The organism is Pseudomonas sp. Ps21-P2 (genome assembly GCF_039672565.1).
GTDB lineage: Bacteria > Pseudomonadota > Gammaproteobacteria > Pseudomonadales > Pseudomonadaceae > Aquipseudomonas.
This window is the reverse complement of record NZ_JBDFPL010000009.1, coordinates 286,486-332,045: the sequence shown is the minus strand read 5'-3', so window position 1 is coordinate 332,045 and position 45,560 is coordinate 286,486. Positions and strand designations below refer to the sequence as shown.

General features: G+C 60.3%; 30 protein-coding genes (1 of these 30 running past the window's edge). 11 read left to right on the top strand and 19 right to left on the bottom strand.

Annotation, left to right across the window (positions count from 1 at the left end):
• Nucleotides 1-230 precede the first annotated feature (230 nt).
• Nucleotides 231-608 carry a nitrite reductase small subunit NirD gene (nirD, locus tag ABEH28_RS22900; protein ID WP_346631145.1) on the bottom strand — a complete coding sequence of 126 codons (378 nt, stop codon included), beginning with the start codon at nucleotides 606-608 and terminating at the stop codon, nucleotides 231-233.
• The gene (gene nirB / locus ABEH28_RS22895) at nucleotides 605-3,166 is read right to left on the bottom strand and encodes a nitrite reductase large subunit NirB (protein WP_346631144.1); all 2,562 of its coding nucleotides are present in this window, start codon (nucleotides 3,164-3,166) and stop codon (nucleotides 605-607) included. Before nirB ends, nirD begins: the two co-directional genes overlap by 4 nt.
• A gap of 591 nt (nucleotides 3,167-3,757) precedes the next feature.
• Between nirB and ABEH28_RS22890 the strand changes: the two genes are divergently transcribed.
• The 5 genes from ABEH28_RS22890 to ABEH28_RS22870 all read left to right on the top strand — a co-directional run bounded on the left by ABEH28_RS22890 (nucleotide 3,758) and on the right by ABEH28_RS22870 (nucleotide 10,280).
• Entirely contained in the window at nucleotides 3,758-7,558 is a 3,801-nt protein-coding gene (locus ABEH28_RS22890; RefSeq protein WP_346631143.1) for a bifunctional nitrate reductase/sulfite reductase flavoprotein subunit alpha, read from the top strand.
• Between the two features lie 192 nt (nucleotides 7,559-7,750).
• Entirely contained in the window at nucleotides 7,751-8,539 is a 789-nt protein-coding gene (locus ABEH28_RS22885; protein WP_037013885.1) for an FKBP-type peptidyl-prolyl cis-trans isomerase, read from the top strand.
• 417 nt (nucleotides 8,540-8,956) lie between these two features.
• Nucleotides 8,957-9,406: a YkvA family protein gene (locus ABEH28_RS22880; RefSeq protein ID WP_065986833.1), complete on the top strand. Its 450-nt coding sequence runs from the start codon at nucleotides 8,957-8,959 to the stop codon at nucleotides 9,404-9,406.
• A 146-nt stretch (nucleotides 9,407-9,552) separates the two neighbouring features.
• A complete protein-coding gene (locus tag ABEH28_RS22875; RefSeq protein WP_282373213.1) occupies nucleotides 9,553-9,909 on the top strand; it encodes a helix-turn-helix transcriptional regulator in 357 nt (118 codons plus the stop codon).
• Entirely contained in the window at nucleotides 9,906-10,280 is a 375-nt protein-coding gene (locus ABEH28_RS22870; RefSeq protein ID WP_192170934.1) for a hypothetical protein, read from the top strand. The genes ABEH28_RS22875 and ABEH28_RS22870 overlap by 4 nt, the downstream gene beginning before the upstream one ends.
• Before the next feature lie 303 nt (nucleotides 10,281-10,583).
• Here the strand turns inward: ABEH28_RS22870 and ABEH28_RS22865 are convergent, their stop codons facing one another.
• The gene (locus tag ABEH28_RS22865) at nucleotides 10,584-12,374 is read right to left on the bottom strand and encodes a bifunctional diguanylate cyclase/phosphodiesterase (RefSeq protein WP_346631142.1); all 1,791 of its coding nucleotides are present in this window, start codon (nucleotides 12,372-12,374) and stop codon (nucleotides 10,584-10,586) included.
• Between the two features lie 120 nt (nucleotides 12,375-12,494).
• Nucleotides 12,495-14,576: a carboxy terminal-processing peptidase gene (locus ABEH28_RS22860; protein ID WP_346625471.1), complete on the bottom strand. Its 2,082-nt coding sequence runs from the start codon at nucleotides 14,574-14,576 to the stop codon at nucleotides 12,495-12,497.
• A 145-nt stretch (nucleotides 14,577-14,721) separates the two neighbouring features.
• Here ABEH28_RS22860 and ABEH28_RS22855 point away from each other — a divergent pair, with 145 nt between their 5' ends.
• From ABEH28_RS22855 to ABEH28_RS22840, 4 genes are all read left to right on the top strand, one after another.
• Complete coding sequence (locus ABEH28_RS22855; RefSeq protein WP_346625470.1) at nucleotides 14,722-15,684, top strand: NAD(P)H-quinone oxidoreductase; 963 nt, start codon at nucleotides 14,722-14,724, stop codon at nucleotides 15,682-15,684.
• A 181-nt stretch (nucleotides 15,685-15,865) separates the two neighbouring features.
• Nucleotides 15,866-17,200, top strand: a complete 1,335-nt coding sequence (locus ABEH28_RS22850; protein WP_346631141.1) for a hypothetical protein — start codon at nucleotides 15,866-15,868, stop codon at nucleotides 17,198-17,200.
• 59 nt (nucleotides 17,201-17,259) lie between these two features.
• Entirely contained in the window at nucleotides 17,260-19,278 is a 2,019-nt protein-coding gene (locus ABEH28_RS22845; RefSeq protein WP_346631140.1) for a hypothetical protein, read from the top strand.
• 263 nt (nucleotides 19,279-19,541) lie between these two features.
• Nucleotides 19,542-22,655, top strand: a complete 3,114-nt coding sequence (locus ABEH28_RS22840; RefSeq protein WP_346631139.1) for an autotransporter outer membrane beta-barrel domain-containing protein — start codon at nucleotides 19,542-19,544, stop codon at nucleotides 22,653-22,655.
• A gap of 42 nt (nucleotides 22,656-22,697) precedes the next feature.
• Here the strand turns inward: ABEH28_RS22840 and ABEH28_RS22835 are convergent, their stop codons facing one another.
• The 8 genes from ABEH28_RS22835 to ABEH28_RS22800 all read right to left on the bottom strand — a co-directional run bounded on the left by ABEH28_RS22835 (nucleotide 22,698) and on the right by ABEH28_RS22800 (nucleotide 35,542).
• Nucleotides 22,698-27,107 (bottom strand): Ig-like domain-containing protein, encoded by a 4,410-nt coding sequence (locus tag ABEH28_RS22835; RefSeq protein ID WP_346631158.1) that lies wholly within the window; start codon nucleotides 27,105-27,107, stop codon nucleotides 22,698-22,700.
• A 286-nt stretch (nucleotides 27,108-27,393) separates the two neighbouring features.
• Nucleotides 27,394-29,943, bottom strand: coding sequence for a hypothetical protein (locus ABEH28_RS22830; protein WP_346631138.1), 2,550 nt, complete (start codon nucleotides 29,941-29,943; stop codon nucleotides 27,394-27,396).
• A 179-nt stretch (nucleotides 29,944-30,122) separates the two neighbouring features.
• Entirely contained in the window at nucleotides 30,123-30,776 is a 654-nt protein-coding gene (locus tag ABEH28_RS22825; RefSeq protein WP_346631137.1) for an HAD family hydrolase, read from the bottom strand.
• A gap of 133 nt (nucleotides 30,777-30,909) precedes the next feature.
• On the bottom strand, nucleotides 30,910-31,896 hold the full coding sequence (locus tag ABEH28_RS22820; RefSeq protein ID WP_282373136.1) for an ABC transporter ATP-binding protein: 987 nt from the start codon (nucleotides 31,894-31,896) through the stop codon (nucleotides 30,910-30,912).
• A gap of 1 nt (nucleotide 31,897) precedes the next feature.
• Nucleotides 31,898-32,695, bottom strand: a complete 798-nt coding sequence (locus ABEH28_RS22815) for an ABC transporter permease (protein ID WP_346631136.1) — start codon at nucleotides 32,693-32,695, stop codon at nucleotides 31,898-31,900.
• On the bottom strand, nucleotides 32,682-33,524 hold the full coding sequence (locus tag ABEH28_RS22810; RefSeq protein WP_192170945.1) for an ABC transporter permease subunit: 843 nt from the start codon (nucleotides 33,522-33,524) through the stop codon (nucleotides 32,682-32,684). The genes ABEH28_RS22815 and ABEH28_RS22810 overlap by 14 nt, the downstream gene beginning before the upstream one ends.
• Nucleotides 33,521-34,327 (bottom strand): alkaline phosphatase family protein, encoded by an 807-nt coding sequence (locus ABEH28_RS22805; RefSeq protein ID WP_346631135.1) that lies wholly within the window; start codon nucleotides 34,325-34,327, stop codon nucleotides 33,521-33,523. Before ABEH28_RS22805 ends, ABEH28_RS22810 begins: the two co-directional genes overlap by 4 nt.
• A gap of 147 nt (nucleotides 34,328-34,474) precedes the next feature.
• The gene (locus tag ABEH28_RS22800; protein ID WP_282373132.1) at nucleotides 34,475-35,542 is read right to left on the bottom strand and encodes an ABC transporter substrate-binding protein; all 1,068 of its coding nucleotides are present in this window, start codon (nucleotides 35,540-35,542) and stop codon (nucleotides 34,475-34,477) included.
• 360 nt (nucleotides 35,543-35,902) lie between these two features.
• Here ABEH28_RS22800 and ABEH28_RS22795 point away from each other — a divergent pair, with 360 nt between their 5' ends.
• On the top strand, nucleotides 35,903-36,622 hold the full coding sequence (locus tag ABEH28_RS22795) for a UTRA domain-containing protein (protein ID WP_192170948.1): 720 nt from the start codon (nucleotides 35,903-35,905) through the stop codon (nucleotides 36,620-36,622).
• A 6-nt stretch (nucleotides 36,623-36,628) separates the two neighbouring features.
• Here the strand turns inward: ABEH28_RS22795 and ABEH28_RS22790 are convergent, their stop codons facing one another.
• The 7 genes from ABEH28_RS22790 to minC form a co-directional block, all read right to left on the bottom strand.
• Nucleotides 36,629-38,818 carry a mechanosensitive ion channel family protein gene (locus ABEH28_RS22790; protein WP_346631134.1) on the bottom strand — a complete coding sequence of 730 codons (2,190 nt, stop codon included), beginning with the start codon at nucleotides 38,816-38,818 and terminating at the stop codon, nucleotides 36,629-36,631.
• Nucleotides 38,819-39,056: 238 nt separating this feature from the next.
• Nucleotides 39,057-39,455 (bottom strand): hypothetical protein, encoded by a 399-nt coding sequence (locus ABEH28_RS22785; protein ID WP_346631133.1) that lies wholly within the window; start codon nucleotides 39,453-39,455, stop codon nucleotides 39,057-39,059.
• A gap of 426 nt (nucleotides 39,456-39,881) precedes the next feature.
• Complete coding sequence (locus tag ABEH28_RS22780) at nucleotides 39,882-41,171, bottom strand: M18 family aminopeptidase (RefSeq protein ID WP_346631132.1); 1,290 nt, start codon at nucleotides 41,169-41,171, stop codon at nucleotides 39,882-39,884.
• Nucleotides 41,172-42,039: 868 nt separating this feature from the next.
• Entirely contained in the window at nucleotides 42,040-42,675 is a 636-nt protein-coding gene (locus ABEH28_RS22775; protein WP_122623099.1) for a pseudouridine synthase, read from the bottom strand.
• Between the two features lie 151 nt (nucleotides 42,676-42,826).
• Nucleotides 42,827-43,081 (bottom strand): cell division topological specificity factor MinE, encoded by a 255-nt coding sequence (gene minE, locus ABEH28_RS22770; RefSeq protein WP_037013831.1) that lies wholly within the window; start codon nucleotides 43,079-43,081, stop codon nucleotides 42,827-42,829.
• A complete protein-coding gene (minD, locus tag ABEH28_RS22765) occupies nucleotides 43,081-43,893 on the bottom strand; it encodes a septum site-determining protein MinD (protein WP_037013830.1) in 813 nt (270 codons plus the stop codon). Before minD ends, minE begins: the two co-directional genes overlap by 1 nt.
• 200 nt (nucleotides 43,894-44,093) lie before the next feature.
• Nucleotides 44,094-44,840, bottom strand: coding sequence for a septum site-determining protein MinC (gene minC, locus ABEH28_RS22760; protein WP_346631131.1), 747 nt, complete (start codon nucleotides 44,838-44,840; stop codon nucleotides 44,094-44,096).
• Between the two features lie 142 nt (nucleotides 44,841-44,982).
• On the opposite strand from minC, the gene ABEH28_RS22755 reads away from it, so the two are divergent.
• Nucleotides 44,983-45,560, top strand: the 5' portion of a protein-coding gene (locus ABEH28_RS22755; RefSeq protein WP_192170952.1) for a lipid A biosynthesis lauroyl acyltransferase. It continues 355 nt past the right edge of the window; 578 of the gene's 933 nt are visible here — the first part of the coding sequence; the start codon lies at nucleotides 44,983-44,985; its stop codon lies off the right edge, out of view.

The following is a 45,560-nucleotide window of genomic DNA, read 5'->3' as shown; positions in this document are numbered from 1 at the left end:
GGCGCGGGCCCACGGAGCGAGACCGGAGTGAAGGAACCCCGACGCAGGAGGGGCCCAACCAGGAGCACAAGCCCTTGGTTACTTGGGGCTTTATCAAGTAACTCGCCGAAGGCGAAACAGTCTGCCCCTAGGCAGACGCTTTTGATCTTCGCGGACTAAGCAACGCCGTAGATCCGGGGACAGATTAATTTACGATGAAGCGCTGTAAATAAATCAGTCCCCTGAACGCCTCACCCCACATCTATCTCCACCACATCCCCCACCAGCCGCACTGGCCAGGTCCGCAATCGCAACGCCGCATCCTCCAGACACGTACCGTCCTTGAGTCGGTAATGCTGCTTATATAAAGGCGAAGCGATCACAAGATCCCCGCCCAAACTGCCAATCAACCCCCGACCAATCACATTCACCCCCGTGACCGGATCGCGATTGTCCACCGCGAACAACTGCGGCGCGCCGCCGAGAGACGCCACATAAAACAGCGCCACCTGCGCAGTGCCCACCAGCGCCACCACACCGGAATTCAGCACCAGATCCTCACGCGTACAGACCGCGCGCCACATCTGAGTTTTCGGCAACTCCATCACTGCTGCATTGGCCTGGCTCATCGTGCAACCTCCACTGCGGCAATCAGATTCAACTCTTCAGCGCGCGCCGGACGACGCTGGCTGCGCTCCTTGACGAAATGAATGTCCGGGTCGGCGCCTTTGTCATTGACGAACGTGCGGAAGCGCTTGAGTTTCTCCGGGCTCTTCAGCGCGTTCGCCCATTCACACTCGTAACGGTCGACCACCAACTGCATCTGCGCCTCCAGCTCGGCGGCGAGCCCCAGGCTGTCGTCGATCACCACCGCTTTCAGAAAATCCAGCCCGCCTTCCAGGGACTCGCGCCAGACCGAGGTCCGCTGCAACTTGTCAGCGGTGCGGATGTAAAACATCAGCACGCGGTCGATGTAACGAATCAGTGTCTCGTCGTCCAGATCGGTGGCGAACAGCTCGGCGTGGCGCGGGCGCATGCCGCCATTGCCGCACACGTACAGGTTCCAGCCGTTCTCCGTGGCGATCACGCCAATGTCCTTGCTCTGTGCTTCGGCGCATTCACGGGTGCAGCCGGACACCGCGAATTTCAGCTTGTGCGGCGAGCGAAGGCCTTTGTAGCGGTCCTCGATGTTGAGCGCCATTTGCACGCTGTCCTGAACGCCGTAACGGCACCAGGTGCTGCCGACGCAGGATTTCACCGTCCGTGTCGACTTGCCGTAGGCATGGCCGGTCTCGAATCCGGCAGCGATCAGCTCGGCCCAGATGTCCGGCAGCTCATGCAGCTGCGCGCCGAACAGGTCGATGCGCTGGCCGCCGGTGATCTTGGTGTACAGGTCGTATTTCTTCGCGACCGCGCCGATCGCGATCAGGCCGTCCGCAGTGATCTCGCCCGCCGGGATGCGCGGCACAACCGAATACGTGCCGTTCTTCTGCATGTTGGCCATGAAGGTGTCGTTGGTGTCCTGCAGCGGCACCAGCGACGGGTCCATGATCGGCCGGTTCCAGCACGAGGCGAGAATCGAGCCGACGGTGGGTTTGCAGATGTCGCAACCCAGATGGCCTTTGCCGTGGCGGGCAAGCATCTCGTCGAAGCTTTCGATGTTTTCCACGCGGGCGAAGGCGTACAGCTCCTGCCGGGTAAAGGCGAAGTGCTCGCACAGACTTTTATCGACGGCCACGCCGCGGGCAATGAGTTCGTGCTCGAACACGCTTTTCAGCAGCGCCGTACAGCCGCCACAACCGGTGGCTGCTTTGGTGCAGGCCTTGAGCCCGGCAAGATCGGTGCAGCCACCATCGATGGCCGAGCAAATTGAGGCTTTGCTGACGTTGTGGCACGAACAAATAGTCGCCGTGGCGGGCAGGGCATCGGCACCCAACGTCGGCGCGCCGTCGCTGTGGGGCAGGATCAGGCTCGATGGATCGGCGGGCAGCTTGATGCCGTTCTGCGCGTATTGCAGCAGGGTGTCGTAATAGCTGTTGTCACCCACCAGCACGGCGCCGAGGACTTTTTTGCCATCGGCCGACACCACCAGACGGCGATAACTGCCGCTGGCCTCGTCGATAAACCGGTAACTGCGCGCACCCGCCAACGCACCATGGGCATCGCCGATGGAGCCGACATCGACGCCGAGCAGTTTGAGTTTGGTCGACATGTCGGCGCCGAAAAAAGGCTCGGCGACCTGGCCGCACAATTGCGCGGCGACATTGCGCGCCATTTGATAACCCGGCGCGACGAGGCCAAAAACGCTGCCGTTCCAGGCCGCACACTCACCGATGGCGAAAATGTCGGCGTCGCTGGTGCGGCAATGTTCGTCGATGGCGATGCCGCCGCGCGGGCCCAGCGCCAGCTCACACTGGCGGGCGAGGGCGTCTTGGGGGCGTATGCCGGCGGAGAAGACGATCAGGTCGGTTTCGAGGAATTCATCGCCGGCGAAATTCATCCGGTAGCGGTATTCCTCACCCGCGCTGATGGATTGCGTCGCGCGAGACAGATGCACGCCAACGCCCAGCGCTTCGATGCGCGCCTTCAGGGCGGCGCCGCCGTGGTCATCCAGCTGCACCGGCATCAAGCGTGGCGCAAATTCAACCACGTGGGCTTCCAGACCCAGCGACTTCAGCGCGTTGGCCGCTTCCAGTCCCAACAGCCCACCGCCGACCACCACACCGCGTTTCGCCTGACTCGCCGCGGCGCGGATGGTGTCGAGGTCGTCCAGCGTGCGGTAGACCAGTCGCGAGTTGCCTTCAGCACCTTCGATGGGCGGAACGAAAGGATACGAACCCGTCGCCAGCACCAGCTTGTCGTAACCAAAGCTGCCCTTGGCGGTGATCACTTCGCGCCGCGCCCGGTCGATTTCCAGCACCGGCACGCCCAGGTGCAGCGCAAGCCCGGTCTGCTCATATAAAGAAGCTGCGCTCATCGCCAGTGACTCGGCGTCGCGACCGCCAAAGTATTCGGACAGGTGCACGCGGTCGTATGCGCGCTGGCCTTCCTCACCGAACACATGAATGCGGTAGCGCTCAAGGGCTCCGGCGGCGATCAACTGCTCGACGCAGTGGTGACCCACCATGCCGTTGCCGATGACGATCAGGGTTTGGACGTCGTTGAGTGGGGCGACTGTGGTGGTCATATCGAGTCCCGGCCAAGGCCAATCAGGTTTTTTGAAAGCAAAAAAAAGGCGCCCGGAACCTCTCGGTTCCAGGCGCCTTTGCCTGTTCTTTATGGGTTGCCGCGCGACCACAGTGTCGACGTCAATCTGGTGAGCCCGATGCCGTGGACGGCTGGCGGTCCGCGTTGACCGGCCAGGGCTGCCAACCGCGTGTTCAGGCTGGACTTGATAAGGGACGTAGCAATGGCTGTGCCAGCGGGCAATATCAAGGCATTGGCCCCGTTTCGTTCCGGCCAGACGCGTACGTTTTACGGGTAGAAGCGTGATCGTAAGCCGATCTCATCACCCTCGAGAGCAGACGGTTCCGGCTCGAAAAGGGTGCGATTTACCCTGGTGCGCCCCACGGTGAAGCTCAGCGTCCATTCATCACATTAGCAAAATCCACTGAATACCTCCGCTGCACGTCCCTCGGCCACGCTGGCCTGCCGTTTGCAACACCGTGCCCGCAGGCAATCAACGCCGATTGCCATATTCACGACAAAGGCGCCGTGTGCTCTCCGTTTTTCAACGGCTGAGAACAGGGCGTCTTTTTTTGCTTTCAGGAAACGGAATATGGCGAGCAACAGCGTAAAGAGCGTGTGTCCTTATTGCGGCGTTGGCTGCGGCATCGTCATGCAGGTCGAGGACAACCGGGTCATCAAGGTGGTTGGCGACAAGACCCACCCGAGCAATTTCGGCCGCCTGTGCACCAAAGGCACCACCTGTGGCCAGGCGATTGCCGAGTCCGGGCGGATGGAGTCGGCGTACATCCGCCATCAGCGCAGCCACGAGCCGGTGCGCGCGGAAATGGACGCCGCGATCAGCGAAACCGCCCGGCGCTTGCGTGGGATTCTGGACCGCGACGGCCCCGCCGCACTGGCGTTTTACGTCTCGGGGCAGATGTCCCTGGAGGCGCAATACCTGGCCAACAAACTCGCCAAAGGCTTCGTGGGCACGCCCAATATCGAGTCCAACTCGCGGCTGTGCATGGCGAGCGCGGGCAGCGGCTACAAGCTTTCATTGGGCGCGGACGGGCCGCCGGGCTCTTACGATGACTTTGACAAAGCCGACCTGTTTTTCGTGATTGGCGCCAACATGGCTGACTGTCACCCGATCCTGTTCCTGCGCATGATGGACCGGGTCAAGGCCGGGGCGAAGCTGATCGTTGTCGATCCCCGGCGCAGCGCCACCGCCGACAAGGCCGGGCTGTTCCTGCAAATCAAACCGGGTACTGACCTCGCGCTGCTCAATGGCCTGTTGCACTTGCTGGTGGAGAACGGCGACACCGACGCCGATTTCATCGCCTCGTTCACCCAGGGCTGGGACGTCATGCCCGAGTTCCTCGCCGAGTACACGCCGGCTTACGTCGCGCAGGTCACCGGCCTGGCCGAAGCCGACATTCGTCAGGCGGCGCGGATGATCGGCGCGGCGCAGGAGTGGATGAGTTGCTGGACCATGGGCCTGAACCAGAGCACCCACGGCACCTGGAACACCAACGCGCTGTGCAACCTGCATCTGGCGACCGGGGCAATTTGTCGGCCCGGCAGCGGTCCGTTTTCCCTGACAGGCCAGCCGAATGCCATGGGCGGAAGGGAAATGGGCTACATGGGCCCCGGACTTCCCGGACAGCGCTCGGTGTTAGTGGACGCCGACCGCCGCTTCATCGAAGACCTCTGGAACATCCCGCACGGCAGCATCCCGCACCAGCCCGGCGGCGGCACCATCGACCTTTTCGAGCAGATGCGCGACGGCGTGATCAAGGCCTGCTGGATCATCTGCACCAACCCGGTGGCCAGTGTCGCCAACCGCACTTCGGTCATCGACGCCCTGAAGACTGCCGAACTGGTCATCACCCAGGACGCCTTCCTCGACACCGAAACCAATCGCTACGCCGACATCCTGTTGCCGGGCGCGCTCTGGGCCGAGGCGGAAGGGGTGATGATCAACTCCGAACGCACCCTCAACCTGACGCAACAAGCCGTCGATGCGCCGGGGCAAGCGTTGCCGGACTGGCAGATCATCGCCAGGGTCGCCTGTGAAATGGGCTTCGCCGACGCCTTCAGTTACGCCTCTGCGGAGGAGGTGTTCGAGGAAATCAAGCAGGCGTGGAACCCCGCCACGGGCTACGACATTCGCGGCGCGAGTTATGGGCGGCTGAGGGATCAACCGGTGCAGTGGCCGTGCGCCCCAGCCGACGAGCACACACGCAACCCGATCCGTTACCTGAGCGATACCGACGCACAACCCGTTGAGGCAGCGACACGTCCTGCGATCCTTTTTCCCACCGCAAACGGCAAGGCGGTATTTTTCCCACGCCCGCACATGGCGCCGGCTGAACTGCCCAACGACGCATTTCCCATGGTGCTCAACACCGGCCGCCTGCAACACCAATGGCACACGCTCACCAAGACCGGGAAAGTGCCGACACTGAACGCGCTGAACGCGCGGCCGTTCGTCGAGCTGCACCCCGACGATGCCCTTGGGCTGGGCATCCGCGAAGGCGATGGCGTCGAGATCCGTTCCGCGCGAGGGCTGGCGGTGTTGCCTGCGCTGATCAGCGACCGTGTGCTGCAGGGCAACTGCTTCGCGCCCTTTCACTGGAACGACGTGTACGGCGACAAACTGGCGATCAACGCAGTAACCAATGACGCCGTCGACCCCATTTCCCGACAGCCCGAATTCAAGTGCTGTGCGGTCGCTTTGCGCAAAGTCGAGCTGATCGGGCATCGCTTCCTCGATTTGCCCCAAGCCGAGACTGTGACGCAAACAGCGTCCGACCAAGCGCCGCTGTTGACGCTGCTCTGGGCATCCCAAACCGGGAATGCCGAAGCGTTGGCCCGGCAGTTCGGTGACCATTTGAAAACCGCCGGCGTGGCGGTTCAGGTCGCAGCGATGGACAGTTTTCCCTCGGAGCGTCTTGACCAGCTGCAGCACGTCGCACTGATCAGCAGCACCTTCGGCGACGGCGAATCCCCCGACAACGGGCAACAATTCTGGCAGTCACTGGCTGCCCGGAAAGCGCCTCTGGCGTCGCTGCGCTACGCCGTGCTGGCGCTCGGTGATTCAAGTTACGACCGCTTTTGCCAGCACGGCAAGAACCTCGACCAGCGCCTGCAACACTTAGGCGCTTCACCGCTGATCGCCAGAGTCGAGTGCGACGGCGAATACCAGGCCCAAGCAGACACTTGGTTCACAGGGTTGCAGCAGGCCCTGTCGCTGAATCTTCCTATTCCTTCAATCGTCGACAACGCACCGGTTTTTGGGAATCAACCGTCACGGACGCAGCCCCATCACGCGCGTTTGTCCCTCAACCGGCGTCTGAACGCAGACGGTGCCGCGAAGGACACGCGGCAACTGGCGCTGACCCTGGAAGGCTCGGGCATGACCTATGAAGCCGGCGACGCCTTGGGGGTCTGGCCGCGCAATTGCCCCGAGCTAGTCGATGAATTGATCAAGCTCACGGGACTGAACGCCGAGCAATCGGTGCGTGGCGTGAAGACGACCGACGTGCCGCTGCGTCAGGCGCTGGCCGAGCAATTCGAGATAGCACGACCGAGCGCGGACACCCTGGCATTCATCGCCGAGCGCAACGGCAGCAATGACCTGAAAACACTCCTGACCGAGCCGTTCAAGAGCGAGCTGAAGGACTGGCTGTGGGGCCGGCAGTTGGCCGACGTGTTGCGCGAGTTCCCGATTGCCTGCTCTGCGGAGGAGTGGCTTGACCACCTCAAACCGCTGCAGCCACGGCTTTATTCCATCGCGTCGAGCGCCAAGGCGCATCCCGATGAAGTTCACCTGACGGTTTCCGCCGTGCGCTACGGCCCGCGCAAAGGCGTTTCATCGACCTTCCTGGCCGATCGGGCGGGGGAGTGCGAGGTGCCCATTTTCCTGCAACCCACGCGGCATTTTCGCCCGCCCCTCGATGGCGATGTGCCGATGATCATGATCGGCCCGGGCACCGGGGTGGCGCCGTTTCGGGCGTTTCTGCAGGAGCGGCGCGCCCGGGGCGATCGGGGCCGTAACTGGCTGTTCTTCGGCGAGCAGCATCAGGCCACCGACTTTTACTACCGCGATGAGCTGCAAGGCATGCGGCAGGACGGCCTGCTGACCCGGCTGAGCCTGGCGTTTTCCCGGGATCAGGCAGAGAAGATCTACGTCCAGCAGCGCATACAGGAACAGGGCGCCGAACTCTGGCGCTGGCTGGAGGAGGGCGCGCACCTGTATATCTGCGGCGATGCCTCGCGGATGGCGCGGGATGTCGATCAGGCGCTGCGTCGTGTGATCAGCGAGAAAGGCGGCATGAGCCTGGAAAAAGCCGCCGAACAGTTGCGCTGTCTGACTGAGCAAAAGCGCTACGTGCGGGACGTGTATTAGCCGCGTTCGCTCACCCTGTGGCTGGCCGCTGAACCCCAACTGAACGGATTTCTCGATCAAACAAGAAAACCTTTGGATACCTGAACTTATCTGCCTTTTCTCCCTCTCATGCCGGTAGCCATTGATCGCGGCAGCCTGATAAGCTCGCGGCTTTACTCGTTTGCCCTATTGGCGCATGAACAAGGAAACAGAATGAAACAGCATCGGTTGGCAGCGGCGATTGCCCTGGTCGGTCTGGTACTCGCGGGCTGTGACAAGCAAGCCAGCACCGTTGAGCTGAAAACCCCGGCCCAGAAAGCCTCTTACGGTATCGGCCTGAACATGGGCAAAAGCCTGGCTCAGGAAGGCATGGACGATCTGGATTCCAAAGCGGTTGCGCTGGGTATCGAAGACGCCGTTGGCAAGAAAGAGCAGAAGCTCAAAGACGAAGAGTTGGTTGCAGCGTTTGGCGACCTGCAAAAGCGCGCTGAAGAGCGCATGGCCAAGATGAGCGAAGAGTCGGCAGCCGCCGGCAAGAAGTTCCTCGAAGAAAACGGCAAGCGCAAGGAAGTCACCACCACTGCTTCCGGCCTGCAGTACGAAATCATCAAGAAAGCCGACGGTCCAGTACCGAAGCCGACTGATGTCGTGACCGTTCACTACGAAGGCAAGCTGACTGACGGCAAAGTGTTCGACAGCTCCGTTGAACGCGGCAGCCCGATCGATCTGCCGGTGAGCGGCGTGATCCCGGGTTGGGTCGAAGGTCTGCAGCTGATGCACGTTGGCGAGAAGGTCAAACTCTACATCCCTAGCGAATTGGCCTACGGCGCACAAAGCCCTAGCCCAACCATCCCGGCAAACTCGGTTCTGGTCTTCGACCTGGAACTGCTGGGCATCAAGGACCCTGCAGCTGCAGGCGCCAATGATGCTGCTGCCGGCGCTGATGAAGAAGAAGAGGCTGCCCCGGCCGCTGAACCGGCCAAGCCAGCCGCCAAGAAGTAATCGTTCGAAAGACCGATTACCGCTTGAAAGAAATGCCCCGTCTCGACGGGGCATTTTCATTTCCGGGCCGATTTGATCGAACCGGCTTGAGCGGGCAGAGTCCCATGTCGGTCAGTCAACGGGCGTTAAGCCGGGATTTGTCGGAGGCTGCGCGTTGTTCGTTGGGCTTTGGCTAGCGCCGCAGGCCCGGAGAGTCAACGGTTTTTTGCGGGTTTTTATGTGTGTAAAAAACGCGCGATTTAACTGCGGACCCATTAGAACGGGCGTTCCGGCCCCGAAAAACGGGTCTGTTCACAAGGTTATCCACAATTTGTGTGGATAACCTTCAGGTGCGGAATCGGCGTACGCGTCGGTAGGCTGCCGCGACACACGCAGTAAGCCAGCAAGTCGATTTTTATCGGTAATCGTGGAGTAGATATGAAAGCACCCTGGAATCTCATTCGTTATCTGCCCATGGCCAAGCGCTTGATGGCGGCAGGTCGCCTGCCTGCATTGCTGTTTGCCGTTGCCGGCAAAACGGCCAGTGAGGGCGGTCGGCTGGGCAAGATCAAGGACGATTTGAAACTGCTTCAGGCGTTGTGCCTGGCCTACTGGCGCGGGGAATATCGCGCCATCAGCGGTAAGGCGATTCTTTCGATCGTGGCCGGCCTGATGTATTTCCTCAGCCCTCTGGATGCGATTCCTGACTGGATTCCGGGTCTGGGGATGCTGGACGACATCGCCGTGCTGGCGTGGGTAATGAAACACCTCGAGGCCGAGCTCAGCGCGTTCCGTGCCTGGCGCGAATTGCAGAACCCCGAAAAGCTCGCGGTGGTTGAGCGTCTGCCGGCGACGCCTGTGTTGCTTGAGCACGAGAAGAAGATCTGACAGCGGGTTTATGTGGGTGATTACTGTCGCCGTCCGCGATCCGTTGACTCCGCATACGCCAGTCGTCTCCCACCGCTGGTAAGATGCCGCCATACTTAGAAAAAGACTACGTAAAGGCGTGGTTTGTCCTACAGAGGGGGGGTGGTATGGATCTTCAGGTTATCTCGCGCGATGGAGAGCCGGAATATGCGGTGCTGCCATGGGCGCAGTATCAGGCCCTGTTGCGGGCCGCGGGTGTTGTATCCATGCCTGCGTCCGCGGCGGCGGCTCATACTGAGGCCTCTGGCGGCCAGCCCTCCAGCGCAACTGATCTTCCTTCATTCGATCAGCTAGGTGCATTACGCCAAGCGAAGGGCCTGGAAGTGGCGCAACTGGCGCGCACGGTCGGCATCAGCCCCTCTTACCTGGACCTGATTGAAAGCGGCGCCCGTGAGCCGGACGCGGCCATTCGCCGGAGTCTGGCGTGGGAGCTGGGTGTTGCGGGCTGGCGAGGTGAGGCATGAGCGTGCGCATCAGTCGCCAGCATTGGGACGGATTGCTCGCCGAACTGGACCTTGCCCGTCGCCAGCGTCATCTGGTGACCTATCGCGCGTTGCTGGAGCGCTTGCAGTTACCTACACCCGCCATGCAAACCCTGACCGCTGCCCTCGAACACCTCGCCGCCCTCGACGCCCGCGCCGAGCAGCCGTTGCGCAGTTCGTTGGTGATCAGTCAGGGCGCCAGCCGACTGCCCCGCACCGGGTTCTTTGAATGCGTCGAGCGTTTGGGCCGATTCTCAGGCCCTTCGGACGGCGTCGCCGCTGCCTCCTGGCACGCCTCGGAAGTGGCCCGAGTGTTTGAGTTCGAGTACCCGCAGCCGGTGAAACCGGAGTAGAGCAGGCGTCTGATTCCCGGTTCGCCGGGCTATCGCCTTCGCGAGCAAGCTCGCTCCCACAGGATCTGTGTCGCACTTGGTATTTCAGACTGATCTCGGACCTGTGGGAATGATCCGCCCACCCTCGGGTTTCCGGGCTGAACGCGGGCCTGTGGGAGTGAGCTTGCTCACGAAGAGGCCGGGACATCCACCGAATATTCAGCGGCTGAAATGCAGTCTTCGCGAGCAAGCTCGCTCCCACAGGATCAGTGTCGAACCCGGGATTCGAGATTGCCCCCAAACCCCTCCTGTAATGCCGGCATCTCACCCCAATACCGCCTGATTCAACGTCGCCATCACCTCCGCCTCCAGCGTATCGATCACATGCACACTCGCGCCGATTACGTCTTTGGCGTGGTGTTTGGCCTGGGAAGCCAGTTCAGCAAGCTGGCTGGCGTCCAGCGTGGTGCAGACTTCCGGATGCAGATGCACAACGCCGATGGACAGCGACAGCAGCGGAAATTCCTGACGGTGGCCTTGCCGGTTGAGCGCCACGAAGCAGCCCGCCTCCAGGTGCTCGGCACGGTAGAAGCGTCGGCACTGGTTCTGGAAATCCTCCAGCAGCATGTTCAGGCGTTTGCGCCAGTCGTCCGAGCCCAGCACCATCAGGAAATCATCGCCGCCGATGTGGCCGACGAAGTCGCGACTCGGGTCAATCCGGTCGTTGAGGCATTGCGCCAGACACAGCAGAACCTCGTCGCCGCGCCCGTAGCCATAGATGTCGTTGAAGGGTTTGAAGCTGTCGATGTCCACGTAGCAGATCATCGACTCGCGACCCTGCTGCAACAGCCGTGTCAGGCACTGCTGGATCGGTACATTGCCTGGCAGCAGGGTCAGCGGATTCGCGTAGCGCGCCTGCTGGATCTTCAGTTCCGTAATCAGTTTCAGTACATCGATAACCCGGCCCAGCCCAAGGTAGGCGCCGTTCTGCATGATGATGAAATCTTCTTCGATGCGTTGCCGCGCGCGGCTGGTGATGAGTCGGCTCACCTGCTGCAGCGACTGGCTCAGCTCGACGGCCAGAAAGTCGTCGCTCATCAGACGACTAATGGGCTTACGCGCATACAGTTCGGTGGCGAAGGGCTTGAGCAGCACGTCCGACAGCGAGTGACGGTGGACGATGCCGATCGGCTGATGCTGCTCATCCAGCACTGCCAGCGAGTTGAGATTGGCCTGCTTGCGGAATGCTTCGAGCACGGTCGCCGTGGGCGTGGTCTGCACCACTGCCGGCTGCTCGTTGAGCAGGGCGCTGAGGTCGCTGGTTTCCTCAACAAAAGTAGCGGCGGCAGGGTCGATTTTCGGCAGCAGCGCACGGGCGTCACGGGGCGGAAACTCCTGTGGCCGGCACAGCAAATAGCCCTGAACCAGCTCGACGCCCATGTCGATCAAGACCGCCAGCTCCTCCTGCAACTCGATGCCTTCAGCGATCACCAGCGCCCGCGACGCCTTGGCCATCTGCAGCATCGAGCCGACGAATTCGCGCTTGACCGCGTCCTGATGAATACCGTCGATGAAATGCCGGTCGATTTTCACGTAATCCGGGCGCAACTCGGACCACAGCCGCAGGCTTGAATACCCTGCGCCCAGGTCATCGAGCGCTATGGAAAAACCCATGTCGCGGTAGTGATAGAGCGCGTTGTACAACAGGCCGAAGTCATCCGTCGGCGTCTGCTCGGTCAGCTCGATGACCACGCGGCTCGGCGGGATTCCGTAGCGCTGCAACAGCTGCAAGGTGCGCCCCGGCGGGTGCGACGCTTCCAGCAGGGACTCCGGCGAGATATTCAGAAACAGCTTGCCCTCCAGTTGCTGCTGGCTGAAGCGCCGACAGGCCGACTCGCGGCAGGCCAGTTCCAGCTCACTCAGGCGCCCGGCCTGGCGGGCCACGGCAAACAGACTGAGAGGGGAATGCAGCGCGCTGTTGGAAGGGCCGCGAGTCAGGGCTTCGTAGCCGAGAATGCGCCGATCCGATAGCGACACAATCGGTTGGAACAGGCTGTGCAAGTCGCCGTGAGTCAGGATCGAACTCAGAGCGCTCAGCTGTTCAGTCACGGTCATGGCAATCTCGGGGCAAGAAAAAGGGGCTGGACGCTTGTGGCGTCGAGCCCTGCTATTTCACGACAGCTTCATGACTGTTTGATGACGATTTGCCATCATTTCGTCACGTTTCATGCTGTTTTACTTTTTCGCCACCGAGCCGCTCAAGCCCAGATAATCGAGCAAGATGCGCCCGGTTTCAGCCAGATAGGCGTCATCCTCGGGTTTGGTCTTGTCGTCATCCGAAGGCAGCGCGTCTTCGTCTTCTTTCTTCAGCTCCTTCAGCGGTTCTTCGCCTTTGGCCTTGCGACGCACGTTCTCCATCGCCAGCTGCTGGCTCTCGATGTCGGCGTGTTGCTTGCGGCGTTCGGCTTCATTGAGGCTGACGGTTTTTTCGCTCATCAACTTCTTCGCCAGCGCGAGTTTCTCTTCGATGAAGACAAACTCGGCGTCTTTGGCCGAACGCACGTCGTGGCGCGATTGCAGCTGAGCAAGGAACGGTTTGAACGGGTCCACCGCAGGCTTGATCGCCGGCTTGATGGTGTCGTAGGTCATCGCTTCAGGCAGTGCGCTTTCGCCGATTTCCTTGGTGTCGATGATCGACGGGTAGGCGATGTCAGGCAGTACGCCCTGGTGCTGGGTGCTCTGGCCGGAGACCCGGTAGAACTTCGCCAGCGTCAGTTTCAGTTCGCCATGGTTCAGCGGCTGAATGGTTTGCACGGTGCCTTTGCCGAAGGTCTGGCCACCGATGATCAGCGCGCGGTGATAATCCTGCATGGCGCCGGCGAAAATCTCCGAAGCCGAGGCAGAGAGGCGGTTGACCAGCAACGCCATCGGGCCTTTGTAGAACGCACCGCTGTTTTCGTCTTCCAGCACATCGACCTTGCCGTCGGCGTTACGAACCAGAACGGTCGGGCCTTTGTCGATGAACAGACTGGTCAGCTCGGTGGCTTCCTGCAGCGAACCACCGCCGTTGTTACGCAGGTCGATGACCACGCCGTCGACTTTCTCCGACTGCAATTCGGTCAGCAGCTTCTTGACGTCGCGGGTCGTGCTCTTGTACTCGGGATCGCCGGCGCGGTAGGCCTTGAAGTCCAGGTAGAAAGCAGGGATCTCTATGACGCCCAGCTTGTAGTCCTTGCCGTCCTGGTTCAGGTGCAGGATCGACTTCTTCGCCGCCTGCTCTTCGAGCTTCACGGCTTCGCGGGTGATCGACACGATTTTGGTGGTCTGGTCGCTCGGCGCATTGCTGGCCGGGACGATTTCCAGACGCACGACCGAGCCTTTCGGACCGCGAATCAATTTGACCACTTCATCCAGACGCCAGCCGATCACGTCGACCATTTCTTTGTCGCCCTGGGCGACGCCGATAATCTTGTCGGCGGTCGCCACTTGCTTGGTCTTGGCGGCGGGGCCGGCCGGCACCAGGCGGACGATCTTGACGTTGTCGTTGTCGCTCTGCAGGACAGCACCGATGCCTTCCAGGGAAAGGCTCATGTTGATGTCGAAGTTTTCCGCGCTGTCAGGTGACAGATAGTTGGTGTGCGGATCGTAGGACATCGCGAAGGTGTTCAGGTACGCCTGGAACACGTCCTCGCTGCGGGTCTGGCCCAGACGCGCGAGTTGGTTCTTGTAGCGCTTGGTCAGGGTTTCCTGAATCTTCGCCGGGTCTTTGCCGGCGATCTTCAGGCGCAGAACCTCATCCTTGACGCGCTTGCGCCAGAGGTCGTCGAGTTCGGCTTCGTTCTTGGCCCAAGGTGCGTCCTTGCGATCAACCAGCAAGGTTTCCTGGGTGTTCAGGTCGATCTTGTCGACGCCCTTACTCAGCTGCGCCAGGGCGAAATCCAGACGCGACTTGATGCGGTCCAGATAACGTTTGTAGATGGTAAAGCCCGGGGCCAGGTCGCCACTTTTAAGGAAGTCGTCGAACTGGAAACGCCACTTGTCGAACTCGGCGATGTCGCTGGCGAGGAAGTAGCTGCGCGCAGGATCGAGGAGTTTCAGGTAGCTCTGATAGATGATTTCCGAACGCTTGTCGTCCAGCGGCGGCTTGCTGTAGTGGTGGCGCTTGAGCAGCTCCACGACATTCAGACTGGCGATGACTTCATCGCGATCAGGTTGAAGATTATCCCAGCTGTTGGCGGCGAACGAACTGGCCGACATTGGCAGGACAGTCAGGCCAATGAGTAATGCAAGGGTGGTGCTGGGTAAGAAATGCTTCATGCTGATTCGACGCGGGGACAATTGATAACGCATATTAGGCCGTCTTTGGAGGTCGCCGGTTCGGTCAGAACACGGTCGCATAATGCAAAAAGCCCAGTGGCCGTGAGGCACATCGGGCTCAGTCAAGACTCACTATGGAGGCACCGTGAAAGCATTGCAAGGCGTTGAAGGTCGTGTGGAATGGGTTGAAGAGCCATCGCCGACGCTGGATGTAGGACAAGTCCGCATCAAGGTCGCAGCCGCCGGACTCAATCGTGCCGATTTGCTGCAACGCTCTGGGCATTACCCGCCACCGCCGGGTGTCACGGAAATCCTCGGGATGGAATGTTCCGGGGTGATTGCCGAGGTCGGCTCGGGCTGCGCCTGGGAAGTCGGCGACCGCGTGTGCGCGCTGGTTGCGGGCGGGGCGATGGCCGAAGAAGTGGTGGTTGATGCGCGGCATGTGCTGCCGGTGCCCGAGGGGATTTCGCTGCACGAAGCGGCGGCGATTCCTGAAGTGTACGCCACGGCCTGGCTGAATCTGTTCCAGCTGGCCGGCCTCCAGCCTGGCGAAAAAGTGTTGCTGCACGCCGGAGCAAGTGGCGTTGGTTCAGCTGCCATTCAGCTGTGCAAGGCGTTCGGCAACCCGGTCTGGGTCACCGTGGGCTCGGCGGAGCGGCTGGCGTATTGCGAATCCCTCGGCGCCCAGGGCGGAGTGCTGCGCAACGAGAACCTGGATGCGCTGAACGACTTCGCGCCGTTCAACGTCATCCTTGACCCGGTGGGCGCCAACTACGCGGCGCTGAATCTGAAGGTGCTCGGCGTTGACGGTCGTCTGGTGCTAATCGGGCTGATGGGAGGGCGCAAGTCCGAGCTGGACTTCGCTCAGGTGCTGGGCAAGCGCATCCATATTCTGGGTTCGACCCTGCGCAGCCGCGACGACCAGTTCAAGGCCGACCTGCTCAGCGATCTGGGGCAGCACGTCATGCCGCTGTTCACCGAAGGCCGGCTCAAGCCACAACTGGCGCGCAGCTTTCCGATCAGCGAAGCCGAAGCGGCCTACGCGGAGCTGGCCACCAATCAGGTGTCGGGCAAGGTCGTGCTGGTGATCGACGACAGTCTGGTGTGACCCTGCTTTTGCCCTTTTGCTGTTCGGTATAGCCGTGCCTCGTCAGCCGACCGGCGGTGGCCCGAACTGTCATTTCTGACAGTAGTCAGCCTGGCCCATTCGGTTCTCAATAAAGCCTTGTTGCGTTGCCTGGTCGGCGAGTGCCGGCTGAGAACGCTTCATCGGACGAGGTGAGGACAGGATGGCCAGGGACAGGAATAAACAGCCGCTCATGCGGCGAACAGGGAACGTTTCGAAGATCAATCTGGCGGCGCCCCAGGTGCCGGCGATTATTGATCCGAATGATCCGCTCGGCCTCGTTGCGACGGGAACACAGTCCAATGATCTAGAAGTGCTGGTGCCGCTGTGGGCGCTGCCGGCGTCGGATGGCGAGACCGACCTGCTGGAACTCTTCTGGAGCGGCGAGCCCGATAACCTGCCGGTGGCAAGCGCCAGTTTTCAAGGCCCCGTCGATCCTTCCCTGTTCCCTTTTTTACTCACGTTAGACAAGAAACACTTGCAGCCGGATGGCCAATACCAACTCTGGTACACGGTCACCAACGACGCTGCTGCGGTTGCACCTTCCGATCGGCGCACCGTCACCATCGACACCCGCCCGCCCAGCTACGATAAGCAGTTGCTGGCCTTGTTGTTACCCAATGATCTGGTAGACGGGGTGATCAACGAAGCGTACCTGGCAAGCCATGGCGATCAGGTAGAGCTGCGCCTGCCGAGCCCTGTGTACCTCGACGCGAAAGAAGGCGATGTCGTTGACCTTTACTGGTCACAGGACAACCCGCCAACGACATCGGTTGTGGCCAGCGTGACGGTGACCCAGGCGCAGATCGAGGCAGACGATATCCGCATCAGCCTGCCCGGCGACGCCGTGCGCGCACCGGACCGGGATGGCAATTTCTACGCCACTTACAAAGTACGAGACCGTGCCGGCAACGAGACCGACTCGTTCTCCCGTGAAACGCCCGCTGCCGTTGCGCTGAAGCCGCTGCCGGGGGGCGATCTCCCCGAGCCCGATTTTCCGGAAGCGGATATCTACGGCTATATCAACTGCAATAACGAGCCCTGGAATGGCATTACGGTACGGGTCACCTTCGTTCGTAACCTGTTCGAGTACCAGGACCAGATCACACTGTATTGGCAGGGCTATCACACGTTGAACGGCCACGATCCGATCGCGGGCACCGAGGGCGTATTTGCCAGAACGGTCAGCGTGAAGAACGTGACCGACGGTTATCTGGACATTCTGGTCGAGCCTTTCATTCCCCACATCGAACCCATCCTTGAAGGATCGGCGCTGGCCACTTACCGGTTGACGAAAGTCGGCGGGCAGTCGGGCGCGTCCTACGAGGGGCTAGTGAAGATCAATCGCAAGTTGCCCAGCGGCGAGATCTGCGGGCCGACGACGTTGGCCATGCAGTCTGACGCGACGTTGGCTGACGGATGCAGTGCCTGCCGCAAGGTCAGGGGTTTTATCGCCCGCGTGTTTCAGGCAATCGGGCGCGGCGGTAGAGGGAAGTAACGCGGAAACAAAGGACGCGCCGGGCTGGGTGGGCGCGAGTCAACTCAAGGAGAAACGACATGAGCATCAAACCAACCAAACGATCCATCGTTCTCGCGAATGCGCTCGAACGCAGTGTCAATAAACTGAAAACCCAGAAGAGAGCAGGCCAGCCTCGTGCCACGCTCGTCGCGCCGGTGTTGCCCGACTGGTGGCCGGGGGAGCCGGAGTTCGCCGGTTTGGTTCCTGCGGATAAGCAAGAAGAGGACATGGACATCTCGATCGGTATTTGGCCAAACCCTGCGCAAGATGACCAAACTGATTTCTTGCAATTTGAATGGAAGTTGCAAAACTCCTCCGACTGGCAACCGGCTCAGGCCGCGATTGAGCTCCCGGGGCCTCTGGATCCGGACAGTTTTCCTATCGTGTTGAAGTTGGCCAAGGAGAATTTCAAAATCCAGGGCACGTACGACCTTCGTTATACCGTTACAGGTGAAAACGGCGTCCTTACGCCGTCGGACCTTACTCAGATCATCATCGATAAAACGCCGCCGGCTAATAATCAATCGCCGGCCAAACTCACTTTCGTTGACCAGACAGTGACAGACGAGGGTATTACTGGAGAGTATCTGAACACGAATGGTGGTGTGGTGGTAGTGATCCCGGGTTATCAGGACGAGCAACCCGGGGATAACGTGGATCTATATGTCTATATGCCTGCCACCAGTCCCACCGAGCCAACGTATCGCGCTCCAATGGACCAGAACCGTCAAATCAAAATTCCAGCTGATAGGTTTGATGGTTTGCTGGATGGGTTCATCTATGTGTCCTACCGGCTGCTCGACAAAGTGGGGAATCACGGGCCGCGCGCCGATGACACAATCACCGGCCTGTTCAGAAATCCACTGCCCGAGGCTCCCCTGCCCCTTCCCACGGTGCCAAGGATCTCGGATGACAAGATTCTGAATCTGGCTGACATTGCTTCGGGTACGGAAACCCTCGTTGAGATCGAGCATATCCCCAACGCTTTGGAAGGCGATGTGGTCGAGGCGACCTGGGGGACTGCTGCAATCAAGATTTTCCACGAAGTCACCCAGCCGGCGGCCAAGATAGTGCTGAGCGTACCGTATGACTCGATACTTGAGCCGGCCTACGGCGGCGCCACCACCGTGCTGCCTACTTCCGTCAAGTATGTCGTCAAACGCGGGAACAGGACGTTCGATTCACCCGAAGCGATCATTGATGTCGACTTTTTTGTGCCCGGGCCGGTAAACCCTGACCGCCCGAACCCTGAAAATCCGAACCTTCCCAAAGTAACGGTGCGGGGTACCGGCGCGTCGCCCGAAGATAACGTGCTTAACGAGGACGACGCAGGTAAGCCGGTAGAAGTTACCGTGGCTCTGTACCAACCTATCGGCCCACAGGAGAGGATGGTGTTGTACTGGTATTCGCTAGACAACCCGGTAGCCGAATTCGCTCCGGTCGTCGACGCGACCAACCCGTACACGTTCACTGTCGAATGGGACGCCATCAAGGATCTGCCAAGCGGGACCAATGTGCCGGTCTTCTACACTGTCGGACGTATGAATGACACTGGCAACATTGAGCTGTGCGTTCCTACCCTGGTTGATGTCAGTGCGGCCTTGCCGATCAAGCTTGCTGATCCGGAGTTTCCTGATGCCGGATCCGCTGCAGGCGGGGTTCCCATTCTTAACTGCAATTCATTCATCGGTCCGGATCAAAACGTTGCCGTCGAGATCCCGTCGAATACTCCGCGGTTGAAGGGCGGTGAAACGCTCACTTTCACCTGGCAGTGCTACACCGACAAAGTCGGTAACGTCCCGGTGGGCACGGCACTGGTAACCGATAGAGATATCACCGAGGCCGAAGCTATCAATGGCTTTAGTCTGGTATTCGGGCCCTTCGAGACTCACATCAAGCCGGTCGGAACCAATGGTTCGATCAAGCTGACCTATGAATCCGATACCCAGCCGCCCATGAAAGGCGAAATGCTGATCAGGGCATCAGCGACGAATTCGGCCGGGTTTTGTCCTCCCAATCCGCGTCGTCGTGCAACCTCGAAAGGGTGCGGCTGTTAAGTTCGGGTCAACCTGAAATTTGCATCTTGCTGAGTCGTTTGATACCACCAGGGCTGCGTCACGCGGCCTTGGTGTTTAATCCGTCAGGTTTCCAAATCGGGCGGTAAACGGCAGGCGAAGTGCATTGTAGGAAGCTGCGCTCAAAAGGTTAGGAAACGTCCTACAACAGATATGGATTTGAAGAATGTAGTCTTCGCGCCCTTATCCTGCGGCGCTTAATAGCTGGTTCCGCGGGAGTGGCGTTTATTCCCAAGGAGCTGGTCATGGCTGAATCGCGTTTTATCCCCTCTCGATATTTCAAACCCTCAACCTTCATTTCTCTGGCCCTGTGCATCAGTGCCGTGGCCCAGGGGCGCGCGTTGTCACCTGGCGAGTCTACCGAGGTCAATCAGGGCGACTCGCCCGAGTCCTGGACCCTGGCCACCGGTTCTACCCTCACCGTTAACAACGGCGCACAAACGCTGTCGATCAACGGTGGAGGTGCAGGCAGCGTCGTCAATCTCAATACAGGCAGTTCGGCAGGCAGCGTCAACCTGAGTGCTCCAGGTGCTGTGGCCAACATCTCGGGTGCCAGCGTTATCGCAAGCGGCAGTGCCAACGCGCTGGTGCTCACCGACAGCTCGGCGATACTGAACAATGCCACCGTTGTCAGTACAAACGGTCTGGGTCTGTTCGGCACGCAAGTCGCCACCGGACCGGGGAGTTCGTTCCTGATTAACGGCGGCACCATTACCGGTTCCACTGGCGGCGCGTCGCTTTCCTTTGGCAGCAGTCTGGACGCCACCGGGGCGGTGATCACCGGCACTTCCGGGAACAGTTATGGGGTTCGAGGTTTTGGCTCGGACATTTCCCTGCGCGACAGCACCGTGACGGGGGGGCTGAATGGTCTTGCCTACCGCGTGGACGTTTCCAACGTGCGACAGGGAACGATCAATATCGAAGGCTCCCACATAGAAGGCACCAACGGCGCTGCGATCCTGCTCAATGGTCAGGGCGGCGGGATGGTTGCCAACCTCAACCTGCTCAACGGCACCACCTTGACGGGCGGCAACGGCAATGCGCTGGAAGTTTCCAACACGGCGACGGCGAACGTGCTGCTGCAGAGCAGTGAAGTGACCGGTAACTTCGCTATCTCCAACGGCAGCATTGCCAACCTGACCTTCGATCAGGGCCGGTTGATCGGTAACGTTTCGGCGGATGCCACCAGCAGCGGCACCCTGGCGCTGAACAATGGCTCTGCGCTCACGGGCGATGTCACCGGTATTGATGCGGTCAATCTGAATGCGAGTTCCATTACCGGAAACGTGACCTCGGCCAGCAGCGCCGGTGTGGTTTCGCTGGCTAACGGGTCAGTGCTGGAAGGCAACGTCAACAGCGACAACGTCAGCCTGAACGGCAGTCAGATGATCGGCGATATCACGTCGATGAGCAGTGCCGGCGTGGTATCGCTGGTGGAGGATTCGACGCTGCAAGGTAACGTCAGCAGCGATAACGTCAGTCTGAACGCCAGTTCAATGAAGGGTGATATCACGTCGACCAGCAACGCCGGTGTTGTATCGCTTGTCGGCGGTTCAACCGTAGAAGGTCAGGTCATCAGCGACAACGTCAGTCTTGACGCCAGCTCGATTACCGGCGATGTCACGTCGGCCAGCGGAGCAGGTGCCGTCAAGCTGGTTCGCCGCTCTTTGGTAAGAGGCAACGTGAACAGCAACAACGTCAGTCTCGATGCCAGTTCGATAGCCGGCAATGTCACCTCGACCGGCACCGCGGGCGTTGTGTCGCTGGCGGCAGGCTCCCTGGTGGAAGGCAATGTCAGCAGCAACGACGTTAGCCTTGATGCCAGTTCGATAGTCGGCAATGTCACGTCGATCGGCGGGGCAGGTTTGCTGAAGTTGCTGGGCGGCTCAACGCTGAAAGGCGATGTCAGCAGCAGTAATGTCAGCCTGGATGCCAGTTCGATGTCCGGTGATATCACCTCCGGTGGCGGCGTTGTTTCGCTGGCCAACAACTCGGTGTTCACCGGCAACTTGATCAATGTCGACAGCGCCACCCTCGCAGGGTCATCCACTTGGGATATGGCGGGTACCAATACCCTCAACTCACTCGCAATGAATGACAGCACGGTGAGGTTTGGCGCAACCAACGCGTTCTACCAGCTCAACGTCGGCACCCTGTCCGGCAACGGCACCTTCGTCATGGACGCGGACTACCTCACCAACGAGCACGACCTGCTCAACGTCACCGGTTCTGCGACGGGCAGCCATACCTTGCTGATCGCAGGTTCGGGCGCCGACCCGACGTCACCACAGCCCTTGACTGTCGTGCAGACCGGGGGCGGTAACGCGACCTTTACCTTGGCGGGCGATCGTGCGGTGGACGTGGGGACCTATTCCTATCAACTGGCGTCGGCCAGCAACAGCGCTGGCGGAACCGACTGGTTTCTGGACCCGAACACCGCGACCATCAGCCCCGGCACGCGCTCGGTGCTGGCGCTGTTCAATACCGCGCCGACGGTCTGGTACGGCGAGCTGACGTCGCTGCGCAGCCGCATGGGCGAGTTGCGCTTCAACGGCGGCAAGGCGGGCGGTTGGGTGCGCACCTACGGCAACAAATACAACGTCGATGAAGCGTCGGGTGTGGGTTATCAGCAGACGCAGCAGGGCTTGTCGCTCGGCGCTGATGCGCCGTTGCCCGTCGGCGACGGGCAGTGGCTGGTGGGTGCACTGGCCGGGCACAGCAAATCCGATCTTGATCTCAGTCGCGGTACGTCGGGCACGGTGAACAGTTATTACGCCGGCATTTACACGACCTGGATGGACCAGGCCAGCGGCTACTATTTCGACGGTGTGTTGAAGTTCAACCGCTTCCGCAACGACTCTAAGGTCAGTATCAGCGATGGCACGCGCGCCAAGGGTGATTACGACAACTCGGGCGCAGGCGGCTCGGTGGAGTTTGGTCGCCATATCAAGTTGAACGACGGCTATTTCATCGAACCCTACAGCCAGTTGTCCGCCGTGGTGATCCAGGGCAAGGATTACGAGTTGAACAACGACATGCGTGCGGAAGGCGATCGCACTCGTTCGCTGCTGGGCAAGGTAGGCATGACCGCAGGTCGCAACTTCGAGATGAGTGACGGCAAAGTGTTGCAGCCGTATGTTCGGGTGGCGGGTGTACACGAGTTCGCGAAGAACAACGAAGTCCAGGTGAACAACAACGTGTTCAACAATGACTTGTCCGGCTCGCGAGGTGAGTTGGGGGCGGGTGTTGCCGTGGCGTTTTCAGACAGCCTGCAGGTGCATGCTGATTTCGATTACTCCAACGGTGAGAACATCGAGCAACCGTTTGGGGCGAATGTGGGGTTGCGGTATAGCTGGTGATCCCGGTATCAGGAGAGCCCTATAGGGCTCTCCTGATCCTTTTCACCTAGCGATAACGTTGCACCACCCGCCGGGGACTGTCGTATATCCCGTACCTTCAGTTCCGTTCACCATATTTTTCGTCTTATTGCTTATTAGCCCAGCGGCATCTGTTGACCAATAAGATGCATCACCCATTGGGAATCTATTGCCATACTGACTATAGATTTGCCGAAGCTCGTCCATGCTCATCATTCTCAAACCGCGCCCTGCGGCTGTTCGAGATGCATCTGGCCAGCTGCGGTTTCCCAGTCCGTACACCAGGACCACATTGGAGACCGTTACAGCGTAACTGCCTCGACGTCCTTGTTGGTCCTGAACGGTAATTGTCGCCGTGCCGTTCGATACCGACTTGATGAGGCCGCTGCTGTCGACTTGCACTTTTGAGTCATCGCTGGATGTGTACGTGTAAGGTGCCACCCCGCTGGTTGGAGTCCTTCGGTAAGTCGTGCCTGCTGGCCAGTTCAAAGGTTCATAGCCTGGGTAACCTGCCAACCCCCATAGCCCACCATTCAGCGAAACGGACGACGGATCCAGGACAAATGGCGGTATCGGAGGAATAACCGAAAACTGACGCACGCCCGATGCAGGATTTTCAGCGTATTGCCCCACGACCTTGAGACGGTGAGAACCCAGCGCCACACCCACCGACAGGCTCCAGTTACCGTTGCCCCCCACTGCGGTCTTCCCTTTGGAAGTGTTCTCGTCGAAAACTTCCACTTGTTCGTTCGGCGCAGCCGTGCCCGATGCCGTCACGGTGGTCTCCGTGGTGGTGCCTCCCTGATTGATCTCGCCTTTTGAGTCGCGCACGCTCAGGGTTGGCGCCGTTGCCGCCTGAACATTGAACGTCCACGGTGGGGACACCGGATGACTCGCGTACAACGCTTTGGCAGTCAGGCTATGGGCGCCGACCGACAGGCCGCTGACTGACCGCGACCAGTCGCCGCTGGTGTTCACGCTGGCAGTGCCTTTGGAAGACGCGCCGTCGAACACCTCCACGGACTGACCGATCGACGCCTTGCCCGACGCGGTGACCGTGTTTGCGTAGGTTGAACCGCCATTGCTCACCGGCGTTCCATCGGGTTCTACGACCTGGGTGATGGTCGGGGTCACCAAGGCTGTGATCGTGAAGCTTCGCACCGGAGATTCCGGGTAGCTTGCGTAGTCGCCTTTGGCTTTGATCCTATGGACGGCGACGTTCAGGCCGGTCAGAGGCAGTGTCCATTGTCCAGCCGCATTGGCGCTGACTTTGCCGAGCGTCGCCGCACCGTCAAAAACCTCGACCTGCAGGTTCGCACTGGCGCTCCCCGTCACCACGACATCGGTATCCACTGTAAATCCGTCGGGCGGAATCTCGACGTTTTTCGAGTCCTTGATGCTGGTAATCGTTGGGGTAACGGCGACCGCGACGATCACTGTCCAGACCGTTGATTCGGGCTCCGTGCCATATAACGCTTTGGCCTTGAAGGGATGCGAGGCTACCGTCAGCCCCGGAACGGTCAACGACCAGGTACCGGCATTGTTTGTACGCGCCGTACCTTTGGAGGTGTTGCCGTCAAACAGCTCGATCTGTTGATCGGGACTGCCCTGGCCGGACACTGTGACGCTGGTCTCGACGGTCGATCCGCCGTTGCTGATTGGCCCGTTTGAATCGAGCACCTGAGTGATGGTCGGCGTCAGGTTGGCCACCACATCAAACCGACGGGGAGGCGAAACCATTCCGCTTCCATCCAGCGCGCTGGCCTTCAGGCTGTAGGTTTTCACGGTCAATCCCGGCAGAGATCCGCTCCAGACGCCGCTGCTGTTGGCAGTCACGGTGGACAGACGCGTGCCACCGTCGAGAATTTCCAGCTCGGTTTCGACGGTGGAAGTGCCGCTGATGCTCACTGTGGTATCGAACGTCGTCCCTCCGTCAACCACTTCGCCCTTGCTGTCGCTGACGCTGACGATCTGCGGGTTGACCCAGTCATGGTGCAGCTTGAAGGTGTACGCCGTTCGCGGAAACTGCACGGCAGTGCTCTCGCTGGCGGTGCGGTCGAAGGCAACATTGCAGATCACCTCAAGGCGGGTGTCCTGCCCGAGTTTTTCGAGCTCGGTGCGCGGGACGCTCTCGGACAGACCATTCGTGGCCTGGGCACTGGTCAGCACCGCGCCATCCAGCAGCGTGATGCTGTAGACGCCGCCGCTGCCGGTTTCCCCTTCAAGACGCAGCCACACGCGTTGCTCCGCCGCAGCAAAAGGCCACTTGCCCACGGTCGTCGTCGCGTTGCCGGTGAAGGTTGCCAGGTTCAGCGTCTGACCGTCGGCCTGGGTGATGGCCGGATGCGGCAAGTCCTTGTCAGGGTCGCCAAAGGGCAGTACAGAGAGCATCAAGGCGATGGACTGTTGCTCTGCCATGTAACGTTTGACGCGGTAGGACACGCTGACACCGCGCCCAATGTTCGCGCCGACCACGGTAGCGGGCACGATGAAGTTGACTGGCCCATTCTCGCTGACCGTCTGTTCCTGGTCGGCAGGTGAACCGGCCCCCGGACTGCCCAGCCACATCATGGTGACGGTATCCTTCGGCTGCATGCTCTTGTAAAACACCTGCACGGTCACACCGGCCTGCGCCTTGATGGGGTCAAGCACCCCGTTGCTGGCTTCCAGTACGGTGGGGGCGGGCAGTTCGCCAATGGGTTTGCCGATTACCAGATCCAGTGTTTTCGAGTACTGAAAATGGCCGGTGGCGCCGCGTTTGAGTGTGTACAGCACCCTCACCACATTATTGATGTTGGCATCGACCAGGGGCCGCCGAACCTTGAAATCGACCGGCTTGCCGGCAATGGCAGTGGTGATGGGGAGCCAGTCGCTGCCGCTGCCCTCCAGCGGATGACCAAGCCAGTACCAGGTGAGCGTGTCTCCGGCGACCGTGCCGTTATAACTGACCTGTAACGTGACGTCGGCACCGGGATTCAGCTCGGGGTCGAGCTCGCCGCCCGGCGCTTCGAGGATGCTCGGCGCAGGCAGTTCGGCCAGGTGTTGTCCGACCTTGACGAGCAGATGCTCCGAGACCCGCACCGTGGATACATCGTTGAATACCCGGTAGCTGACGTCCAGCGTGCCGTTCTCAAGCAAGGCGATGTGTTCGCCCATCACAGGGATATAAACGACGTTGCCTACGTCGTTGGCGGTCACGAAGTGTTGGGTTTCATATAGATAGGGCGTGCCATTAACGCGGGTGCCGAGCCAGATCAGTTCAATCAGATCGCCATTGGCCATGCCGACGTAGACCGGAATCTCCACGTGGACGCGCTCTTCGTACGGGTCGAGCACATCACCGATCAGCTCCAGAATGCGCGGGATTTTCAGGGGGGCCACGCCGGTGATTCGGGCGATTGCCACTTTCGATGACTGCGGCATTTCACCGCTGGCTTTGTTCAGGACGTAGGACGCTTTAGCGGCGCCGCCGAGCAAGTCGCGCACAAGTGCGTTGGGGACAGTGGTGTAATAGATCGACGGGATGTTGCTCACCGTCACGGTCTGGCTATGCGTCACCGGCGCACCTGTGATTGGGGTACCGAGCCAGGTCATGGTCACGGTGTCGCCAATATGGAAAGGACCCACGGTAATGTTGATAACCACCGTGACGTCGGCGCTGCCCAGATCGCCGAGGTCGATCACCCCGTTGAAGGCTTCTTCGATGATCGGTGCGGGCAGCGTCCAGGCGCCGGCGTCCACCTTTACGCGGGTCGGAAGCGACCAGTCCTCGGAGAAGTTCCACACCTCGTCGTAGACCTGATAGTGGACGAGCAGCGCTGAGTCATTGCCAGCTGCGAGTATGGCGTCCTGATCGACGGTGATGACGATAGGCTCTTCGCCCCCGGCCTCGGTTTCAGTGATCTGCCGACGGAGAGACACAGTGCCCCACTGCAACTCGACAGTGTCGCGAGCCTTACGTCCGGGGTAATTGCGGATGGTCACGGGGATGCCAGCAGCTGCCGAATTTTTATCAACGCCGTTATTGACAATGTCCTCCGGCAGCTCTGGCGCCTTGAGTTCGGAGTGCCCGGGTTTATGCGGATCCTGGTCCACGCCTCCCGGCCGATCGAGTTTGACCCGCAGGCGCAACGGCACTGAGTCTTCGGGCGTGTTTGTGCCGGTGCGGGTCAGTCTGTAGAACACCCTTTCAGCCCAGTCAGGCATGTCCCAGACGGTGTGCAGCGTGAAACCAATGCGCTTGTCGATATCGTCGGCGACCACCGTGTGACTGTCCACCCGAGTGTCGTCCCAGTAAAACTCGACAAGGTCGCCCTCCTGCATGCGCAGCCAGGGGTCGACGGAAACTAATATACCGTCCGGGTCTTCTACCAGTTCGATATTGATCCCGCCGTCACCGCCCTCGACGGGGGTGACCAGACCAGTGATCAGCACCGGACGCAACGCGAGTATCGAGTAGTCGCCGTCCGAGGGTGGGAGGAGGGTGCCTGAGTCTCGTTTCATGGTGAGCTTCCTTGTTCAGGGGGGGACGCTGACCGGGGATTGGCAGCAAAACGTCTGCATAAGCTGCCGTCGACTCCCCAGCGGAGATTTGATCGGGAGCGCCATCCACCGGCCGGCCCTGGACTGGCCTTACAGGTGTCGCGCCCCAGGTTGATAAGCACTGTCGAGCTGAACATTCATCGCGGCGTGAACCCCATGTCCCCGCCGCACTCGCTTTTCATACCAACGTGAAATACCGAAGGCGGGAGGGCGCCCCGTTACCCAGAATCCAGACACGATGGGAAGGGTGTTCAAGAACGGCGACCTCTAATGTCCACTGGCCGTTGGCGCTGGCCATCACAGTACCGAGCTGCGCGCCTCCTCCTTGTTCGCTCGGGGCGTCCAGGAGCTTCACTTCCAGGTTTGGATAGGACGTACCAGCAAATGTCAGTCTTCGGTCGGAAGTCGTGCCGTGGTCCGGTATTTCGTCGCCGCTTGAGTCCTTGATGCTGGTAATGACCGGATTGGCAGGCATGGCGTTGACGCTGAAGGTGCGCACCGCCGACTCCGCTTGATCGCCATACAGCCCTTTGGCCTTTATGGCGTGGGATGTAACAGCCAGACCACTGATCCCGAACATCCACTGGCCGTCCGCGTCTGCAGCCGGTTTGCCCTGGGAGGTAGTGCCGTCAAATACTTCCAGGCCAAGGTTGGGTGCCGCGGTGCCACGCAGGGTCACGCTGGTGTCGTTTGTCGAACCGTTGTCGGGGATTTCCTGCTCGTTGGAGTCCGTGATGCTGCTGATCACGGGAGGGTCGAGCACCACCGGCTGACCGATGCTGAACACCAGCTTTTCGGAATCGCTGCGGCGATCCGCACGCTTCACCCAGTACGAGGCCTCGACAGTGCCGCCCTTGTTGCCTGAAATAGCTGCTTGAGAAATCTCGAACACTATGTCTTTGTTCAGGGTGAGTGATGTGATCGTGATCCAGTCTTCCACGTCGAAAGCGATGCCATGCCACAGGTAATGCACTTCATCGCCCATGGCCATTTCCCGGTAGGCCGTAACGGTCAGCTTTGTTCCGGGTAACTGGGGATCCATCACTCCATAGGCATCGATCCCTGCAACTGCTGGCGCCAGTAACTCGGCAAGCGGCTGGCCGATGTTCAGCGTTGTGGCGCGGGCGGATTCGCGGTTGACGGGCGTGCCTTCCACATCTTTGACGAGGATGAAATACAACCCGAGGGTGCCGCCCTCGATCGCTTTGAGGTGCGTGCCCGGTACGGTGATATTGATCGGAGCCTTGTTGGTCGCTTCGCCGTTGGTGATGTTATGCGGGCTCAACAGCGGGTCGTAAATGCTCAAGTCAGGTCGGGTGCCGATCCATTTCAGGACGAGCTGATTGCCGGCCGCCATGCTGTCATCCCACGGGATCTGCACGGTCGTGATGGGGAGGTTCGGATTGATCGCGCCCTGCGCGGCATCAAGGGCAACCGGCGCGGCCATGCGCACGGCCTCGCCAATGACACTGATGAACGCCCCGTTGGACTCCGACCTGGTACTGTCCTGATGCAGCAAATAATAAGAGAAAGCCGCCTGGGTTTGAGCCAGCTGTCGGACCACGGCGTTGGGAATCTGTATCTCGTACATATCCGGCAAGTCGTCGATAATGACTTCCGGCGCCTCATGGGTGACCTGCTGGCCCTCGGCAGTGGTGCCCGTCAACTTCACCACGATCTTGTCGCCCAGGAGGAAGCCATCCTTGACCTCCCCGAAACGCGAGAGTGCCTGTTTGCCCATCGACGCGCGCAACTGCGCGGCCTGTTGCGGCGTTAATGATTTGTAGAGTTGCTTCGTCATCTTGCGATTATTGGACGCCCAGACCACCACCGTTACCGGGCTGCTCCCCAATGTGTCCAGGTCCAGCACGTTACTGGTTGCTTCACGGACAATCGGCGAGGACAGCCGGGAGGTATCGGTCCTGACGGTGATACGGATCTCGGCGGCCCAGTCCTCCGAGCGGTTATCGACGATGTCGGAGACTTCATAGGTCACGGCCAGGCCTTCATTGTCTGAGTCTCCAGCCTCAAGAATGACTGCCTCGTCAACGGTGATCACGATCGGTTGATTCACTTCCTCTGCAGTGACCTGGTGGTACACAAACTTCCCGCCCCAGGAAAGCTTGATGACGTTCCATTCAGCCATTTCAGGGTATGGCGCAATCGTGACCGGCACGCCCGCCTTGGCATCCTCATCATCTACGCCAAATTCAACGATCTCCGGCGGCATTGACAGTCTTAGTGCCGAATGCCCGGGGGTATCCCCGTCCTGATCTTTGCCACCGGGGCGCTCGATTTTGACCATTATGTCGGTGGGGTCGGACCGCTCAACTTCCTGGCCCAGCCGCTTCACGTTGTACCACAGGGTGTAAATGCCGGAATTGAGGTGCCTGGCCTGAATAAAGGCAGTCACCCGCTGGTTGACCTCCTCCGCCGTGATGGACTCCGAGGTGACCTCCACGGGCTGGCCTGGATTATGCTCAGGGTCAGAGAGGAGCGACACCGACACGCTGTCGCCGGTACCCATGGTCGACCACGCCGGAATATAGAGCTGCAAGCCGTTTTGCGGAAAGTTATCCAGCAAGGCGCCGTGGTTGATGCCCCATAGCGTCTGGCTGGGCGCAGCGGGTGGCTCGGGGAGAGGGCCTACTCCACCGGGAATTTCCAGCTTGTCGAGGGCTTTGGTTTCACTGGAAGGGCGAGACGAATTGCGCGGCGCTGAGGTCATGGCGGTTGACTCCTGTCGGGAAATTTCCAGGAGTCATTGGGCGCCGGATTGAAGGAACTGACTACTGTCAGAAGTGACAGGTTTTGCTGCCTTTGGTCGGCTTTAACGGCGTGCAGCACTGCCTGTCATTGTTGGGCAGATGACAAGTTCAGAGGTGTGTCCGGCCGTTGCGTGGAGGGTTATTTCCAGCTGTGAATGGGCCAGCCCGCTTGTTCAGCCCTCTCGCGCAGCACGGGGTCCGGGTTCACTGTGTGAGGAAAATCTACCTTCTCCAGCAGTGGCAGGTCGTTGCGCGAATCGGAATAGAAACTCGCGCCCTCCAGGTTTTCGCCTTCCTGATCCAGCCATGCCATCAAGCGGGTGATCTTGCCTTCGCGGTAGGTGAGCACGCCGCTGGTCTTGCCGGTGTAAACGCCGTGGGCGACTTCCAGGTCGATGGCCAGCACTTCATCAACGCCGATGCGCTCGGCAATGGGCTTGACCAGATGCACGCCCGACGCCGAGATGATCAGAATGCGATCGCCCGCAGCGCGGTGCTCGGCAATGGCTTTGGTGGCATCGCTGAAAATGATCGGCTCGATGTAGTCCTCGACCCAGGGCCCCACCAGAAAATCCACTTCCTCCGGCGTGCGCCCGACCATCGGGTCCAGGCTGAACGCCATGTAATCTTCCATGGCGAGTTCGCCCCTGCCGTAGGCGGCCATCAGCTCATGGTCCTTCTTCATGAACCACTCGGGATCGACCCAGCCCAGCCGCCCCATCTGTTCGCTCCAGAGGCTGGAACAGTCACCGTGGATCAGGGTTTCGTCCAGATCGAAAATTGCTAAAGGCACGCGCGCGCTCCATTGGTCAGTGTGGGTTCGGTCGGCGTCTGGCGCGCAGCTACAAGTGTCAAGCGGCAAGCTGCAAGAGGGAGCGGCGGTGATCCAGCTTTTTCTTGCAGCTTGTCGCTTGAAGCTTGCCGCTTCAAACGGCACACAACGCCGACGCTTCGATGTGCAGGGTGACGCGCTGGCCGTTCGGGTGCAAGTCGCTGGCCGAGCGATTGAGCACGTCGACCACCAGTTCCACGCCCCGGGCCTCGACGCGATAGCGGATCACGTTGCCCAGCAGGCTGTGGCTGCGCACTTCGCCTTCCAGCGAGCCGGTCAGGCTCAATTGAATCGCTTCCGGGCGGATCGCCACGCGGCTGTTGATCGGGCGTTGCATCAGGCGGCTGGCGGCGTCGGCCTCCAACAGGTTGTAGTTGCCGATGAAGCCGGCGGCGAACGCATCGACCGGCGCGGTGTACAGGGTTTCGGCGTCGCCGCTCTGGACGATTCGGCCCTGATTCATCAGGAAAATCCGGTCGGACATGGTCAGCGCTTCTTCCTGATCGTGGGTCACGAAAATCGTCGTCAGGCCCAGCTCCTGCTGAATCGCACGGATCTGCTCGCGCAGGTGCTTGCGGATGCGGGCATCGAGGGCCGACAGCGGTTCATCAAGCAGCAGCAGGCGAGGGCGGGTCACCAGGGAACGCGCCAACGCGACGCGCTGACACTGCCCCCCCGACAGCTGATGGGGATAGCGCGTGGCGAACTCGTTCAGCTCCACCAACTTGAGCACCTCGGCCACGCGCTGCTTCATTTCATCGGTGCTGACTTTCTGCATGCGCAGGCCGAAGGCGACGTTCTGTTCCACGTTCATGTTGGGAAACAGCGCATAGCTCTGGAACACCATGCCGATGCCGCGCTTCTGCGGCGACACCGGCACCAGGTCCTTGCCATCCAGGAAGATGCTGCCGCTGGTCACCGACGTCAGCCCGGCGATGCAGCGCAGCAGGGTGGATTTGCCGCAGCCGGACGGGCCGAGCAGGGTGACGAACTCGCCTTTCTGGATTTCGCAATTGATGTCGCTGAAGACCGCCGTACTGCCGTAATTTTTCTGCAGGTTTTCGACACTGACGAAGCTCATATCAGTCTTTGTCCTTGTTCAGTCGGTTGGCCGCCCACGTCAGCAGCAGTACGAAAAGGAAGTAGGAAATCACCAGCGCGCTGTTGAAGTGGCCGCTGCTGTTGCGCATGTTGTTGAGGTACACCTGCAGGGTTTCGTAGCGGGTGCCGACCAGCAGATTGGCGAAGACGAACTCGCCGAACAGGAACGAGAACGACAGCAGCAGGGCGATCATCAGGCCCTTGCGCAGGTTCGGCAGCACCACCTGAAACGCGGCTTGAAAGGTATTGGCGCCAAGCAGTTGCGCGGCGTCCATCAGATCGACCAGGTTGATCGCTTGCAGGTTGTTGGTGATCGCCCGGTACATGAACGGCAATGCCAAGGTGAAGTAGCAGCCGATCAGGATCCACGGCGTACCGACCATCGCCAGCGGCCCCGAGCCGTAGAGCTGCAACAGGCCCACCGACGACACCACCGGCGGCACCGCGAAGGGCAACAGGATGAGGATGTTCATCAGCGCGTCGAGCTTGGGGAAGTGGTAATGCACGACGAACAGCAGCGGCAGAATCAGCACCACCGAGAGCACCAGCGCGCCGACGCACACCAGCAACGACTGGCCGAACGCGCGCAGAAAACGCGGATCGCTCCACAGCGCGACGTACCATTGGTAGGTCAGGCCGTCGGGCAGAATCGTCGCTGACCAACTGGTGGCGATGGAATACACAAAGGTGCCCAGCAGCGGCGCCAGCAGAATCAGAAACAGCAAGTACACCACGACGCGGTGGTAGAGCCCCGGCGGGCGGCGTTCAGCGCGAGACATGGTAGCTCCTCTTCAACAGCCACTGATGCACGACGGTCACCAGCGTCATCATCCCCACCAGAATCATCGCCAGGGCGCTGGCCATGTTCGGGTCCAGCGTGATGTCGCCGGCGACCATCGCCGCGATGCGGATTGGCAGCACGTTGAAATTGCCGGTGGTCAGCGCATACACCGTGGCGTAGGCGCCCAGTGCATTGGCCAGCAGGATCACGAAGGTGCCGAGCAGCGCAGGCGTCAGCACCGGAATCCCGATGTGCCGCCAGAAATCCCAGCCGCTGGCCCCCAGCAGTGACGCCGACTCGCGCCAGTCTTCGCGCAGCGCATCGAAGGCCGGGTAGAGCAGCAGCACGCCCAAGGGGATCTGGAAGTAGGTGTAGAGAATGATCAGGCCGGTTTTCGAGTACAGGTTGAAGTCATCGATGATCCCGGCCTGTTTGAGAATCAGCGTCAGCGCGCCGTTGAAACCGAGCAGGATGATGAAGGCAAACGCCAGCGGGACGCCGGAAAAGTTACTGGTCATGTTGGCGAAGGCGCTGACGAAATCCCGCAGCCGCGACGGCACTTTGCGCAGGGAATAACTGCCGAGAATCGCGATGACGATGCCGATCAGGCTCGACCAGAAGCTGATCTCCAGGCTGTACTGCATGGCCTGGCGGTAGAAGCGTGAATTGAAGGCCTTGATGAAGTTGTCGATGCCCCAGCCGGCGTCCGATTGCAGGCTGTTGATCGCCACCCAGGCCAGCGGCGCGATCTGAAACGCAATGAAGAAAACCGCAAACGGCACGAGGCACAACAGCCCCAGCCATTTGCCGCGGCTTTGTGAATTCACTTGAGCACCTCTCTGCACACAGGTTTGTCGTGGGGCACACCGAGCAGTTCGCAGACGGTGCCGCAGATCTCGGTTTGCTTCGGTTGCGCATCGGGGTCGAGGCTGAAGGCGTCACCAAGCACGAACAACGGGACCTCGCGTTCTTCCGGCAGCACGCCGTTGTGGGAGCGGTCGTTGTTCATGCCGTGGTCGGCGGTCACCAGCACTTGATAGCCCGCATCCAGCCAGCGCTGCAGGTACTCGGCGAGAATGATGTCGGCGGTACGCGCGCTGTTGCGGTACTGCGGGGTGTCGAGGCCGTGCTTGTGGCCGGCGTCGTCGATGTTCATCGGGTGGACGAACAGGAAGTGCGGTGCGTGGGCGGCTCGCAGATGCTCGGCATCGTCGAACAGGTGTGAATCGGGGTAGTGATCGACGTAGTAGAAATGCCCGTGTTGAATCGGCAGGTCGACGTCGTCGGTGTGACGGTCGCGTGCGGCAATGAAGGGGCTGCGGTTGTATAACTCGCTGACCCAGTGGTACGCGGCAGCGGCGGTGGTCAGCCCGGCATCGGTGGCGTAATGGAACACGCTGACCTGGGTGGAAAGCCGGGACACCTGGTTGTGCACGATACCGCTGTCGATGGGCGCAACGCCGGTCAGAATGCATTCATACAGCGGGCGTGACAGCGACGGCAGTTCGCATTCGAGTTTGTACAACGCCGCGCGGCCTGCATTTCGGTAGGCCAGCAAATGCCCCATCGCATGGTGCGCCACGCTGTAACTCAGGCCGTCCAGCAGGATGAGGATGACGTTGTGTTTCATGGCGTCTCCGGAGGGGGGATCCCCAAACATTGCTGTAGGAGTGAGCTTGCCCGCGATCGCGGTATGCCTGCGACAGACAGCTTGACTGACACACCGAAATCGCGAGCAAGCTCACTCCTACAAGGGGCCTGCATCAGCAGTAAAGGATCACTGCATCTCGACGATGACTTGCTCGTTCCACAGTTGTGGCAGGGCTTTCGAGGTTTTTTCCCAAGCTGCCGCGTCTTTGATCGGCGTCACGTTCTTGTACTGCTCGTTAGGCAGCAGCTTGGCTTGCACGTCTGGCGGCAGGGTCAGGTGTTCGGCGCGGATCGGGCGCGCGTTGCCTTTGGCCAGGTTGATTTGGCCGGCGTCGCTGAAGATGTACTCACGGGCCAGCTTGGCAGCGTTCGGGTGCTTGGCGTATTTGTTGATGATCGTGGTGTAGCCCGAGATCACCGAACCGTCGGACGGGATCAGCACAACGTAGTCGTCAGGATTGGACATCTTGGCCTTGTAGCTCAGGCCGTTGAAGTCCCAGACCACGCCCACTTCCACTTCGCCTTTTTCCATCGACTGAATCGACGGGTTGTTGATGCCCAGGCGCTTTTGTTTGGCCAGTTCGGTGAACAACTGCAGGCCCGGCGCGAGGTTGGTTTCATCGCCTTTCATGGAGATCGCAGCGGCCAATACGCCGTTTGCAGCCTGGGCCGCAGTGCTGACATCACCGATGGTGACTTTGTATTTACCATTCTTCAGGTCAGCCCATTTGGTCGGTACGTCCGAGCCGTGCAGCAGCTTTTTGTTGACGATGAAAGCGATGGTGCCGGTGTAGGCCAGCGCCCAGTGACCGTCTTTGTCCTTGGCCCACTCCGGCACTTGCGCCCAGGTGCTCGGCTTGTAGGGTTGGGTCACGCCCTTCGCCACAGCGATCGGGCCGAATGCGGCACCCACGTCGCCAATGTCGGCGCTGGCGTTGTCTTTTTCCGCATCGAACTTGGCCACTTCCTGAGCCGAGCTCATGTCGGTGTCCATGTGCACCAGACCGTACTTGGCGGTCAGGTCGGTCCAGGTGCCTTTCCAGTTCGCCCAGTCATCGGGCATGCCCACGCTGTTGACCGCGCCTTCAGCCTTGGCGGCGGCTTCGAGTGTTTTCAGGTCGGTGTCGGCGGCCATGGCCGAAGTGCTCAGCGCGATGGCCGAACCCAGGAGTGATGCCAGCAAAAGGTGTTTCATTCGAAGCTCCTTTGTGCACTTCTCGACGGACTCATAGAAGTGTTCGTTGCGGATGGTTGGTCTAGGTCAGCAATACCTGAGCCAAGTTAGGCCAGTTACATGACGCTTTCGTGTCTGGACCGACTCTTGCTATGACCAGCAACAGCCCGGGCGATCGCTGTGAAATGAGCGTAGACCATGCTCAACCGCCTGATCTAAAAGGCCCGGATGATTTCCTGAGCGCTAGTCTTGCTGCCGCTCCTGGCTGGAATGTCACGCAACGGTCATCTAGGCCGCCTAGGCTCTGGAGCACCGAAACGGGCCATTCGGCGAGCGACACTGCCCTTAAATAGCGCTGGTCTAGTCCAGATAGGTAACGTAATGCGCGAAGAAATGCCCCGAGCGGTGACGACCATCTGCAACGCGCTGCAAGAGCAGATCGAACACGGCCTGTTGCCGCCGGGCAGCAAGTTGCCCGCTGAACGCAAATTGAGTGAGGTCTTCGACACGACGCGCATTACCTTACGCGAAGCGCTGGTGCAGCTCGAAGCCCAAGGTTTGATCTACCGCGAGGAGCGCCGAGGCTGGTTCATTTCACCGCCGCGACTGGCCTATGACTTGATGCGCCGCAGCCACTTTCACGCGATGGTTCAGGCCCAGGGCCGAGTGCCTGCCACCCAAGTGATTTCCGCGCGGCTGCAACCTGCATCGGCGGTGATTTGCGGGCTGCTGCAACTGCCGGCGCTGTCCAGCGTGATCCAGATCTGCCGCGCCCGCCGGATTGATGAGCGGCTGGTGCTTTACGTCGAGCACTACCTCAACCCCGATTACTTCCCGCATATTCTCGATAAGGACCTGAACCAGTCGCTGACTGAGCTCTACGCCAGCCACTACGACATTCGCTACGGCCAGGTGCGTTTCGAGATGGTGCCCACGGCGTTGCCCGTGGAAGCGGCGGCGGCGTTGAAAGTCTCCATCGGCAGCCCGGGCCTGCGGATCGCCCGGGTCAACCACGATCAGCGCGGGCGGCTGATCGATTGCGATCTGGAGTACTGGCGCCACGACGCGATTCACGTGAGCGCGGTGGTCGCGGATATCTAGCCCGGCTTACACCGACGCGTCGTCCTTTTTCTCGCGCACCTTGTTCACACGCCCGCCACTGGTGCTGACCTGCACGTTCAGGCGCGGCGTCGCCAGGTCCATGCCGGCTTCATCCAGATAGCGCTTGAGCGACAGGTTGAACGCCCGCGACACTTCCCATTGCTTGATCGGCGCGGTCTTGAAGCGGGCGCGGAGGATGGCGTTGCCCGAGTCGAAACTCTCCACCCCCTGAATCTCCAGCGGCGACCAGATGTTGCGCCGTTGCAGCGGATCGGTACGCATTTTCTGGCCGACATCCCGGACCATCTTCAGCGCGTCGTCGATGTTCATGTTCGCCGGAATCGCGATGCGGAAGATCGCGTAACCGAACTCCCGCGAGTAGTTCTGGATGCTCTTGATCTCGCTGAACGGGATGGTGTGGACGATGCCGTCGATGTCACGCAGGCGCACGGTGCGGATGGTCAGGCCTTCCACCGTGCCCAGGTGACCGCCGACGTCCACGTAATCGTCGATGGCCAGGGAATCTTCGATGATGATGAACAGCCCGGTGATCAAATCCGCCACCAGCGACTGCGCGCCGAAACCGATGGCCAGGCCGATCACACCGGCACCGGCCAACAGCGGCGTCACGTTCATGCCCATGTTCGCCAACGCGACAATCGACGCGATGATGAAAATGGTCACGAACAGCACGTTGCGGATCAGCGGCATCATGGTCTGCGCGCGGGTATTGGCCAAGCCTTTGCGCGAGCGGGTCAGGGCGTGGTGAATCGCTGTGTCCGCGAGAATCCAGATCAGCCAGGCAAACATAAGGGTCGCCGCCAGCCCGATCAGCCGGAGACTGATGTCGCGGCCGTCGCCCTCGGCGAAGCGGATCAGCGACAGGCCCCAGACCCGAAGGCCCAGTTCGATGAACACCAGCCAGATGAGCAGGTGCGCGACCGTGTAAAAGAAGTTCTTCAGGCGGTCCGAATACAGCGCGTGACGCTTGTGGGCATGGCCAGGCTTGAGCGAATGGCGTTTCACCAAGCCGTTGATGACCATGCACAACACCAGCAGCACGGTGCAGATCAGGGCCTGACGCAAGGCGGTGCTGGTGTCGCCCGCCGAAAAGAAGGTGGCGAACAGGGAAACGCCCACCAGCACCAGCGCCGGCAAGTACCAGAACGTGCCGAGGACCTCGATGCTGTCGCTCAGGGCGCGACGTTTGAGACGACGCGACAGCGCCTGGTTGCGGATCAGATGCGCGATCGGGCGACGGAAGCGGATGATGAACAATCCCGTGGACAGCGCAGCCATGACATTGGCCAGGGTCGCGGCGGTGTGCGCCAGGTGCACCCCAAGGCTGGCGACCAGACGCGGGTCGCTCAACGCCTCGCCGAACGCGGCAAAACTGCCGATCCACCACAACGGGCGAAACGCCTGATGGCGCAGGATGTACAGCGCCTGGTGGCGGTGCGGCCCGTCCAGCAGGGAAAACGCGATGACGCACACCGCCGAGAACAGCGTGCCGACCACCAGCGCGTAGGCGAGCACCATTGCCAGATCCCTACCCAGCGAGGGTGGCAGCGAGTAACTCAGGTAGATCGTGATCACCAGCGCCACCAGCCACGGGCCCAGCTTGCGTAGGGCGAAGCGCAGCATGTCCGACAGGCGTGGGTGCTGCGGAAGCTCGGCAGAAAGGCCGAAGCGCAGGCGCACCTTGTGGCCCAGCCAGATCAACGCCGCCGCCAGCAAACCCCAGATCGCCAGCACCACGGCAAAGCCCCAGATGATCGGCCACCACTGGTTGGCCGGCAGCATCAGCGCTATCAGTTCGTCCTGCGCCAGCGCCGCTTCGTCCCCCCAGCGGCTGAGCGGGCTGTCCGCGCCGGTGAACTGTTTCTCCAGCTCGGCGAACGAACTGCCGATCAGGCCCAGCACGCCTTGCTCCACGGTCGGCTGCGCCTTCTTGGTGGCGTCCCGCAACTTCTTCAGGTCATCAAGCAACTTGCTGCGCTGCTGATCGTTTTCCAGCGACGTGATCACCTCGTCCAAGGACTGCCCCAACGGCTCCTGGGCCTGGGGCTGCGTCTTGTCACCGCCACTGAGCAGACTTGGCAGGCCAGCGGCGTGGGTCAACGCAAACGGGAACAGCGCCAGCAGACAAAGCAGGAACAGGCGGGGCAGAACGGAAAGGCGGGTGGGAGCGATCACCTGGAAACAAACCTCGGATAGACAGGCGCTTGGGGGGCGTGTGGGGAACCGTGCCGGGTCAAGCAGAGGCGGATGAGTTTACGAGGGGATGAGGGGTGTGGCGAGTGGATTTTGGCTTAGTTATTTATCAACATCGTCAAGCGGCCAGAGTTTTGATAGAAAACCCGAGGCCGCCTGGCGACTACAACAGTTGACCAAGTAGCCAGCTCAGTCGAGCACCACTATTGCTCTGATGTATTTATTCTTCTCTGGTTGTATCTGTAACAATGAACTCGAATACTTCTGAGTAGGCACGTTGATCACTGCTATCTTTTACTGAGTACTTAACCGTCACCTGGCTGCCTGCGGGGTGCTGAAATAAACCGTATAGCTGCGGACCGGTCAGCTCAATCGTCAACACCTTGGATATATCAGATGCGCCGACGGGGAGCGGTTTGGATGAAGGGAATGGCCCAGGCGGGGGAGGACCTCCATCGACCCGTGTTACTTCAGCGATATAAACAGTGATTTCATCGCCAGCCTTAATTGTATCGCCGTCTACAAAAACGCCAAAACTGAATCCTTCTGCAGTTGTGTACTGTTGTCCATTGAATTGGAGTTTTTTAACGATGGGCGGGGCCAAGCTTTTTATGCTCATTACGCATTTCCTTTTGCGTGATTAGATTGCAAGCAAAGTATTGGCAGTGGAGGACAGAGGGTCAAGTAATTGCGAGCCGAACATCTAGACGTTTTTGCGATTGCCTCTATTGCTGTTGGCTATTAGTTATGTGTGACCCTGTACTGAGAGGGCATCGCTCATGCGACTCTTGGGAGAATCTTGACAACTTCCGTACAGCATCATCAGCATGCCAAATGTGATAGATGCAATGCCGCTGCTGTAATCGCGTTAGCTGAAACCGACACACAGCAAAAGCAATCTCATCACGACGAGGATGAGAAGGATAAGGTAGTCATCCATGACAGCATGCTCTTTTGAGAAGCAGTGCTGTCAAGTTAGGTCGGATTGGGGAAATGACTGGCGCCAATGCTAACCGCGGACTAGCGCGCTCTTACCAAGCGTCGTTCAGGGCAACTCGGCGCTCGCATAAAACGCTGATAGCACTTTCACCAGATGCGCCAGGTCCTGGCTGCCCGCCAATTCACGGATCGAGTGCATGGCGAAGGTCGGCAGGCCGATGTCAACGGTGCGCACGCCCAGATGACCGGCCGTGATCGGGCCGATCGTCGAGCCGCAGGCCATGTCGCTGCGCACAACGAAGCTCTGCACCGGCACTTCTTCGGCCATGCACAAGTGGCGGAAGAACCCGGCGGTTTCGCTGTTGGTGGCGTAGCGCTGGTTGCTGTTGACCTTGATCACCGGGCCGGCATTGAGTTTCGGGCCGTGGTTGGCGTCGTGCTTTTCGGCGTAATTCGGGTGCACGCCGTGGGCGTTGTCGGCGGAGATCAGCAGGGATTTCTGAATGGTGCGCACGTAATCGTCGCCTTCGGGCAGCAGGCGTTGCAGCACTTGTTCCAGCATCGGGCCGTCGGCGCCGCATGCAGACGTCGAGCCGACCTCTTCGTGGTCGGTGCAGATCAGCAGGCAGGTCTCGTCACCATCGGCATTGAGCAACGCTTGCAGCCCGGCGAAGCAGGACAGCAGGTTGTCGAGCCGCGCGCCGGCGATGAAGTCACCGTTCAGGCCGATGACGGCGGCGCTTTGGGTGTCGTAGAAGCTGAGTTCGTAATCGAGGACGACGTCGGCGTTCAGGCCATGCTCCCGGGCCAGTTGGTCGGTGAGCAGGGCGCGGAAGTCGGGGCGTTCATCACCGGCGACCTGGGCCAGGATCGGCGGCAGTTCAGTTTGCGGGTTGATCGCCCAGCCTTCGTTGGCGGTGCGATTGAGGTGGATCGCGAGGTTGGGGATGATGGCGATGGGCAGTTTGAAGTCGATCAACTGGCTTTCGACTTTGCCGTCGCGGCGGAAGGTGACGCGGCCGGCGAGGGAGAGGTCGCGGTCGAACCACGGCGCAAGGAGGGCGCCGCCGTAGACTTCGACGCCCAGTTGCCAGAAGCCCTGGCGTTGCAGTTCGGGTTGCGGTTTGACGCGCAGGCACGGGCTGTCGGTGTGGGCGCCCACGAGGCGGATGCCGCTTGTGAGGGGCGGCAGGCGACCGAGTTTGAAGGCGACGATGGAGGAGTCGTTGCGGGTGACGTAGTAGCGGCCGCCGGCTTCGGTGTACCAGGGCTCGCGTTCGTCGAGCCGCTGGTAGCCGGCGCCTTCCAGGCGTTGGACCAGGCTGGCGGTGGCATGAAAGGGGGTGGGGGAGGCCTTCAGGAAATCGATAAGGCCCTGATTCAACTCTTCGCGCATAGGTTACTCCAGGCAGCAATGGGCGGGAGTTTACAGGCCAAAAGGTGTTTTGATCGAGATCAAGATCAAGATCAATATCAAGATCCTTAAGATCAAGAGCGTCTGTCTGGGGACAGACTGTTTCGCCTTCGGCGAGTTACTTGGAAAAGCACCCCAAGTAACCAAGGGTGCTTGCTCCTGGTTGGGCCCGACTTCGTCGGGTTCCTTCACTCCGGTCCCGCTCCGTAGGCCCGCGCCGAACGGACATCCATGTCCTGACGGCGCTCTCGCCGCATCCATGCGGCTCGGCCCACTGCGCGACACCTGCGTTCAGCCTGCACCCAAGTCGCGATTGATGTCGTCTGGGATTCTTGTGTTTGAAGATCAAGATTAAAAGCTTCCCGGCTGAAGCCGGTCCTGCGGGGGAGCCGCCGGTCCCACTGACTGCACGCGGTTGTTTAGTGGGACCGGCTTTAGCCGGGAAGAGGCCAGTATGTGCGCTGGCAGTTTTGCAGACCGGCCCCCTTCCCTGTGGGAGCGAGCTTGCTCGCGAATGCTGTTGCTGTTGCTGTTGCTGTTGCTGTGCTTTTGATCTTCCTACACAAAAAGTCCAGACACCGCAAAACGCGACTTTGGTGCAGGCTGAACGGAGGTTTCGCGGAGTGGGCCGAGCGGCATGGATGCCGCGAGAGCCGCCCCCCGCCATGGATGGCGGATGGCGGCGGGCCCACGGAGCGAGACCGGAGTGAAGGAACCCGACGAAGTCGGGCCCAACCGAGAGCAGGCACCCTTGGTTACTTGGGGGGCTTTTCCAAGTAACTCGCCGAAGGCGAAATGATCTGCCGTTAGGCAGATGTTCTTGATCTTCAGTCTGTCCTGACTAACGAAATCAAAACGGCGCCGGGCACTCGAACCGAACCCGCTCGCCCGTCCCCGGATGGGTAAACGCCAGCATGCTCGCATGCAGACACAACCGCGGATAGGCCGCCAGCGCCTCCGGATGCGCATACAAACCATCGCCCAGCAACGGATGCCCGATCGACAACATATGCACCCGCAACTGATGCGACCGCCCGGTAATCGGCGTCAGCTCGACCCGACAATGGGTGTCATACCGCTCCAGCACCTTCCAGAACGTCAACGCATGCTTGCCCAACTCATGATCCACCACATGACGCGGCTTGGTTGGCGGGTCGTAACGCAATGGCAGATCAATACTGCCGCTGTCCAGGTCTGGCTGGCCCCACGCCAACGCCGTGTAAGCCTTCTCCGTCTCGCGGTCATGAAACTGCCGGGACAACTCACGGTGGGTGTCCGCGTCACGGGCCAGCAAAATGATCCCGGAGGTTTCCCAATCCAGCCGATGGACAATTCGCGCCTCGGGGTAGCCGTTTTCCTGCAGGCGGGTAATCAGACAGTCCTTGTTATCGTCAGCGCGACCAGGGACCGAAAGCAGCAGGGTGGGCTTGTTCACCACCAGGACAGCGTCGTCCTGGTGGAGGATATGAACGTTGGACAGCGGCATTGAACGCCTCATCACTCAAACAGGTGCACCGCGATCGCAGCAGCCATCGCGGCGCAGAAAACAGATCTTCAATAACGCCAACGGCGGCGCGCTTGCCTGACTCCTTAAAGGGATTCAGGCAACCGGGCCGCCGTGGCGACTGCCGTTTCGATCAACGATCAGGCAGGGTGATGTTCAGTTCCAGAATCGAGCAGCTGCCGTCGTTTTCAAGGGCGACATGCACGTCATCGTTGCCGATATTGACGTACTTGCGGATCACCTCGACCAACTCCTTCTGCAAGGCGGGCAGGTAATCCGGGGTGCTGCGTTGGCCGCGTTCATGCGCCACGATGATCTGTAGACGCTCTTTCGCTACCGACGCGGTGCTGGGCTTTTTGTTGGCACGAAAGAAGTCAAAAATGCTCATCAGTTACCCCCGAACAGGCGTTCGAAAAATCCTTTTTTCTGTACGTCCAGGAAGCGGTGCTCACGGTCCTTGCCCAACAGACGGTCAACGGCATCGCTGTACGCCTGGCCAGCGTCGCTCTGATCATCAAGGATGACCGGCACGCCCTGGTTGGACGCCTTGAGTACGGCCTGGGATTCCGGAATCACGCCCAGCAGAGTCACCGCGAGGATTTCCTTGACGTCTTCGACGCCCAGCATCTCGCCCTTGCTCACGCGCTCAGGGTTGTAACGGGTCAGGAGCAGGTGCTCCTTGATCGGGTCTTCCCCACGCTCGGCGCGGCGGGACTTGCTGGCCAGCAGGCCCAGCATGCGGTCCGAGTCACGGACCGAAGACACTTCAGGGTTGGTCACGACGATGGCTTCGTCGGCGAAATACATCGCCAGGTGAGCGCCCGTCTCGATACCGGCAGGGGAGTCGCAGACGACGTACTCGAAGGTTTCCTTGAGTTCCATCAGGACTTTTTCAACGCCCTCTTTGGTCAGCGCATCCTTGTCACGGGTCTGGCTGGCAGCGAGGACGTAAAGACCTTCGATCTTCTTGTCCTTGATCAGCGCCTGCTGCAGGTTGGCTTCGCCGTTGACTACGTTGACGAAGTCATAAACGACGCGACGCTCGCAACCCATGATCAGGTCGAGGTTACGCAGGCCGACGTCGAAGTCGACGATAACTGTTTTGTGGCCGCGCAGTGCGAGACCGGTACCGATGGCGGCGCTGGTGGTGGTCTTGCCCACACCACCCTTGCCGGATGTAACCACGAGAATCTTGGCCAAGGTGTATCACCCCTAGAGGAAAAGGACGTTGAGTCCCTGAAGAGCCCCTCATGACGGCGCAACTAAAGCGGGCGAGGGCGGTGATCGGAACCCGTGAAGGAATTCCTGTTCGGGCGAACAAAAAAATATCCCGAACGTCCCGGTGCCTTCGCGTCGTTTTCGCGACGAATCAGAGTGGCTTAAAAATGGCGCAGTATCCGTTAAAGACGGGTGATGTTCAACACGTCGCCGGACAGACTGATCTGCACACCGGCACCCCATAGCGGATCCCGGCGCAGGTCTTCGGACACCTTGTACTGGCCGGCGATCGAGATCAGTTCGGCGACCATTTGCTGGCAGAAAATCCGTGCCTTGGTATCGCCTTTGATCCCCGCCAGCGCGCGGCCGCGCATCGGGCCGTACACGTGAATATTGCCGTCGGCGAGCAGTTCGGCGCCAGGGCTGACCGAGGAAATCACTACCAGATCCGAGCCTTGGGCGTAGATCTGCTGACCGCCGCGCACGGGGGCGGTGATGATCTTGGTCGGTTTGATCAGCGGCTCGGGCGGCTTTTCAATGATTTCCGGCTTCTTTTTGACTTCGCCTTCCGTCGGATCAAGCGGTCGCTCGCGCGCGCCCGAAGGCGGCAGCACCGGCAGGTCGATGGAAATGGCGGCGGCGATGTCTTCAATCCGGTTGGCCCGAATGGCCAGGGTGCGCAGACCGTGCTGACGGCAGATGCGCATCATCGCCGGCAGGTCGATCGCGCCTTCATCCGGCGGCAGTTTGTGGAGGGCCAGCACCAGCGGTGTATTGCTGAAGAAGTTCGGCGCCTGGGCGACTTTTGCCGCCAGTTGACGATCCAGCGCTTCGAGGTTGTTGCGGGCCAGTTCCAGCACAGTGATGGCCAGCATGCTGCCCTTCAGCTGGAACACGGGGTCCTTGTCTTGCAATTCGATTTGGCTCATGTCGGCATACAGCGGCTTGTCGCTAAAAGTGCCGAGACTTATAACGATAACGCCCGCCAGCCGCAAGGGAGGCGCAACCGACGGCGGCACGATCCGCGCGAACCGATGTAGAATGCCCGCCTTTGTCCTGACGGAAGCTGTAATGGATCGCCCGCGTTTTCGAGCTCATTTTCTTCATCCCCGCTTCTGGCTGCTGTGGCTGGGGCTGGGCTTGCTCTGGCTGATCGTGCAGTTGCCGTTTCGCGTGTTGCTGGTGATTGGCCGTGCGTTGGGCTGGGTCATGTATTACCAGGCAACCGATCGGCGGGTGATTGCCGCGCGCAACCTCGAGCTGTGTTTCCCCCAGTATTCAAAGGCCGAGCGCAAACGCCTGCTGAAAGAAAACTTCGCCTCCACCGGCATCGCGTTTTTTGAAATGGCCATGAGCTGGTGGTGGAGCAAGCCCCGTCTCGCGCGGTTGGCGCACATCGACGGCCTACATCATTTAAAGCAGGCGCAGCTGGACGGCCATGGCGTGATCCTCATGGCGCTGCACTTCACCACCCTGGAAATCGGCGCGGCCTTGCTCGGCCAGCAGCACACCATCGACGGCATGTACCGCGAGCACAAGAACGCGCTCTTTGATTACATTCAGCGACGCGGCCGCGAGCGCCACAACATGGATTCCATCGCCGTCGAGCGCGAAGACGTGCGCGGCATGATCAAGCAACTGCGCAAGGG

Coding starts and splice junctions, on each gene's coding strand:
- nirD (WP_346631145.1), bottom strand. CDS start 608: ATGAGCCAGGCCAATGCAGCAGTGATGGAGTTGCCGAAAACTCAGATG.
- nirB (WP_346631144.1), bottom strand. CDS start 3,166: ATGACCACCACAGTCGCCCCACTCAACGACGTCCAAACCCTGATCGTC.
- ABEH28_RS22890 (WP_346631143.1), top strand. CDS start 3,758: ATGGCGAGCAACAGCGTAAAGAGCGTGTGTCCTTATTGCGGCGTTGGC.
- ABEH28_RS22885 (WP_037013885.1), top strand. CDS start 7,751: ATGAAACAGCATCGGTTGGCAGCGGCGATTGCCCTGGTCGGTCTGGTA.
- ABEH28_RS22880 (WP_065986833.1), top strand. CDS start 8,957: ATGAAAGCACCCTGGAATCTCATTCGTTATCTGCCCATGGCCAAGCGC.
- ABEH28_RS22875 (WP_282373213.1), top strand. CDS start 9,553: ATGGATCTTCAGGTTATCTCGCGCGATGGAGAGCCGGAATATGCGGTG.
- ABEH28_RS22870 (WP_192170934.1), top strand. CDS start 9,906: ATGAGCGTGCGCATCAGTCGCCAGCATTGGGACGGATTGCTCGCCGAA.
- ABEH28_RS22865 (WP_346631142.1), bottom strand. CDS start 12,374: ATGACCGTGACTGAACAGCTGAGCGCTCTGAGTTCGATCCTGACTCAC.
- ABEH28_RS22860 (WP_346625471.1), bottom strand. CDS start 14,576: ATGAAGCATTTCTTACCCAGCACCACCCTTGCATTACTCATTGGCCTG.
- ABEH28_RS22850 (WP_346631141.1), top strand. CDS start 15,866: ATGGCCAGGGACAGGAATAAACAGCCGCTCATGCGGCGAACAGGGAAC.
- ABEH28_RS22845 (WP_346631140.1), top strand. CDS start 17,260: ATGAGCATCAAACCAACCAAACGATCCATCGTTCTCGCGAATGCGCTC.
- ABEH28_RS22840 (WP_346631139.1), top strand. CDS start 19,542: ATGGCTGAATCGCGTTTTATCCCCTCTCGATATTTCAAACCCTCAACC.
- ABEH28_RS22830 (WP_346631138.1), bottom strand. CDS start 29,943: ATGACCTCAGCGCCGCGCAATTCGTCTCGCCCTTCCAGTGAAACCAAA.
- ABEH28_RS22820 (WP_282373136.1), bottom strand. CDS start 31,896: ATGAGCTTCGTCAGTGTCGAAAACCTGCAGAAAAATTACGGCAGTACG.
- ABEH28_RS22815 (WP_346631136.1), bottom strand. CDS start 32,695: ATGTCTCGCGCTGAACGCCGCCCGCCGGGGCTCTACCACCGCGTCGTG.
- ABEH28_RS22805 (WP_346631135.1), bottom strand. CDS start 34,327: ATGAAACACAACGTCATCCTCATCCTGCTGGACGGCCTGAGTTACAGC.
- ABEH28_RS22800 (WP_282373132.1), bottom strand. CDS start 35,542: ATGAAACACCTTTTGCTGGCATCACTCCTGGGTTCGGCCATCGCGCTG.
- ABEH28_RS22795 (WP_192170948.1), top strand. CDS start 35,903: ATGCGCGAAGAAATGCCCCGAGCGGTGACGACCATCTGCAACGCGCTG.
- ABEH28_RS22785 (WP_346631133.1), bottom strand. CDS start 39,455: ATGAGCATAAAAAGCTTGGCCCCGCCCATCGTTAAAAAACTCCAATTC.
- ABEH28_RS22780 (WP_346631132.1), bottom strand. CDS start 41,171: ATGCGCGAAGAGTTGAATCAGGGCCTTATCGATTTCCTGAAGGCCTCC.
- ABEH28_RS22775 (WP_122623099.1), bottom strand. CDS start 42,675: ATGCCGCTGTCCAACGTTCATATCCTCCACCAGGACGACGCTGTCCTG.
- minE (WP_037013831.1), bottom strand. CDS start 43,081: ATGAGCATTTTTGACTTCTTTCGTGCCAACAAAAAGCCCAGCACCGCG.
- minC (WP_346631131.1), bottom strand. CDS start 44,840: ATGAGCCAAATCGAATTGCAAGACAAGGACCCCGTGTTCCAGCTGAAG.